Annotated in this window: 63 protein-coding genes and 1 tRNA gene (2 of these 64 cut by a window edge); 38 read left to right on the top strand and 26 right to left on the bottom strand. The window is 67.0% G+C overall.

Features of this window, described 5'->3' with window-relative positions:
- The 6 genes in view from AC5Y47_RS07775 to AC5Y47_RS07800 are tightly spaced (at most 31 nt apart) and all read right to left on the bottom strand, a layout consistent with a single transcriptional unit that may run on beyond the window.
- Positions 1 to 316: the beginning of an iron-containing redox enzyme family protein gene (locus AC5Y47_RS07775; RefSeq protein WP_499943332.1), read on the bottom strand. The gene continues 695 nt to the left of window position 1, outside the view; the window shows 316 of its 1,011 coding nt (coding positions 1-316); the start codon lies at positions 314 to 316; the stop codon falls past the left edge of the window.
- 26 nt (positions 317 to 342) lie between these two features.
- Complete coding sequence (locus tag AC5Y47_RS07780; protein WP_499943333.1) at positions 343 to 2,556, bottom strand: SpoIIE family protein phosphatase; 2,214 nt, start codon at positions 2,554 to 2,556, stop codon at positions 343 to 345.
- Positions 2,553 to 3,179: a SpoIIE family protein phosphatase gene (locus AC5Y47_RS07785; RefSeq protein ID WP_499943334.1), complete on the bottom strand. Its 627-nt coding sequence runs from the start codon at positions 3,177 to 3,179 to the stop codon at positions 2,553 to 2,555. Before AC5Y47_RS07785 ends, AC5Y47_RS07780 begins: the two co-directional genes overlap by 4 nt.
- Complete coding sequence (locus AC5Y47_RS07790; RefSeq protein ID WP_499943335.1) at positions 3,172 to 3,582, bottom strand: anti-sigma regulatory factor; 411 nt, start codon at positions 3,580 to 3,582, stop codon at positions 3,172 to 3,174. Before AC5Y47_RS07790 ends, AC5Y47_RS07785 begins: the two co-directional genes overlap by 8 nt.
- Positions 3,572 to 3,961, bottom strand: coding sequence for an STAS domain-containing protein (locus AC5Y47_RS07795; RefSeq protein ID WP_499943336.1), 390 nt, complete (start codon positions 3,959 to 3,961; stop codon positions 3,572 to 3,574). Before AC5Y47_RS07795 ends, AC5Y47_RS07790 begins: the two co-directional genes overlap by 11 nt.
- 31 nt (positions 3,962 to 3,992) lie before the next feature.
- Entirely contained in the window at positions 3,993 to 4,874 is an 882-nt protein-coding gene (locus AC5Y47_RS07800) for an STAS domain-containing protein (RefSeq protein WP_499943337.1), read from the bottom strand.
- Positions 4,875 to 5,021: 147 nt separating this feature from the next.
- Between AC5Y47_RS07800 and AC5Y47_RS07805 the strand changes: the two genes are divergently transcribed.
- From AC5Y47_RS07805 to AC5Y47_RS07820, 4 genes are all read left to right on the top strand, one after another.
- Complete coding sequence (locus AC5Y47_RS07805) at positions 5,022 to 5,390, top strand: STAS domain-containing protein (RefSeq protein WP_499943338.1); 369 nt, start codon at positions 5,022 to 5,024, stop codon at positions 5,388 to 5,390.
- Between the two features lie 294 nt (positions 5,391 to 5,684).
- Positions 5,685 to 6,083 (top strand): heme-binding protein, encoded by a 399-nt coding sequence (locus tag AC5Y47_RS07810; RefSeq protein ID WP_499943339.1) that lies wholly within the window; start codon positions 5,685 to 5,687, stop codon positions 6,081 to 6,083.
- Positions 6,084 to 6,224: 141 nt separating this feature from the next.
- Positions 6,225 to 7,280: a DNA topoisomerase IB gene (locus AC5Y47_RS07815; protein ID WP_499943340.1), complete on the top strand. Its 1,056-nt coding sequence runs from the start codon at positions 6,225 to 6,227 to the stop codon at positions 7,278 to 7,280.
- A 117-nt stretch (positions 7,281 to 7,397) separates the two neighbouring features.
- Positions 7,398 to 7,994 (top strand): PAS and ANTAR domain-containing protein, encoded by a 597-nt coding sequence (locus AC5Y47_RS07820; protein ID WP_499943341.1) that lies wholly within the window; start codon positions 7,398 to 7,400, stop codon positions 7,992 to 7,994.
- A gap of 6 nt (positions 7,995 to 8,000) precedes the next feature.
- Here AC5Y47_RS07820 and AC5Y47_RS07825 read toward each other — a convergent pair whose 3' ends face one another.
- The 6 genes from AC5Y47_RS07825 to mbp1 form a co-directional block, all read right to left on the bottom strand.
- Positions 8,001 to 8,975, bottom strand: a complete 975-nt coding sequence (locus AC5Y47_RS07825; protein WP_499943342.1) for a helix-turn-helix transcriptional regulator — start codon at positions 8,973 to 8,975, stop codon at positions 8,001 to 8,003.
- 11 nt (positions 8,976 to 8,986) lie between these two features.
- Positions 8,987 to 10,150: a glycosyltransferase gene (locus AC5Y47_RS07830; RefSeq protein ID WP_499943343.1), complete on the bottom strand. Its 1,164-nt coding sequence runs from the start codon at positions 10,148 to 10,150 to the stop codon at positions 8,987 to 8,989.
- A 123-nt stretch (positions 10,151 to 10,273) separates the two neighbouring features.
- A complete protein-coding gene (locus tag AC5Y47_RS07835; RefSeq protein WP_499943422.1) occupies positions 10,274 to 12,115 on the bottom strand; it encodes a CheR family methyltransferase in 1,842 nt (613 codons plus the stop codon).
- A 51-nt stretch (positions 12,116 to 12,166) separates the two neighbouring features.
- The gene (locus AC5Y47_RS07840; protein ID WP_499943344.1) at positions 12,167 to 12,925 is read right to left on the bottom strand and encodes a sulfate transporter; all 759 of its coding nucleotides are present in this window, start codon (positions 12,923 to 12,925) and stop codon (positions 12,167 to 12,169) included.
- The gene (locus tag AC5Y47_RS07845) at positions 12,918 to 13,931 is read right to left on the bottom strand and encodes a chemotaxis protein CheB (RefSeq protein WP_499943345.1); all 1,014 of its coding nucleotides are present in this window, start codon (positions 13,929 to 13,931) and stop codon (positions 12,918 to 12,920) included. Before AC5Y47_RS07845 ends, AC5Y47_RS07840 begins: the two co-directional genes overlap by 8 nt.
- Positions 13,932 to 14,031: 100 nt before the next feature.
- On the bottom strand, positions 14,032 to 14,268 hold the full coding sequence (gene mbp1, locus AC5Y47_RS07850; protein WP_499943346.1) for a microaggregate-binding protein 1: 237 nt from the start codon (positions 14,266 to 14,268) through the stop codon (positions 14,032 to 14,034).
- Between the two features lie 170 nt (positions 14,269 to 14,438).
- On the opposite strand from mbp1, the gene AC5Y47_RS07855 reads away from it, so the two are divergent.
- A complete protein-coding gene (locus AC5Y47_RS07855; RefSeq protein ID WP_499943423.1) occupies positions 14,439 to 14,696 on the top strand; it encodes a DUF7218 family protein in 258 nt (85 codons plus the stop codon).
- Between the two features lie 4 nt (positions 14,697 to 14,700).
- Here AC5Y47_RS07855 and AC5Y47_RS07860 read toward each other — a convergent pair whose 3' ends face one another.
- Positions 14,701 to 14,841, bottom strand: a complete 141-nt coding sequence (locus tag AC5Y47_RS07860) for a hypothetical protein (RefSeq protein ID WP_499943347.1) — start codon at positions 14,839 to 14,841, stop codon at positions 14,701 to 14,703.
- Between the two features lie 44 nt (positions 14,842 to 14,885).
- On the bottom strand, positions 14,886 to 15,425 hold the full coding sequence (locus AC5Y47_RS07865; RefSeq protein ID WP_499943348.1) for a nucleotidyltransferase family protein: 540 nt from the start codon (positions 15,423 to 15,425) through the stop codon (positions 14,886 to 14,888).
- Positions 15,426 to 15,532: 107 nt separating this feature from the next.
- Between AC5Y47_RS07865 and AC5Y47_RS07870 the strand changes: the two genes are divergently transcribed.
- Together AC5Y47_RS07870 and AC5Y47_RS07875 are read left to right on the top strand one after the other, a co-directional pair.
- Positions 15,533 to 16,480: an acyl-CoA dehydrogenase family protein gene (locus AC5Y47_RS07870; RefSeq protein ID WP_499943349.1), complete on the top strand. Its 948-nt coding sequence runs from the start codon at positions 15,533 to 15,535 to the stop codon at positions 16,478 to 16,480.
- Positions 16,481 to 16,511: 31 nt separating this feature from the next.
- Positions 16,512 to 17,273, top strand: coding sequence for an endonuclease/exonuclease/phosphatase family protein (locus AC5Y47_RS07875; RefSeq protein ID WP_499943350.1), 762 nt, complete (start codon positions 16,512 to 16,514; stop codon positions 17,271 to 17,273).
- 22 nt (positions 17,274 to 17,295) lie between these two features.
- Here AC5Y47_RS07875 and AC5Y47_RS07880 read toward each other — a convergent pair whose 3' ends face one another.
- The gene (locus AC5Y47_RS07880; RefSeq protein ID WP_499943351.1) at positions 17,296 to 17,466 is read right to left on the bottom strand and encodes a hypothetical protein; all 171 of its coding nucleotides are present in this window, start codon (positions 17,464 to 17,466) and stop codon (positions 17,296 to 17,298) included.
- Between the two features lie 23 nt (positions 17,467 to 17,489).
- Positions 17,490 to 18,029, bottom strand: coding sequence for a cysteine hydrolase family protein (locus AC5Y47_RS07885; RefSeq protein WP_499943352.1), 540 nt, complete (start codon positions 18,027 to 18,029; stop codon positions 17,490 to 17,492).
- Positions 18,030 to 18,187: 158 nt separating this feature from the next.
- Between AC5Y47_RS07885 and AC5Y47_RS07890 the strand changes: the two genes are divergently transcribed.
- The 6 genes from AC5Y47_RS07890 to AC5Y47_RS07915 all read left to right on the top strand — a co-directional run bounded on the left by AC5Y47_RS07890 (position 18,188) and on the right by AC5Y47_RS07915 (position 22,208).
- A complete protein-coding gene (locus tag AC5Y47_RS07890) occupies positions 18,188 to 18,487 on the top strand; it encodes a hypothetical protein (protein WP_499943353.1) in 300 nt (99 codons plus the stop codon).
- Between the two features lie 140 nt (positions 18,488 to 18,627).
- Positions 18,628 to 18,924, top strand: a complete 297-nt coding sequence (locus tag AC5Y47_RS07895) for a DUF4193 domain-containing protein (RefSeq protein ID WP_499943354.1) — start codon at positions 18,628 to 18,630, stop codon at positions 18,922 to 18,924.
- A gap of 61 nt (positions 18,925 to 18,985) precedes the next feature.
- Positions 18,986 to 20,314: a cytochrome P450 gene (locus tag AC5Y47_RS07900; protein WP_499943355.1), complete on the top strand. Its 1,329-nt coding sequence runs from the start codon at positions 18,986 to 18,988 to the stop codon at positions 20,312 to 20,314.
- 93 nt (positions 20,315 to 20,407) lie between these two features.
- Positions 20,408 to 20,566, top strand: coding sequence for a DUF6131 family protein (locus tag AC5Y47_RS07905; protein ID WP_499943356.1), 159 nt, complete (start codon positions 20,408 to 20,410; stop codon positions 20,564 to 20,566).
- A 157-nt stretch (positions 20,567 to 20,723) separates the two neighbouring features.
- A complete protein-coding gene (locus AC5Y47_RS07910) occupies positions 20,724 to 21,089 on the top strand; it encodes a DUF2510 domain-containing protein (protein WP_499943357.1) in 366 nt (121 codons plus the stop codon).
- A gap of 528 nt (positions 21,090 to 21,617) precedes the next feature.
- A complete protein-coding gene (locus AC5Y47_RS07915) occupies positions 21,618 to 22,208 on the top strand; it encodes an NYN domain-containing protein (RefSeq protein WP_499943358.1) in 591 nt (196 codons plus the stop codon).
- Positions 22,209 to 22,433: 225 nt separating this feature from the next.
- Here the strand turns inward: AC5Y47_RS07915 and AC5Y47_RS07920 are convergent.
- The 4 genes from AC5Y47_RS07920 to ponA2 all read right to left on the bottom strand — a co-directional run bounded on the left by AC5Y47_RS07920 (position 22,434) and on the right by ponA2 (position 27,110).
- A tRNA-Pro gene (locus tag AC5Y47_RS07920) sits at positions 22,434 to 22,507 on the bottom strand.
- A gap of 61 nt (positions 22,508 to 22,568) precedes the next feature.
- A complete protein-coding gene (cds1, locus tag AC5Y47_RS07925) occupies positions 22,569 to 23,669 on the bottom strand; it encodes an L-cysteine desulfhydrase Cds1 (protein WP_499943359.1) in 1,101 nt (366 codons plus the stop codon).
- Positions 23,666 to 24,625, bottom strand: coding sequence for a metallophosphoesterase (locus AC5Y47_RS07930; RefSeq protein WP_499943360.1), 960 nt, complete (start codon positions 24,623 to 24,625; stop codon positions 23,666 to 23,668). The genes cds1 and AC5Y47_RS07930 overlap by 4 nt, the downstream gene beginning before the upstream one ends.
- Before the next feature lie 55 nt (positions 24,626 to 24,680).
- Positions 24,681 to 27,110 carry a transglycosylase/D,D-transpeptidase PonA2 gene (gene ponA2, locus AC5Y47_RS07935; RefSeq protein ID WP_499943361.1) on the bottom strand — a complete coding sequence of 810 codons (2,430 nt, stop codon included), beginning with the start codon at positions 27,108 to 27,110 and terminating at the stop codon, positions 24,681 to 24,683.
- 361 nt (positions 27,111 to 27,471) lie between these two features.
- Between ponA2 and AC5Y47_RS07940 the strand changes: the two genes are divergently transcribed.
- Complete coding sequence (locus AC5Y47_RS07940) at positions 27,472 to 27,822, top strand: WhiB family transcriptional regulator (protein ID WP_499943362.1); 351 nt, start codon at positions 27,472 to 27,474, stop codon at positions 27,820 to 27,822.
- A 472-nt stretch (positions 27,823 to 28,294) separates the two neighbouring features.
- On the opposite strand, the gene bagB is transcribed toward AC5Y47_RS07940, so the two are convergent.
- Both bagB and bagA read right to left on the bottom strand, forming a co-directional pair.
- The gene (gene bagB, locus AC5Y47_RS07945; protein ID WP_499943363.1) at positions 28,295 to 29,434 is read right to left on the bottom strand and encodes an ATPase BagB; all 1,140 of its coding nucleotides are present in this window, start codon (positions 29,432 to 29,434) and stop codon (positions 28,295 to 28,297) included.
- Positions 29,431 to 30,456 carry an ATPase BagA gene (gene bagA / locus AC5Y47_RS07950; RefSeq protein ID WP_499943364.1) on the bottom strand — a complete coding sequence of 342 codons (1,026 nt, stop codon included), beginning with the start codon at positions 30,454 to 30,456 and terminating at the stop codon, positions 29,431 to 29,433. Before bagA ends, bagB begins: the two co-directional genes overlap by 4 nt.
- 52 nt (positions 30,457 to 30,508) lie before the next feature.
- On the opposite strand from bagA, the gene sp36 reads away from it, so the two are divergent.
- The 11 genes from sp36 to AC5Y47_RS08005 all read left to right on the top strand — a co-directional run bounded on the left by sp36 (position 30,509) and on the right by AC5Y47_RS08005 (position 39,210).
- Positions 30,509 to 30,670, top strand: coding sequence for a Sp36 family protein (sp36, locus tag AC5Y47_RS07955; RefSeq protein ID WP_120794267.1), 162 nt, complete (start codon positions 30,509 to 30,511; stop codon positions 30,668 to 30,670).
- On the top strand, positions 30,667 to 31,122 hold the full coding sequence (locus tag AC5Y47_RS07960; protein WP_499943365.1) for a RidA family protein: 456 nt from the start codon (positions 30,667 to 30,669) through the stop codon (positions 31,120 to 31,122). Before sp36 ends, AC5Y47_RS07960 begins: the two co-directional genes overlap by 4 nt.
- A 5-nt stretch (positions 31,123 to 31,127) precedes the next feature.
- Positions 31,128 to 31,910: an MBL fold metallo-hydrolase gene (locus tag AC5Y47_RS07965; RefSeq protein ID WP_499943366.1), complete on the top strand. Its 783-nt coding sequence runs from the start codon at positions 31,128 to 31,130 to the stop codon at positions 31,908 to 31,910.
- Between the two features lie 233 nt (positions 31,911 to 32,143).
- Positions 32,144 to 33,484, top strand: coding sequence for a DUF2254 domain-containing protein (locus AC5Y47_RS07970; protein WP_499943367.1), 1,341 nt, complete (start codon positions 32,144 to 32,146; stop codon positions 33,482 to 33,484).
- A gap of 62 nt (positions 33,485 to 33,546) precedes the next feature.
- A complete protein-coding gene (mbhE, locus tag AC5Y47_RS07975; protein WP_499943368.1) occupies positions 33,547 to 35,853 on the top strand; it encodes a hydrogen gas-evolving membrane-bound hydrogenase subunit E in 2,307 nt (768 codons plus the stop codon).
- Positions 35,853 to 36,332 carry an MnhB domain-containing protein gene (locus tag AC5Y47_RS07980; protein ID WP_499943369.1) on the top strand — a complete coding sequence of 160 codons (480 nt, stop codon included), beginning with the start codon at positions 35,853 to 35,855 and terminating at the stop codon, positions 36,330 to 36,332. Before mbhE ends, AC5Y47_RS07980 begins: the two co-directional genes overlap by 1 nt.
- Positions 36,329 to 36,715, top strand: a complete 387-nt coding sequence (locus AC5Y47_RS07985; RefSeq protein WP_499943370.1) for a sodium:proton antiporter — start codon at positions 36,329 to 36,331, stop codon at positions 36,713 to 36,715. The genes AC5Y47_RS07980 and AC5Y47_RS07985 overlap by 4 nt, the downstream gene beginning before the upstream one ends.
- 10 nt (positions 36,716 to 36,725) lie before the next feature.
- A complete protein-coding gene (locus AC5Y47_RS07990) occupies positions 36,726 to 38,111 on the top strand; it encodes a complex I subunit 5 family protein (RefSeq protein ID WP_499943371.1) in 1,386 nt (461 codons plus the stop codon).
- Positions 38,112 to 38,612: a Na+/H+ antiporter subunit E gene (locus AC5Y47_RS07995; RefSeq protein WP_499943372.1), complete on the top strand. Its 501-nt coding sequence runs from the start codon at positions 38,112 to 38,114 to the stop codon at positions 38,610 to 38,612.
- A gap of 5 nt (positions 38,613 to 38,617) precedes the next feature.
- Positions 38,618 to 38,887 (top strand): monovalent cation/H+ antiporter complex subunit F, encoded by a 270-nt coding sequence (locus AC5Y47_RS08000; protein ID WP_499943373.1) that lies wholly within the window; start codon positions 38,618 to 38,620, stop codon positions 38,885 to 38,887.
- Positions 38,884 to 39,210 carry a cation:proton antiporter gene (locus AC5Y47_RS08005; RefSeq protein WP_499943374.1) on the top strand — a complete coding sequence of 109 codons (327 nt, stop codon included), beginning with the start codon at positions 38,884 to 38,886 and terminating at the stop codon, positions 39,208 to 39,210. Before AC5Y47_RS08000 ends, AC5Y47_RS08005 begins: the two co-directional genes overlap by 4 nt.
- 13 nt (positions 39,211 to 39,223) lie before the next feature.
- On the opposite strand, the gene AC5Y47_RS08010 is transcribed toward AC5Y47_RS08005, so the two are convergent.
- The gene (locus AC5Y47_RS08010; RefSeq protein WP_499943375.1) at positions 39,224 to 39,859 is read right to left on the bottom strand and encodes a DedA family protein; all 636 of its coding nucleotides are present in this window, start codon (positions 39,857 to 39,859) and stop codon (positions 39,224 to 39,226) included.
- A 204-nt stretch (positions 39,860 to 40,063) separates the two neighbouring features.
- Here AC5Y47_RS08010 and AC5Y47_RS08015 point away from each other — a divergent pair, with 204 nt between their 5' ends.
- From AC5Y47_RS08015 to ureG, 9 genes are all read left to right on the top strand, one after another.
- Positions 40,064 to 40,576 (top strand): YflT domain-containing protein, encoded by a 513-nt coding sequence (locus AC5Y47_RS08015; protein ID WP_499943376.1) that lies wholly within the window; start codon positions 40,064 to 40,066, stop codon positions 40,574 to 40,576.
- Positions 40,577 to 40,605: 29 nt separating this feature from the next.
- On the top strand, positions 40,606 to 41,949 hold the full coding sequence (locus AC5Y47_RS08020) for an amidohydrolase (RefSeq protein WP_499943377.1): 1,344 nt from the start codon (positions 40,606 to 40,608) through the stop codon (positions 41,947 to 41,949).
- A gap of 10 nt (positions 41,950 to 41,959) precedes the next feature.
- A complete protein-coding gene (locus AC5Y47_RS08025) occupies positions 41,960 to 44,311 on the top strand; it encodes a glycoside hydrolase family 65 protein (RefSeq protein WP_499943379.1) in 2,352 nt (783 codons plus the stop codon).
- A gap of 80 nt (positions 44,312 to 44,391) precedes the next feature.
- A complete protein-coding gene (locus AC5Y47_RS08030) occupies positions 44,392 to 44,694 on the top strand; it encodes an urease subunit gamma (RefSeq protein ID WP_499943380.1) in 303 nt (100 codons plus the stop codon).
- 17 nt (positions 44,695 to 44,711) lie between these two features.
- Entirely contained in the window at positions 44,712 to 45,302 is a 591-nt protein-coding gene (ureB, locus tag AC5Y47_RS08035; RefSeq protein WP_499943381.1) for an urease subunit beta, read from the top strand.
- Positions 45,295 to 47,004 carry an urease subunit alpha gene (locus tag AC5Y47_RS08040; protein ID WP_499943382.1) on the top strand — a complete coding sequence of 570 codons (1,710 nt, stop codon included), beginning with the start codon at positions 45,295 to 45,297 and terminating at the stop codon, positions 47,002 to 47,004. Before ureB ends, AC5Y47_RS08040 begins: the two co-directional genes overlap by 8 nt.
- A gap of 1 nt (position 47,005) precedes the next feature.
- A complete protein-coding gene (locus AC5Y47_RS08045) occupies positions 47,006 to 47,680 on the top strand; it encodes an urease accessory protein UreF (protein WP_499943383.1) in 675 nt (224 codons plus the stop codon).
- Positions 47,681 to 47,696: 16 nt separating this feature from the next.
- Positions 47,697 to 48,545, top strand: coding sequence for an urease accessory protein UreD (locus AC5Y47_RS08050; protein ID WP_499943384.1), 849 nt, complete (start codon positions 47,697 to 47,699; stop codon positions 48,543 to 48,545).
- On the top strand, positions 48,538 to 49,233 hold the full coding sequence (ureG, locus tag AC5Y47_RS08055) for an urease accessory protein UreG (protein WP_499943385.1): 696 nt from the start codon (positions 48,538 to 48,540) through the stop codon (positions 49,231 to 49,233). The genes AC5Y47_RS08050 and ureG overlap by 8 nt, the downstream gene beginning before the upstream one ends.
- A gap of 74 nt (positions 49,234 to 49,307) precedes the next feature.
- Here the strand turns inward: ureG and crp are convergent, their stop codons facing one another.
- Together crp and AC5Y47_RS08065 are read right to left on the bottom strand one after the other, a co-directional pair.
- Positions 49,308 to 49,982: a cAMP-activated global transcriptional regulator CRP gene (gene crp, locus AC5Y47_RS08060; protein ID WP_036362963.1), complete on the bottom strand. Its 675-nt coding sequence runs from the start codon at positions 49,980 to 49,982 to the stop codon at positions 49,308 to 49,310.
- A 108-nt stretch (positions 49,983 to 50,090) separates the two neighbouring features.
- The gene (locus AC5Y47_RS08065) at positions 50,091 to 50,486 is read right to left on the bottom strand and encodes a hypothetical protein (protein ID WP_499943386.1); all 396 of its coding nucleotides are present in this window, start codon (positions 50,484 to 50,486) and stop codon (positions 50,091 to 50,093) included.
- A gap of 161 nt (positions 50,487 to 50,647) precedes the next feature.
- Between AC5Y47_RS08065 and nth the strand changes: the two genes are divergently transcribed.
- The 4 genes from nth to marP are packed head-to-tail and all read left to right on the top strand — an operon-like array spanning position 50,648 to position 53,967.
- Entirely contained in the window at positions 50,648 to 51,328 is a 681-nt protein-coding gene (nth, locus tag AC5Y47_RS08070) for an endonuclease III (protein WP_499943424.1), read from the top strand.
- An 8-nt stretch (positions 51,329 to 51,336) separates the two neighbouring features.
- A complete protein-coding gene (locus AC5Y47_RS08075) occupies positions 51,337 to 51,984 on the top strand; it encodes a TlpA family protein disulfide reductase (RefSeq protein WP_499943387.1) in 648 nt (215 codons plus the stop codon).
- The gene (locus tag AC5Y47_RS08080) at positions 51,971 to 52,774 is read left to right on the top strand and encodes an NUDIX hydrolase (RefSeq protein WP_499943388.1); all 804 of its coding nucleotides are present in this window, start codon (positions 51,971 to 51,973) and stop codon (positions 52,772 to 52,774) included. The genes AC5Y47_RS08075 and AC5Y47_RS08080 overlap by 14 nt, the downstream gene beginning before the upstream one ends.
- Positions 52,771 to 53,967, top strand: a complete 1,197-nt coding sequence (marP, locus tag AC5Y47_RS08085; RefSeq protein ID WP_499943389.1) for an acid resistance serine protease MarP — start codon at positions 52,771 to 52,773, stop codon at positions 53,965 to 53,967. The genes AC5Y47_RS08080 and marP overlap by 4 nt, the downstream gene beginning before the upstream one ends.
- On the opposite strand, the gene AC5Y47_RS08090 is transcribed toward marP, so the two are convergent.
- Positions 53,960 to 54,754: the 3' portion of an alpha/beta fold hydrolase gene (locus AC5Y47_RS08090; RefSeq protein ID WP_499943390.1), read on the bottom strand. It continues 156 nt past the right edge of the window; only the last 795 of its 951 coding nucleotides appear in the window; its start codon lies beyond the right edge, outside the window; it ends in the stop codon at positions 53,960 to 53,962. The genes marP and AC5Y47_RS08090 overlap by 8 nt on opposite strands.

Here is a 54,754-nt window from a genome sequence, read left to right on the forward strand (position 1 = left end):
CCGTGTCACCGGGCTGGATGGGGCCCACGTCGCGGCGGACTCCGGCCAGAAAGGCCCGCTCCAACTCGGCACGAAATCCCAGCAGGCCCGGATTCCACTCCCAGCCCGGGTCCACCGAAGCGAAACCGCGGTAGTGCAGCTCGTAGCACATGTACAGCGCCAGCTGCAGGTCCAGGCCGAACGGGTCGGAATCGCGCACCGACGCGCTGATCCGCCCGGTTTGCTCGCGCGAGGGCGGCGCCGTCAGCGTACGGTGCACCGCCGTCGACAACGGTCCGTGGGCCGCCGGCAGGGCAGGCTCGACGGATATCGACATGTGAGTCACACCGATGTTTTACCCCGCTATCGATCCGGCAAACGGAAGACGATGTCGATGCTGGTCCCGGCGGGACTCTCGTCGACGTCCATCGACTCGCTCATGGCCCTCATCAGCAGCAGGCCACGCCCGCCGTTGCCCGGGTCGGCGGCCGGCGGCTTCCAGCGTCCGGAGTCGGCGATGTGCGCCCGGATCACCCCCTCGTCGGCCTGCATGTGCAGCCGCATCGTCCCCGCCTGTTGTCCGGCGTAGGCGTGCTCAACGCAGTTGGTGCATCCCTCGCTCACCACCAGCACGATGTCGGTGGCCAGGTCCGCCGGGACCTGCGCGGCCCGCAGCCAGGAAGTCAGCTGCCGCCGCAGCGGGGCCAGTTTGTCCGGGGTGGCTTCGGATTCGACGTGCAGCGGGGCCAACTGGTGGCGGTACACCACCATCGCGACGTCGTCGTCGTAACCCGCTTGCGGGGCAAGCCTTTCCAGCACGGTGTCGGCGACCACGCCGATCGGCAGATGCGCCGATTCGGTCAGCACGTCGGCGACCCGCCCCAGTCCCTCGTCGATCGACTCGTGCCGGCGTTCGACCAAGCCGTCGGTGAACAGCATCAATGTCGAGCCCGGCGGCAGCACCTCGGCGGCCTGCGGGCGAGTAGTGTTGCGGCGCACCGCCAATGGCACCGACCGGGCGTCGGTCAGCATCTTCGGCACCGAATCGGGCTGGGTGTTGACCAGGACGGCGGGCATGTGGCCGGCGTTGCTGTACTCCAGCACACCGGATTCGGTGTCCAGAATCGCCAGGAAAACCGTCGTGCAGTAGGCATCCGGGATCATCGACGCGGCCGCGTCGAGTTGTTCGAGCAGCACGGCCGGTCTGGCGCCGGTGATCAGCAGGGCCCGCGAAGAACTGCGCAGTTGGCCCATGATCGCGGCGGCCGGCAAACCGCGGCCCACGCAGTCGCCCACGACGATCCCGATGCGGCGGTCGTCGATCGGGATGACGTCGTACCAGTCGCCGCTGATCTCCAGCGGTTCGACGGCGGGTTCGTACCGCACCGCGAACCCCGGTGGCGGCTGCATCGGCGGCAACATGGCGCGCTGCAGGGTCAGCGACGTTTCGCGGGCGTTCTCGAACTGGCGGACATGCTGGATGGCCAGGCTGAGATGACCGATCAACACGGTCACCAGCAGCCGATCCTCGGCGCTGACCCAGCGTGGGGTCCGCAGCTCCAGCCACAGCGCGACGTCGCCGGTGCCGGAGAGCATCACCACCAGTCCGCGGGCCTTGCCCGGCGCGTCCGGCCACTCGACCGTCTTCGCGGTCAGCGGCAGCTGGTGACGGGCGTCGGTGAACGTGCGGCGAAGCGTCGGATCCATTGTGCGCCAGCTGTTTTCGGTGGGCTCGCCGGCCACCTGCACGGTTGGCTCGCCATCTCCGGACGGCCACATCACCGCCACCACACGCTGCACGTCGACCGCCGTACGGCACTCGTGAAGGGTGATCGCCAATACCTCGGCCACGCTCTTGGCCACCGCCACCGATGTGGCCAGCCGCAGCACCGCACCTTCCCGCGCCGCGAAGGCCCGCTCGGCGGTGACGTCGCGGACGGTGCCCACATAGACGTCACCTTCGCCGACGGGACCGCGAACGGCATTGATGCTGACCGCGATCCAAGCCAGATGACCGTCGGAATGGCGGACGGGAATCTCGTAGTCGGCGCTGCCTTCCCGGCGGACCCGCTGTTGCTCCTCGTAGGTGCCCTGCTTGTCGACCAGCCAGGGCTGCGGCCACCGATACGGCAGACCCTCGGCGCCGTAGCCGAGGATCTCGGCGAAGGCGTTGTTGACCTCGATCACCGCACCGTCCTGGTCGGCGACGAAGAAGCCCTCCTGCAGCGAGTTGACCAGCGCGGTACGAAACTTGTCGCGGTCGGCCAGGTCCTGCGCGCGGGCCCGCTCCTGCGCGTATTTCCTGGTGCCGTCCAGGAACCCGCGAGTTGCGACATCCAGCGGAGCCAGCGTCTGCAGCAGGAATTCCAGGGCAGGCGCCCGGTCGGCGGTCGCGTCCCCGGGCAGTTCGTCGAGCAGCCAGAACGTGTTCTCGATGATGTCGAGCATGCTGATCTGTTCCTGCAGTGCCCGGCGGCCGAGTTCGTGCCCCACGGCCAGGACGTCCTCGTCTCGCGCGTCGACGTAGCGGCGCAGCGCGGCCAGGTATTGGGATTGGAAGTCGTTCGGCGAGCTCATGACAGCATGCCCCGGTGGCGGGCGGCGAGCACCATCGCGTCGTCGGATTCCTTGGCGTGCTTGGTCAGGATCTGCTCGGCGATGTCCTTGGCCGAGGCGGCGAAGTCGATGTAGTCCAGGTGATCTTTGGCGATACCGTCACTGCTGATCACCAGCAGATCCCCGGTGCGGATCGAAACCACTTGCGCGGGCCGGGTTTCCGGTATCCGGTAGCCGACGATGCCGCCGGTCAGGCGTGCGCTGCAACGGATCTGGATGCCGCTGGCGCTTTTGGCGACCAGGTTGGCGACGACGTTGCCGATCCCCGTCCAGCTCAGTTTGCCGGTCTGGAAGTCGATCCGGGCCAGGGTCATCGCGACGCCGCGGCTTCCGCTCAGCACCCGGTGGCAGAGCTGGACCAGAACCTCGAGGCGTTCGCCCCGCGCGCCCTGCAGCGCGTCGACGGCGGCCAGTGCGGCACTTGCGGCGTCGGGGCCGTGACCCAGGCCGTCCAACACCCCGAACAAGGCATGGTCACCGTCGATGTCGACGGCCAGGGCCTGGTCGCCGCACAGTTGTTCGCCCGGACGTGAGCGACTCGCCGTCGCCCACTCGATCGGCCCGAGCCGGCCGTTCTCACGCACGAGCGGGAACCCATTTCCACATCTCGATGACCGTGCCGCGGCCCAGCGCGGACTCCACAATCAACCGATCCATCAACCGCCGGGCACCCGGCAGGCCCATCCCCAGGCCGCGTCCGGTGGTGTAGCCGTCCTCCATGGCTCGGTCGATGTCGGCGATACCGGGCCCGTCGTCCTCGGCGCGAACCACCAGCGCCCGGCGGCCCTCGCGGTCGTCGACACCGACCCGGACCTCGCCGCGACCGGCGTAGCTGGTGATGTTGCGGGCGATCTCGGAGATCGCGGTGGCGATCATGGTGACGTCGGTCAGCGAGAATCCGAGGTCGATGGCGAGCTGGTGACCGGCTTTGCGGGCGGCGACGATGTCGTCGGATGTGTTAATGGCGACCACGGTCTCACCCGCCACCGTCGCGCCCGATCGTTGATCTGTGCAGACCCAACTGCCTATGCAGCAGCGCAATGCCCTCTTCGAGGTCGAGCGCGGTGCTCATATCGTCGAAGGCCAGCCCAAGCTGCACCATGGCGAAGGCGACCTCGGGCTGCAGGCCCACGATCACGGTGGTGGCTCCACGCAACCGGGTCATGTGGGCGATCGTCCGCAGCGAGCGTGCCGCGAACGAGTCCATCACGTCGATGGCGGTGACGTCGACGACGATCCCCTGGGCGCGGAAGCGGCTGACCCGCTCCATCAGGTCTTCGCGCAGGCGCTCGGTATCGGAGTCGGTCAGGGCGGCCTGAACGGTCGCGATCAGGATCGCGCCCTGTTTCAGAATCGGTACTGGCATGGGTTGGTCTTGGTCCTAGTAGCGCTCGGCCTCAGTCGCCGGTGCGGGTCACTTCGTAGCCGAGCAGCCGCTCGGCTTCCTCGATACCGCCCTGCAGGTCGCCGACCGCGTTCATCTTGGACAGGTCCAAGCCGATCGTCACCAGCGTCAGGGCGATCTCCGACGACAGCCCGGTGATGATGACGCTGGCGCCCATCAGGCCGGACGCGTCGACCGTCTGCACCAGGTGGTTGGCCACGGTCGAGTCGATGGTGGGGACACCGGTGATGTCGATCACGACGACCTTGGCGCGGTTGGCGCGGATGGCCCGCAACAGCTGCTCGGTGACCTGCCGGGCGCGTTGACTGTCCAGCACACCGATGATCGGCAGAATCAGCAGCTGCTCACGCACCTGCAGCACCGGCGTGGACAGCTCCCGGATCGCTTCCTGCTGCTGGCGGATGATGCGCTCGCGCTCTTGGACGAAGCTGACGCCCACCGTGTTGGCAATGCGGTTGGCCGCCGGTTCGTAGGCGTCCAGCACCCGGTTCAGCATGTCGAACTCGGCCTGGTACTTCTCGAACAGCGAGCGCGCCAGCACGTCGCGCAGCAGCAGCACGATGCCGAGCACCTCGTCGGTCTCCACCCCTCGCGGAATGATGCGCTCGGAGAGGTCGCGCGCGTAATCCTGCAGCGCTTCGACGCTACCGGTCTCGAGCACCTCGACGTAGTTGTCGTAAACGGCGGTCGCCTCGGAGAAGATCTCCTCCGGCGTCATCGCGGTCAGCAGCTCGGCCTCGGTGATCCGGCGCGCCCATTCCTCGCGCAGCGCGGTCCGGTTTCGCCGCAGATGCTGTACCAGCTGCGGCAGCAAACCTTCACTCGAGACGCTCCCGGTGGCGTTGCCGGTGGAATCTGTCGACAAATCGGACATCTGTCCCTCCAAGGCCAGCCGAGCGCGGGTGCTATGGGGAGACTAGCTTGGGGGGTCAGGTAGAGCGTGTTGAGGTCTTCATCTTCTCGCGGTAAGCGCAGGGGGTTAGGCTGGCACCACACCGAAGGCCCGGACAAAGGATCGCCATTGTCAGCTCCTGATTCGATCACTGCCACGGTCTCCGACCACGACGGGGTAGTCGTGCTCAGCATCGGCGGCGAAATCGACTTGGTTACTGCGCCGGCCCTGGAGGAAGCAATCGGCGGCGTGGTCGCCGACGGTCCGGCAGCGCTGGTCATCGACCTTTCCTCAGTCGACTTCCTGGGTTCGGTGGGCTTGAAGATCCTGGCCTCGACCTACGAGAAACTCGGCGACGCCGCAGAGTTCGGCGTGGTGGCCCACGGCCCGGCGACCAGACGGCCGATCCACCTGACCGGCCTGGACAAGACGTTCCCGCTGTACCCCACCCTCGACGACGCCTTGACCGGCGCGCGGGACGGCAAGCTCAACCGGTAGCTATCGGATTCGGGCCACCTGAGATAACGGTTGTGTCACGAATTCAGGTCACGATCTCTTAAGAAGACGCGGCCGTTTCTGAGAGTTCTCATCGTTTCTCAGCCGAGTTGTATGTTTGCTTAGCTAAATAGTTGACTCGAGTTGCACGGATCACACCTTTACCGGCGCATCCCCCGATTGCCGCGTTCGTCGTCGGCGAACATGCCCGGGTCACCGATTTCGGTTTCGCTACTTTGGATTTCGGGGCCTCGGGCGCCCCAGCGAAGGTTCGCGAATTCGGAGGAACACAGCAACATGAAATTCAGCAGTATCGTCGCGCCTCGGCGGGTTGCCGGTATCAGCGCCGGTTGTCTGCTCGGGGGAGTTGTCGTCGGCCTCGTCGGCGCGCCGTCGGCGGCGGCCGCACCTGACTGCAGTCCGGAAGGTGTCAATGCCACCGTCTCGTCGGTCACCGGCGCGGCGCAGCAGTACCTTTCCAGCCACCCGGGTGCCAATCAGGTGGTCATGGCCGCCTATGGCCAGGACCGTGGTGTCGCAGCGTCGAACATCCGGGGCTACTTCACCGCGCACCCCAACGAGTACTACGACCTGCGCGGGATCCTGGCGCCGATCGGCGAAACCGAGCGGCAGTGCAACGTGAGCGCGTTGCCGGGGCATCTGGAGTCGGCCTACCACGAGTTCATGGCCGGCTGATCCCTGAGTCGACAAACGAACGACCCGCCACGACGCCGTGGCGGGTCGTTCGGCATTGCACGCAGGTGTAAGGGCTGGCCGCACGGGCAATTCAGGCTGCAGCCGACCGGAGATCGAAGTCGGGGACAGCGGAGGACTGACATGCGGCTGCGCCGCAGTGTGCTGAGCAAGCCCGGTATCACGCGTAAGCGTCGCGGCAAGGGTTTCGCCTATTACGGCGCGGACGGGGACTTGCTGGCCGACGAGACCACGGTGCAGCGGATCAAGGACCTGGTCATCCCGCCGGCCTGGAAGAAGGTGTGGATCGCTCCGTATCCCAACGGGCACATCCAGGCGGTGGGCACCGACGCCGCCGGACGGCGTCAGTATCTCTACCACCAGAACTGGCAGCAGGAACGCGCCGAAGAGAAGTTCGACCGGGTGCTGGAAATGTCGACGAAGCTGCCGGCCTGGCGCGAGCAGATCGCGCGCGACCTCGACACCCGCGGCCTGAACCGGGAGCGGGTACTCGCGCTGGGACTGCACCTGCTCGACCTGGGGTACTTCCGTGCCGGCGGCGAACAATACGCCGAGGAAAACGAGTCCTACGGGCTGGCCACCCTGCTCTGTGAGCACGTGACCGTGCGCCGAGACGCGGTGGCGTTCGACTACCCCGCCAAGAGCGGGGTGCAACGCCAATACGAAATCGAGGACGCCGAAGTCGTCCGGGCGGTGCGCGCCATGCTGCGCAGAACCGACTGCTCGGGGCGATTCTTGATGTGCCGCAACGCTTCCGGCTGGACAGAGGTCAAGGCCGACGACCTCAACGCACGGTTCAAGGAACTGGTCGGAGCCGACTACTCGGTCAAGGACCTGCGGACCTGGCATGGCACGGTGCTGGCCGCGGCGGCGTTCGCCGGTGCCGACCCCGCCGTGTCGGAGCGGCAGGCCAAGAAGATCGAAGCAGCGGTCATGCGGGAGGTTTCCGAAGAGTTGGGCAACACACCGGCGGTGGCGCGGAGCTCCTATGTCGATCCGCGGGTGGTCAGCGGCTACCGCCAGGGTCTGACCATCGTCTCCGCGACGGAGCGCGCGGCCCGGACGCGGCGCCGAAGCGACGCACAACAGATGGTGGAGAAGGCCACCCGCTCACTGATCCGCAAAGTGAGCAGGAGCGAAAGCCGATCCCCGACGGCGGTGCTGGCCAAGACCGCCTGAGCTCCCAGCAAGATTGCGAAGTCATGATGCCGCTTTGGTACAGGCGGACGGGCCAGCCGAAATATAGTTGGGCTGGTGTGCGCAGATTCGCGGCGAAAGAAGGGCCGCAGGTGGCCCATGGTCGGGAGATTCCGTTACCTGACCCGTGAAGATCGCTGGGAATGGTCTGAAGAGGTCGCCCGAATGCACGGCTACGAACCGGGCACCGTCACTCCGACCAACCAATTGCTGCTCAAGCACAGGCATCCCGACGACAAACCCACCGTGCCCGAACTCATCGAGCAGGTGCGCAGGCACGGTGCCGCGTTCAGCAGCCGCCACCGCATCATCGACACCCGGGGTGAGACGCACGTCGTCGTGGTGGTCGGCGACCGGTTCTCCGGACCCGACGGCCGGCTGCTCGGCATCGGCGGCTTCTACATCGACATCACCGATCAGTTCGACGCTGACCTGCAGAAACATCTGAGCGAGGCGTTGCTGGCCGTGGATTCTCGACGCGCGGTGATCAATCAGGCGATGGGAATCCTGATGCTGCGGTACGGCGTCGACTCCGAGTCCGCATTCGATTTGCTGGTGAAGCTGTCGCAGGAATCCAATGTGAAGCTGCGCAACATCGCCGAGCGGGTGGTCTCCGAAATCACCGCCCAGGACGACGAAGACGACGCGGCCTACCGGGTCGATCAGGTGCTGCGAGCCCCGCGCACCATGCTCTGAGAGCGGTCACTGGTGCAGCGTGGTGTGCGGGCTCTGTCCGTAGGTGCCGCGGTAGAGCGCGGCGAACCGACCCGTGTGACAGAAACCCCAGCGTTGTGCGACCTCGGCGACGGTGGTGCTGGCCCGGTCGCTGCTGCTGAGATCCTGATGAGCGCGCTGCAACCGAACGCGGCGCAAATACTCGGTAGGCGTCGTATCCAGGTGGTGCCGGAACAGATATTGCACCGCGCGCGGTGTCATCCGAAGCGCGTCCGCGACGTCGTTGACGCCGATCCCGTCACCGCAGTGGCGGTGGATGAAGGAAACCGCGCCCTTCAGGCTGGGCGGCAGCGACGGGTTGCTCAGCAACTCACGGTCGGCGTGCAGGTTGGACGGAAAGCACTCGAGCAGCGCCGCTCCCAGCAGGCGGGCGGCCGCGGCGACGAGCAACGGCTGATGCGCCGTTTCCGCGCATCCGAAGCTGGCGATCACATAGTCCAGCGCCTGACTCCACGTCTGGGTGACCGCGTCGGTGTGCGGGCGGCAATCCAGGAACTGAAGCCGGTGCGGTAGCGGACCGCCATTCTCGACGGCGACGTAACTCACCAACTGCAGATCCATGCTCACCACATGGAACCGCGCGGTGTTGGCCTGCAGCACGCATGGCAATCCGTCCGCGGCCAGCACCGCCGTCGCGATGTTCGTCCCAGGGTCGCCGGCGACGGTGAGAGAACCTGCCCGCGGCTGGATCACCACGACCGATTCGGCCGGATTGATCTCGCAGCCCACCCGCCCCTCGATCAGCAACTCGTCGACGGTGATCCAGTCTGTCTCGAAGCGCCGGTGGGTGACGACCGACTCCTTGCCCAGACTGCTGAGCTGCCAGCCCGGCTTGTAGGCGTTGGCAAAGAAGCGGTGCGCCGACCCGGAATCGCCAGTGCGGAACTGTCCGTATCGGATTGCGGCGGTGTCGCTGCCGTTCCCGGTCGCGGCGGGTAACACGCTGCTTTTACCTACGCCGTGGCGTTGACGTGACCGCGGCCGGCAGTAACCCGTTGCTGGGACAGGGTCTGGTGATAGATGCTCACTGCGTCCATCGCGATCCGGTCCCAGCTGAACCGCGACATCACTCGGGACCGGCCTGCCGAACCCATACTCACCCGCTGGAAAGTGTGATGCTGCAGCGTTTTCAGCGCCGAAGCCAACTCATGCGGACTGGTCGGCGACACCAACACCCCGGTGACGCCGTTGATCACGGTGTCGACCAGGGCGCCGACCGGTACGCCCACCACGACCACTCCGCTGGCCATCGCCTGCAACGCCGCCGTGGCCCGTGGTGCGTGCCACGGCGTGCAGGTGAGCACGTCAGCGGATTGCAGCAACGACGAAATCGCCTCTTGGTCGACGGCGTCGACGAAGCGGACCCGGTCGCTGACCCCGAGTTCGGCGGCGAGCTGCTGCAGTGCCGGTTTGCCGTCGTCCGAGGACGTCGTCTGGGCGATCACCAGTTCCGTGCCGGACAGCCTGGGCAGCGCCCGGATAGTCAGCTCGAAACCATTGTGCCGCAACAGATTCGGCGCCAATTGCAGGATACGGAACGAGCCGGAGTTGGTGTCCGGGGGACCGGTGGGCACGTAGCGCGTGACGTCGATTCCGGTCGACAGGACCGACACTTGCGCGCGACGGCGGCGCAACCGGGCCAGCGCGGCGATCTCGTCGGTGCTGCCCCCGGTCACCCAGGTCGCGCCACGGACCAGCAGCGGTAGCAGCCGAGACTTCTCGACGTCGGCGGTCCCGGCTGCTATGCCGTGGAAACTCTGCACGACGGGCAGTCCACCCCGGCGCGCGGCCAATTGGGCCGCCAAGCCGCCCAGCCAGCCGTACGCGTGCACCATGTCGGGCGGGTCCGCCGCCCACTGCCGGCCCAGTTCGGCGGCCCATTCACCCACGAACGGCAATACCTCGGCCGGTGACACCGTAGTGGCAGGGCCGATGCCGGCGGACTCCTGCCGATAACCCGGCTCGACCGGCGAGTCTTCGTCGCGTCGGCGCCGGCAGGCCGTCACGGTCAATCCCTGGCGCGCCAGTGCAGCGCAGAGTTGACCGTCGTCGTCGGCGATCCCGTACCCGCCATGCTCGGAGTACGCGTCGTCGCCGCGGACGATCGCTACTTTCACAGTGACTTCATTTCGGTGCTCCTTTTGACCCCCATGCGAAGTTGGGCTACCCGGGCTTCTACAGGAGTCAAACGGCACTGGCCGAGCAGTTCGCTTTTCGGACAGCGATTCGCCGGCCTCGAGCTAGCCGACCACCCCCATCAGCAGCAGCGCGCCGCCGACGGTTCCTTCACGGGTGCGGAACGAGGTGCACGTCAGGCGCACCTGGGCTGGCCGTCCGCGTCGATTGACCGCATCCACCACGGCCTCACCGGCAGTCTCCGTGTCGGCGAAAGCGTTGCCGATCAGGGGTCGCACGCTGTCCATCGGCAGACCGATGTCCAGCGAAAGCAGTTGCGCGCCGGTGGTCTCGTCGGCGCGCAACCCCCACAGTTCCTCGCAACCGTGGTTCCACACCACCACCCGCATTTCACGGTCCACCACGACCATGCCCAGCTGGACGGAGTTGATCAGTGAATCGAGGAAGTTCTTCGCGTCGTCCAGTTCGACGCCGCGTTCTCGCAGCGTGTCGTTGATGGTGTGCAGTTCGTCGTTGGTCGACTGCAGTTCCTCGTTCATCGTCTCGAGTTCTTCGTTGGTGGACTGCAGTTCTTCGTTGGTGGTTTCCAGTTCCTCGACGGTGGACTGCAGTTCCTCGTTGGTGGTCTCGAGTTCTTCGTTGGTCGACTGCAACTCCTCGTAGGCCGCCTCGAGTTGCCGGTTCGTCTGTACCACCTTGTCGAGCAGCGCTCGCGTGGCGGTGACGTCGAAGAACACGATCGACACGCCCAACAGGCCGTTCTCGGCGTCGATCAACGGATTGACGTGGATCTCGAACCACACCGTGTCCGCGCCGGGCCGTTGCCATTTGACGTCCTGGATGCGCGCCGAGCGCCGCTCCACCTTGGCCTGCTCGAGGTACGCCCGCAACTCGACCGGTCGGTAGGACACTTCGAGGTCACGCAACAACCGGCCGATGTCGCGGGCGGAGAGTCCGAAGATGGTCTCCGCCTGCTGGTTGATCATCGCGACGGTGTCTTCGCCGGTGACGACGATCTGCGCCACCGGACTGACACGAAATGCCAAGTCGCGCACCGTCATCAGGCCCACCGATTCGCCGTGCCGATCGTAGAAAGCTGTCGCCGGGTCGTAACGCTCGACACCGTCGCGGGACCCGCGCAACTTTCGGAAAATCCGGTTCTTCAAGTTCAGCGGGACGAACTTGTCACCGTGGCTCAACAACATCTCGGCATGCCCGAGGAACAGTGTCCCCTGCGGGGCCAACGCGAAATTCAAGCGGCCTAACACGTTTCGCTGGGTTTCGGCGTTCAGATACATCAGGGTGTTACGGCACACCAGCAGGTCCACCCGGGAGATCGGCGCATCCTTGACCAGGTCGTTGCGACCGAAGATGACCGCGCGGCGCAGGTCCTTGTGAAACAGGTAGCGCCCGTTGACTTGTTCGAAGTAGCGCCCCAGCAGCTGTTGCGGCACCGACTCGACCGCCCGGGCGTCGTAGGACGCGGCACGCGCTTCGGCGAGTGCCTCCTCGTCGATGTCGGTGGCGTAGATCTTCACACGTTGCCGGAAGGCGTCTGCTCCCATCGCCTCCGACAACAGCATTGCCAGCGTGTAGGCCTCCTGCCCGGACGCGCTTCCCGCGCTCCACACCCGGATGGGATCGTCGGGACCGCGCTCGGCCAGCAGCCGGGGAATGACGTCGCTGCTGACGAACTCCCATGCTTCGGGGTCACGGAAGAAGGCGGTGACGTTGATCAGGATGGTGTTGAACAACGCCGCGAATTCGTCCGAGCTGGCCTGCAGGACGTCGAGGTATTCCTCATAGGTGGCGTATCCGGCGTGATCCATCCTGTGACGCACCCGGCGCATCAGCGACGTGCGTTTGTAACCGGTGAAATCGAACCCGCGGGAATCCCGCATGTAACGCAACAAGGCTTCGAAAGCCTCGTCGGAGGTGCCGTTCATCGAGTTGCCGTTCGCCGAGATTGCCGGAGTACCTGACATTACTCGCGAACGTCAGAGCTCATTTTCGGAGCCGATCACGGCCCATACCGTCTTGCCCGAGGACGTCGGGGTGCTGCCCCATACCCGTGACAGAGCGGAGACGATCGCCAGCCCGGAAACGATTTCGGTACCCCAGCGGCCGTCTTCGTGTCGGACCGCGGGCTGGTCGCTGCAATCCTGCACGGCGACGGTGACGATGTCCTTGAGTTTCTCCACGATCAACACGGGAGCCGATTCGGTATGCCGGAGGACGTTGTCGACGAACACCGTGGCGACCGTGCTGGCGACGGGAACGAGGGGGCTCTCTGACCAGGTGGTCAACCATTCGCGGACCCTGACCCGGCACAGTCGCAGACTGACCAGGTCAGCGGGAAGTTGCGTGCGCGCACGACGGCGGCCGGTGACGGCCGATTCGTCGGCTGCTGCCAGGGCCGTCTTACGGGTACGGAACAGCGGAACGTACCGCGTTACACCACTGGCAATTATCTCTCGCCTGTTGTGTATATCGCTGCACACCAGGAGAACTGGGACATCCGGCCAGACACTCACGTGCCAACGGGCGCTGGTGAACACCGACCAGGCCGACGGCGACGGGACACTCAGCCGGTTCACGTCCACGATCACCGCGCGAGGCTCCTCGAGCGCGGTCTTGATCACGGTGTCGCGAAGGTCGCGATAAGTGGAGCTGTCCAGCACCCCCGCGGCGACCAATATCGACGCGTCGTGATGGCCTGCGACATCGACGCGGATCGCTGTGCTCGAGTCAGGCACCTTGCTCTCCGGGACGGGGAACCCCTTCGGCCAGTCGCTCGCTGAGCACCGCGAGGGCCCGCTCGGCTTCCTGCGCGACGGCGCTGTACCGACCGAACAGCGGACCTTGCCCGGCCCTGCTGGCCAATTGCCTGGACAGCTTCGCCTTCTCCTGCAGGCTGCGCAACGCGATCCAAAGCGCATTTTCCACTTCGTCGTCGTGGGAGGCGAGCAGCGAGTCGGGCGTCCACGCATGACCGACGTGGCAGCGAAAGTTGCCTTCGCCCACCGCTATCAGCGATCCGTTGCAGTCCGGGCAGGTGAATCCCGAGGGCGGGCCGAGTTCCTGGGTGTCGAAGTCGGTGGCGAAACGGGATGCCATGGCTATGCGGTTTTCCATCTCCATCGCGACGTCGCGCTCCATGTCGCACTCCTCGATCTCGCGCTGAGCCAATTCTTTCAACACGGCTCCGATATTCCCGGCAGCCGCTTGGCGGTCCAGAACGCCGGCGTTGTAAGCATTGAGCGGCATTGCGGGAAACAACGCGTCCTCGGGGTCCTGACCGATCGTGTAGCCGCCCCGGGATCGGATCGCTCCCAGCCCGAGCACGCCGTCCTCCAACACGCCCGAGAGTAGGATCCCGATGGCGCGCGGCCCGAAATCCAGTGCGACGGAACGGAACAGCGCGTTGATAGCCGGCCGGTGCCCGTTCTCGGTCGGCCCCTGCGAAAGCACTACCCGATGGTCTGCGACCAACAGATGGTGATCCGGGACGGCGACGTAGATGAGTCCCGGTTGCAACTCTGCGCCGTGCTGCGCGTTGACGGCGCGCACCGGACCGTGCCGGTCGACGATGCGCGCCAACATGCTGGGTGCGAATGCGGGCAGGTGCAAGGTGACCAGGTAGGCGTAGGGGAGGTCGGGTGAGAGTCCCGCGGCCAGCTGCGAGAGCGCCTCAACACCCCCCGCGGACGCGCCGATCGCCACCACGCCGCGGAGGTCGCCTCGCCCCTTGCCTGCCTGCATCACCACTTCCAATGTCCTGTTCCAGCGTGGGAAACCGTATCGCCGGCGGAAAGCTCAGCAGGTGGCGAGCACACCGGAATTCGGGTGGACTGCTGGTGGACTACTGGTTGGACTTCTGCCGTTCCTCGGCTGCCTCCGCGCCGCCCCGGGCGGATTCGGCTTCGGCCTCTTTCTTGGCGGCATCGCGTTGCGCGTCGGCCTTGTCCTGTTGGGCTTCGCCCTCGTTCTTCAGATCGTCGCTGCCGGTCACCGCACCGACGGCCTCCTTGGCCTTGCCCTTGGCGCCTTCAACGACACCCTTGATGCCTTCTTGGGGACCGCTGTTCTCGTCACTCATCTTTAGTCCTTCGGGTAATGTGCCGAACCCTTGTTGGTCCGTCGCGCCCTGTGTTCCCGGTCAGCACTGCCCCAAACAAGTCGGGGCAGTCTTCGGGCAGGCCGTTTTGAGGTTGCCCAATGCGGGCACTCTGCCAGCGGTTTCGCGGCAACGCACAGGAGGTGGCGACGGTGCCGAACTCGTCGATCAAAAACGAGAAGCTGTACAAGGACCTACGCAAGAAGGGCGATTCCAAGGAGAAGGCGGCCCGGATCTCCAATGCGGCTGCCGGCCAGGGCAAATCCAAGGTCGGACGCAAGGGCGGCAAGTCCGGGTCCTACGACGACTGGACCGTCACGGACCTGAAGAAGCGCGCCAAAGAGCTTGGCCTGTCAGGCTATTCGAGCCTGACCAAAGACAAACTGATCGCCAAGCTGCGTAACCACTGACCTCTCAATCGGGCGGCTCCTGTTCGGTGCCCGCACTGGGAGTCTGTTCCTCCTCGGGTACGCCGTCGGCTTCGTCGGTGACATTCTCCTCGAGGTCGTCGACCACCTTCGCCAGGTCTTCGTCCCGGTCAGGATGAGATTCCATAGTTCGAGAAGATACCCAGCGCGACGAGTTTTACGCGCTTCGCCTCAGTTTCGGAGGCCGAGTCGATCGGCCAGCACCAGGAACGCGACCGCGAAATCGTTGTCGGAAGTCTCGGCCTCGATGCGGTCCCAGTCCAGCTTTTCCCGGATCGCTCGCGCGGCCGGGATCAGCCTGGCGAAATCGCAGTAGTGCTCGGTCAGGGCGCGTAAGCGCTGGATGAACACCACGGTCGGAGGCAGAACCGGCATCGAAACCGCCAACACCACACGGTCTTCCGCAAGCTCCATGTCCTCGGGCTCCACCCGGACACCGTTGACGCGGTGCAGCACGTCGACCAGCGCGTCGCCCAGGCGCACCTTGAACAACCAGTCCTCGGGCGGACGTTCGATGACGAAGCCGGCCTTTTCGAGCGTGGCGACCGCCCCGGGCACGTCGCACTCGGCGACCACGAAATCGACGTCGTGGACGGGTTCGGGTGCACCGTAAGCCCACAACGCGTAGCCGCCCGCCAAGGCAAACGGCGGGCCGTATTCTTTCAGCGCCGAAGCGGCGGCGCGCAGAGCTTCACGCAACTGGTGGGTCATAGCGCGGAAAGACATACCCGATGTGCCGCGGTAACAACCTGACCAGGGCCGTTTAAGGGGAATGCAAACGGGAACTAGCAAGCCATGTCAGTCGCCGGGGACCGCTCATGACGGCGGGTCTGGTTGCGCACTGGTTGGAATCGGGGCGACTCGAATTGCCGTTGCCCGCTTCGGGATACACCAGCGAGCGCTGGCAGCGGCTGGCGCAACTGGCCGAGGACGACATCGCCGCGGCACGCATCGCCGAAGCGCATGTCGACGCCGTCGCGATCCTGCACGAATTGGGCGGCAAACCGCCGGAACCGCGCCAGTTGTGGGGAGTTTGGGCCTCCGAATCCGCCGACGCCGTCCTGACCGCGACCAACATCGCCGGGGACGAGTACGTGCTCAACGGCATCAAGGTGTGGTGCTCGGGCGCGGGCTTCTGCACGAAAGCACTCGTGACCGCGGTGCTGGAAGAGGGCGGACGGGGTCTGTTCGCGGTGACCCTCACCGATGCCGGCGTGAAACCGCTGCCCAGCACCTGGTGGAATCCCGGCATGGCCGGCAGCGACACGCGCTCCGTGCAGTTCAGCAATGTGCACGCGATCCTGGTGGGCGGGCCGGACGAGTACTCGACGCGCCCGGGCTTCTGGCACGGCGCAATCGGGGTCGCCGCCTGTTGGCTCGGCGGCGCCCGCCGGGTCGCCGAGCCGCTGTACCGGTGCGCCCGCAGCGGGTCGGCCGACGCCTACGCGCTGGCGCATCTGGGTGCCGTCGACGCCGCGCTCGCCGCGGGGGATGCGATGCTGGCGACGGCGGCCGCTCAGATCGATGCCGACCCGTTCGACCGGGATGGTGCGGCGCAGCTGCTGGCCCGCCGCGTCCGCGCGGTCGCCGAACACGCGGTGGACGAGGCGATCACCCGCACCGGGCGTGCCCTGGGGCCGGGTCCGCTGTGTGAGGACGGACGGCACGCCCAGCGGGTCGCGGACCTGAGCATCTACATCCGGCAGAGCCACGCCGAGCGCGATCTCGCCGAGTTGGGCCGGGTGGCCGGGCGGCCCGCCCGTTGATCGCAGACGTGCCCGGAACGCAGGCTTAGCCATGCGGGTGGCGACCTTCAACATCCTGCACGGCCGCACTGTGGGCGACGGTGTCGACCCGCAGCGGTTGCGCGACTGCGTGCGGCGGCTGAATCCCGACGTGCTCGCACTGCAGGAAGTCGACGTCGACCAGCCCCGGTCCGGACGAGCCGACCTGACCGCCGCCGCGGCCGAAGCGATGGGCGCCGTGGAGCAGCGGTTCGTCGCGGCCATCTCCGGCACCCCCGGCGCGACCTGGATCGCCGCCACCGGTCAGGAACAACCCGGGACCGCCGCCTACGGCATCGCGCTGCTGTCCCGGTTTCCGGCGTCGAGTTGGCAGGTGGTGCGAATGTCGCGGATCCCGATGCGCTTCCCGATGTATCTGCCAGGCCCCAACCAGGTGGTGGTGGTCGACGAGGAGCCGCGGGCGGCGGTGATCGCACGACTGGAGACTCCGCTGGGACCGCTGACCGTGGCCAATACCCATCTGTCCTTCGTGCCGGGCTGGAACCGGCGGCAGTTGCGCCGGCTGGTTCGTGACCTGCGCGGCCTACCCGGTCCCCGGCTGCTGCTCGGCGATCTCAACCTCGCGCCCGCCGCGGCGCAGCGCTGGACGGGCATGCGGCCACTGGCGGCGGCGGCGACGTTTCCCGCGCCCGAACCCACCCGCCAGATCGATCACATCCTGACCGACGACCCCAGTCTGCGGGGGCGTGCCGCGGCCGCGGAGCAAATGCCCATCTCCGACCACCGGCCGCTGGTCGTCGAGTTGTACCGCTAAGTCATCGAGTTGTACCGCTAAGTCACCCGTCGTTGCTGCGGGCTTCCGCGCCCGTTTCGCCGGCGTCGAAGTCGTCGTCGGTGCCGGTACGTCCCACGTAGTCGCCGTCGTCGTCGCGACCGGCGCGTGATTCGGCGACGTGGTCGTCGGGTTCGGCCTCAGAGTCGGAGTTCTGCGGCTTGTGTTCGGTCACGGAAGAGCCTTCCCTCAAAGGTGTTACGGCAGGCAGCGGGCGGCGGGCAGCAGTTCGGCACTCATGTTGCGTTCCATCATCTTCAGCGCCGCGGAGCCGAGTTCGGAGTCTATGTGGGCGACCGCATCGGAGGGCACCACCACGTCGTAGTGGCGCAAATAACCGTCCAGCGCGCTGTACAGGATGCACTGCTCGGTCACTTGGCCGGTCAGCACGATGCGTTTGACTTCGAGGCGGTGCAGCAGATAGTCGAGCGCGGTGGAGTAGAAGACGCTGTGGCGGACCTTCGTCACGACCGGCGTCTCGCGGGCCGGAATCAGCGGCTTGACCAGGTCGGGCCGCTTGCCGTCGAGTGCGCTGGCGACGATCGAGCGGCGGTCGGCGGTGAAGTCGCCGTGATTGTCGTTCACATAGATCAGGTCGACGTCGTCGCGCCCGTCGGCGACCGAGATCAGGCCCACCAACGGATCGATGATGTCGGAGACATTGTCGGCCAGTTGCTCGGCGTCGGGATGGCTGTAGTCGTTGAACATGTCGATGACCAGGACGGCGGTATTACTCACGCCCCCTTAGTACCCGCGGATCAGGCGCCGTACCAGGTTTAGCTGCGCCGTTTCGCGGGGTAGCCCTGACCCAACCGCGCAGCAAATTTAAGTAATTCGGAAACAGTATCCGTGGGTTATAGTAGCCAAGATATTGTTTCGCGTTCTTGGGAGTACGGATGGTCTACATCGGCACCGACACATACGGGCCTGGCTCCGCCACGTCCGGCACCGCCGAGCAGACCGTCAGCGTGCCCGGCTTGGTGGCGGCAGGCAGTTGGGCGCTCGGCCTGGTGGTCGGGTTGGTGGCGCTCGCGACCGGGCACCAACTGCTGGCCGTCGTGGTGCTGGCGCTCGCCGTCGCGTCGCCGTGGGTCGGACTGGCCTGGGTATCCCACAGTCAGCGTCGAGAAGCCCACGCGCGCCTGATGAATCGGCACGAGATCGCGCCGTGCGCCGGCGGCTGGCCCGCGCTCTGAGACCGGATCCGAACGGTTATTAGCACACGCGCAATTTGTTGGTCACCTTGGGTGTGAGCCGTATCTGAACGGGGTACTGCCTGAGCCAACGGGCGACCACGTAAGGTGCCGAGCCCGGTCACTCAGCAGGAAGGACCGCCATGCCTACCGTCAGCGATTACGACGCACGCCGCGTGACTGATGCCGACACCGCCGACAAAAATGCGTTGCGCGAACTCGGAACCATGCCCAAGCTCGCCACGGCAGTCGTCGACGACGACCCCAACGACTCCTTCTTCGAACTACCGGGCGCGGATCTGTCCGGCGAGGAATTGTCGGTGGTGGTGATTCCGCAGCAATCCGACGAATTCACTTGCTCCTGCTGCTTTTTGGTGCAGCACCGCAACCGGCTCCGGGTCTCCGGCGGTGGGCGCCAGATCTGCGCCGACTGCGCTTGATCTGCTCGCCGGTGCGTTGCGTGCAGTCCGTTAGACGGTAACTGCAGTAGCGTCATCCGACGTGGGGCCTCCTCCGCCCGGCCTGCCCGCTCCGCGCCGATTCCGCAGTGCGTTCGCTGCCGCGTATGCAGTGGCCTACCTGGTGGGTGGCGAGCGGCGCATGCTGCGGCTGATCCGCCGCTACGGACCAATCATGACCATGCCCATTCTCAGCTTGGGCGACGTCGCCATCGTGTCCGGTCCCGCGCTGGTCAAGGAGGTTTTCACGGCACCCACCGACGAGCTGCTCGGAGGTGAGGGGGTTGGGCCCGCGGCCGCCATCTACGGGTCCGGGTCGATGTTCGTGCAAGAGGAACCCGAGCACCTGCGACGACGCAAGCTGCTGACGCCGCCCCTGCACGGTGCCGCGCTCGCCGGTTACGTGCCGGTCATCGAAGCATCCACGCGCGCGGCGATGCGGGACTGGCCGGTCGACCGGCCCTTCGAGATGCTGCACGCCGCGCGGGCGCTGATGCTGGACGTGATCGTCCGGGTGATCTTCGGCGTCGACGACCCCGATGAAGTGCGCCGGCTGGGTCGGCCCTTCGAACGGTTGCTGAACCTCGGTGTCTCCGAACAATTGACGGTCCGCTACGCGCTGCGCCGGCTCGGGACGTTGCGGGTGTGGCCGTCGCGTGCCCGGGCCAACCGCGAGATCGACGACGTCGTCATGCCGCTGATCGCCGCCCGCCGCGCCGACCCGGGACTGGCGCAGCAGCACGACATCCTGGCCTTGCTGATCCGGGCGCGCGGAGACGACGGGGAAGCGCTGTCGGACAGCGAGATTCGCGACGACCTGATCACGCTGATGTTGGCTGGTCACGAGACGACCGCGACCACCCTGGCATGGGTTTTCGATCTGCTGCTGCATCATCCCGAGGCGCTGCGGCGGGTGCGCAAGGAGGCGGTCAACGGCGGCGAGGCCTTCACGACGGCGGTGATCGACGAAACACTGCGGGTCCGTCCGCCCGCCCCGCTGACCGCGCGGGTCGCCGCCAAACCCGTTGTCATCGGCGGCTATACGGTTCCGGCGGGGACCCGGATCGTGGTGCACATCATCGCGATCAACCGCAACCCGGCCGTCTACGACCAGCCGCACGAGTTCCGGCCCGAGCGCTTCCTCGGAACCCGGCCGCAAACGTATGCCTGGGTCCCGTTCGGCGGCGGCGTCAAACGGTGTCTGGGCGCGGCGTTCTCGATGCGAGAGCTGATCACCGTGCTGCAACTGCTGCTGCGCGAAGGCGAATTCACCGCGGTGGACAGCCGTCCCGAACGGATTGTGCGGCGCTCCATCATGCTGGCGCCGCGCTACGGCACCAGGGTGCGGTTCCGTCCCCGGGATTCAGGCTAAAACTCTTGCCCGGCATCGCGATTGAACTTCGTCCAGAAGGGTATTCCACAACTTGTCAGTTAATTAGACAGCGTTCAACAGAAGGGGCGCGACGTGATTGTTCTAGGAATCATCCTGCTGGTAGTGGGCTTCGTAGTCCCATCACTTGCCATTTTGAAAACAATCGGCGGCATCTTGTTGCTCATCGGCGTGGTGCTGTGGATTCTGGGAGCCGTCGGGCGCCCCGTTGCCGGACGTAAAGTCTGGTATTAAGCGCCACGCGCTATAGGGGCGAAGGCCACCGACAGTGACTGCTGTCGGTGGCCTTGCTTGTTTGGGGGCAAGCGTCTCGGCCGATTCCCCTAGTCGCGCACGGCGGTGTATAGGTTGGGTACGTCGTTTGACGTGCGGTTAGAGGGGGGCTCCTGGAATGACGTATGGTTCGCCGAATCGTCCGAAGCCGAAGCGGTCGGCTGCTCTGACGACATTGATCGTCTTTGTGTGCATCTTCCTCATCGGCGTGTTGGCGATATTAGGCGGATTTTTCTTCGGCATAGCAATCGTATACACGGTCGGTGGGGTGTTGATTTTGCTGGGGATTATTGGCTCCGTCATTAGCGCAATCGTGCTGGCATTCGTCCTCATGGTGAGAGCGTCGACGTCCAGTTCCTCGATTTCGCAGCCAGCCGGTGGGACGGTCGGCGCAGCGCCGGGTTGGTATCCAGATCCGCAGAACCCGAGTCTGCTGCGGCACTTCGACGGGCGGACGTGGACGGAATCCACTCGCCCACGCTGATCGTCGTTTCGGGCCACGATTGCGTGGATGGGTCGAGCCCTGCTCGATACGCGACATTGCAGATCGGTCGATCCAACCTGACAGGGATTAGCTGCGCCGGTCTCGCCGTTCATGACGATCTGCTGACGATTGGCAGGCTCATCCCCTTGGAAGGGTCCCCGACCGGGGTTAGGGTTCTACGAATCCACCCCGGTCGGGGATGTCGTGGCCCGATTTCAGTGCGTATGCGGGCAAACGTGACGCAAATCACATGTCCAAGATGACATGGATGTTGTTTGCCAGGCGTTGTCAACGCATGGCGAAGGCGGCTAAAGGTCCCCACATGAGTCACAGGTAAGTCAAAATGCATCCCCGCAGGGGTTTTGGTACCCCTGCTCCTTCGGGCTCGCCAGAGGGGCTCTTGGCGGCAAAAACGCAGGTGGGAGGGTGCTTGACCCATTATCCTTCCGTGCGTACTTTCGCCTATGTAGCTCCCCGCCGTCCTCCGGGCCTGGCGGGGCTTTTTACATCTGAATAGGGTGTGAGCCGATGGCAAATCCCGTGGTAGACGTCTTTATCGACTACCAGAATCTGCACCTGTCGGGCGGCGAGGCCTCCGAAGCCCCGGGCACGCCTGCTCATACTTACCTGATCCACCCCGCCATGTTCGTCAACGTACTGATGCAGCGTCGTCTTCTGTACGGTCGCGACGGCGTGGTGCAACACATTTACGTCTACCGCGGGCAGCCCAGCTCCGCGAAGGAGCCTAAACAGGCAGCCCGTAACAAGGCGCAGAAGGCGGAATGGGAACGTGACCGGCGGGTCCAAGTTAATTCGCGCACGCTTCGGTATCCCCAGAATTGGCCGATTGATAAGGCGAAAGAGAAAGGAGTTGACGTCAAACTGGCGATCGACTTCGCGCGGTGTGCTCTCACAACTAGCACCGACACGCTGATACTGGTTTCGCGAGACACCGACCTCGTGCCGGCACTAGAGATGGCCTTGGACCTCGGCAGAGCTCAGATCGAAGTGGCGGGGTGGAGCAACAGCAGCCGTCTGCGGATTCCAGGCAAGCAACTTTGGTGCACTGCCCTCAGCAGCACCGAATATCAGACCTGCAAAGATCCGAAGCAGTACTAGCTCGGCAATCACCCCACTCGCGCTGCCGATGCGCGTCCGCAGCTATATCAGCGCCCCTCCTCGTTCGGCAACGCGATCAGCGCGTTGATCGAAGCCGTCGCCGATGCCTCGGACGCGGCGGTGCAGGCACTGCGCAAATCTACTGCGGACGGACGCGCCGATAGGCTCTTGACGCAAGAAAAGCCCCGACCGCTTATGTGCTGGTCAGGGCCCATGAAAATCGGGTCGGGGTGGCGGGATTCGAACCCACGGCCTCTTCGTCCCGAACGAAGCGCGCTACCAAGCTGCGCCACACCCCGCTTCAAGCCTCGACAGCCTATCGCACCCAACCAGCCACTTCCCAAACGGCAGGTAGCTGCCTCAGTTCCACGTGCACGACCGTTCGAACTCGCCCAGCGCCCGACCGGCGGCGGCGAGATCCAGCCCTTGGGCGACCATCCATTCGTCGTTGAAGTAGGTGTCCGCGTACCGGTCACCGCTGTCGGCGAGCAGGGTGACCACCGAACCGGCACGGCCGGCGGACACCATCTCGGCGAGCAGCCCGAACGCCCCCCACACATTGGTGCCCGTCGAGGGCCCTACCCGGCGTCCCAGGACGGCGCTGACGTGACGCGAGGCCGCGATCGAGGCGGCGTCGGGCACCGAGACCATCCGGTCGACCACCGACGGCAGAAACGACGGCTCGACCCGCGGTCGGCCGATCCCCTCGATGCGCGACGAGGCGCCCGTCGTGATGTCGTAGCGCTGCTCGGCGAAGGCCGGAAAGAACGCGGAGTTCTCCGGATCGACGACGCACAACCGCGTCGCGTGCCGTCGGTACCGGATGTAGCGCCCAATCGTCGCGCTGGTGCCGCCGGTGCCGGCTCCGACCACGATCCACGCCGGAATGGGATGGGTCTCCTCGCGCATCTGCAGGTAGATCGACTCGGCGATGTTGTTGTTGCCCCGCCAGTCGGTGGCCCGCTCGGCGTTGGTGAACTGGTCGAGGTAGTGGCCGCCGGTCTCAGCGGCGACGCGCGCCGCCTCGGCATAGACCTCGCTCGATTTCTGCACGAAATGGCAACGGCCGCCTTGGGATTCGATCAGGGCAATCTTGGCCGCACTGGTCGCCGCCGGCATCACCGCGACGAAGGGCAGACCCAGCAGGGCGGCGAAGTAGGCCTCGGAGACCGCCGTGGAACCCGAGGAGGCCTCGATCACGGTGGTGCCCTCGTCGATCCAGCCGTTGCACAACGCGTAGAGGAACAACGACCGGGCCAGCCGGTGCTTGAGGCTGCCGGTGATGTGGGTCGTCTCGTCTTTGAGGTACAGCGCCACCCCGGTGTCGGCACCCCACGCCGACGGCAGCGGATAACGCAGTAAATGGGTATCGGCGCTGCGCCGGGCGTCGGCTTCGATCAACCGGATCGCGTTGTCGGTCCAGGCGCGGGAGTGGTCGCGGAGCGCGACGCGATCCGTCAACGCACGGACGACACAGTTGGCTGTCGGCCCAGATTGCTGGTCGCGTCGCGGCCGCCCATCGGGGTGGCGATCAACGTGAGCAGCGTCGCCTCGGGCCGGCAGCAGAACCGCACCGGCGCGAACGGTGAGGTGCCGATTCCCGCCGAGACGTGCAGGCGCATGTTCGCGCCCCACTGCGACGGTCCCTTGGCCCGGGACCGATCCAACCCGCAGTTGGTCACGATGGCCCCGTAGAACGGCAGGCAGAGCTGTCCGCCGTGGGTGTGGCCGGCCATCACGAGTTGGTAGCCGTCGGCGGCGAAGCGGTCCAGCACCCGCGGTTCGGGCGAGTGCACCAGCCCGAGCTTGAGGTTGGCTGCCGGGCTGGCGGGTCCGGCGATGGTGTCGTAGCGATCGCGGTCGATGTGCGGGTCGTCGACGCCCGCGGCCGCGACGTGCAGGCCGGTCACCTCGAACTCGCGCCGGGTGTGGGTGAGGTCGAGCCAGCCGCGCTCGGTGAACGCCGCCCGCAGGTCCTGCCAGGGCAGCGGCTCGCCTTTGACGCGGTGGTCGGGGTTGGTCAGGTAGTTCGCCGGGTTCTTCGGCCGTGGCCCGAAGTAGTCGTTGCTGCCGAAGACGAACACGCCGGGCCGCGACAGGAGGTCACCCAGCGCCTGCACGACCGCCGGCACCGCCTTGGGGTGCGCGAGGTTGTCGCCGGTGTTGACCACCAGGTCGGGTTCCCAGCTGGCCAGCTCGCGCAGCCAGGCCTGCTTACGGCGCTGGTTGGGCGTCATATGCAGATCGCTGATGTGCAGCACCCGCAGCGGTGTCGAGCCCGGGCTCAGCACCGGGATCGTCACCTCACGCAGCACGAACGCGTTGCGCTCGACGAGCGAGGCGTAACCGACTCCGGCGATCGCCGACGCGAGCGCCGCAGCTGCGGTCCGTAACACGACGGGGAGTACGTCAGCCATGCCAGGCAGTTTACTGCCGGCCGACCGGCGCACGGGTGTCTCTTAGCGCACAGCTTTACGGCGGCGGCGGCGCCGCGGGCGGCGGCGGTGCCATCAGCGGAATGGTGATGGGCGGCAGGCCGGGGATCTCCACGACCTGGGATCCGACCACCTCCGGCGGCAGTCCCTCGGGCGGCGGCGGCGGTGGCGGCGGGATGCCGTTGCTGATTTGGATCGTGATGATCGAACCTGGGATCGTCTGCCCGCTCGGCGACGTCCCGACCACCTCGCCGTACTTGGCGCCGCTGTTGACCGAGTTGGGTTGGTCGGCGACCTGGAAACCGGCGTCCTTCAGGCGCTGGCGCGCCTGGTCGACGTCGAGGCCGGCCACGCTGGGCACCCGCCCGGCGGGGGATCCGTCCATGTACCGCGGGTCGGTGGGCGGCAGGTGCACCTCACCGAAGTTGTTGGCGATCGGCTGCATCGCGGTGAACCAGGTGCGGGCGGGTTCGTTGCCCCCGTACAGATCGCCACTGCCGCAATGCCGCAGCGGACCCGAACACAGGTCGGTGGGGGAGGGGGAGTCGTCGTAGATGTAGTTCGCCGCTGCGTAACGGTTGGTGAATCCGACGAATCCCGAGGACCGGTGCGCCTCGGTGGTGCCCGTCTTGCCCGACATCGGCAGGTTCCACCCGGCCGCACCGGCCGAGCCCGCCGCCGTGCCGCTACCGGTGGAGTCCTTGCTCATCGCGTTGGCCAGGGTGTTGGCCAGCCCTTCGGGCACCACCTGTTCGCAGGTCTCGGTGGTGACGGAGACCTCGTTGCCGTTGCGGTCGATCAGCTTGTCGATCGGGTTGGGCGGGCACCACATGCCACCGGAAGCCAGCGTCGCCGCCACGTTGGACAACTCCAGCGCATTGACCTCGATGGGGCCCAACGTGAACGAGCCGATGTTCTGGCGCTTGACGAAGTCGGCCAGGCTCTCGTTGCTGTCCGGGTTGTAGTCGCGGGCCGTCCCCGGATTGGCGTAGGAACGCAGGCCGAGCTTGATCGCCATGTCGACGGCGCGGGACACCCCGATCTGCGAGATCAACTTGGCGAACGCGGTGTTGGGTGAGGTGGCCAGCGCGTCGGTCACGTTCATCGAGCCGCGGTAATTGCCGGCGTTGACCACACACCAGGTGTCCTTGGGACAGCCCTTGGCCCCGCCGCTACCGAGGCCCTTGGCCTGGAACCGGGGCGGGACGTCGAGGTTGGCGTTGATGCCCATGCCCATGTCCAGCGCGGCCGCGGTGGTGAAGAGCTTGAAGATCGACCCGGCGCCGTCACCGACCAGCGAAAACGGCTGCGGACGCATGGTCTCACCCGCCTCGGTGTCCAGCCCGTACTTGTGGTTGCTGGCCATCGCCACCACTTTGTGCGACGTCTTTCCCGGCAGGATCACGCTCATCACGCTGGAGATGCCGCTCAGCGTCGGGGGAGCGAATTTGTCGATGGACGCCTTGACCGGGATCTGCACGTCGGGATCCAGCGTGGTGCGGATCAGGTAACCACCCCGGGCCACCTGTTCCTTACTGATGCCGGCGCGCGACAGGTACTCCTGCACGTAGTCGCAGAAGAACCCCCGGTCGCCCGCGGCGATGCAGCCGCGCGGCAACTCGTTGGGTTGCGGCAGGATCCCCAGCGGCTGCGCCTTGGCCGCGCGCAGTGCGTCGGCCTCATTGGGGATGTTCTCGATCATGGTGTCCAGCACCAGGTTTCGCCGGGCCAGCGCGCCCTCGGGGTTGGTGTAGGGGTTGAGTGCGCTGGTCGACTGCACCATGCCTGCCAGCAGTGCGGCCTGCTGCCAGTTCAGGTCGATGGCGTTGATGCCGAAGTAGGTCTGCGCGGCGTCCTGGATGCCGAAGGAGTTGTTGCCGAACGACACCAGGTTCAGGTAGCGGGTCAGGATCTCGGGTTTGGTGAAGGTCTTGTCGAGCGTCAGCGCCATCCGGATCTCGCGCAGCTTGCGCGCCGGGGTGGTTTCCACGGCGGCGCGCTTCTCCGCATCGGTCTGCGCCGTGACCAGCAGTTGGTAGTTCTTGATGTATTGCTGCTCGATGGTCGAACCGCCGCGGGTCTCCACATCACCGGAGGCGTAGCCGGCCAGGCCGGTGAGCGTGCCTTTCCAGTCCACGCCGTTGTGGTCGGCGAACCGCTTGTCCTCGATGGACACGATCGCCAGCTTCATCGGGTTGGAGATCTTGTCCGAGGGCACTTCGAAGCGGCGCTGCGAATACAGCCAGGCGATGACGTTGCCTTTGGCGTCGACCATCGTCGAGACAGCCGGGACCTGACCCTCGAGCAGCTGCGCGGAGCCGTTGGCGACGACCTCGGAAGCCCGGTTGGACATCAACCCGACACCGCCGGCGAACGGGAACATCAGTGCGGTGGCCACCACGCTGGCGAGCACACAGAACCCAGCGAGCTTCAACAGCGTCAGTGGGACCGGGGGACGCTCGGACATGCGTACTACAGTAGCGACCTTCTGTCACGGCTCCGCGCCGCGCGGGCGGAAAAAGATTCTTTAGCAGGTGTTGAACAAGATTGCCACCCTTGGCGGCATCGAATTTGCGGCGACGTCACTGGTCAGAGGGCCATTACGGGACGGAGCCCAATCGTTCGGCCCGGCCCCTGGAAGGAAGACGGCACGGCCGTCCCAGAAAAAGCGTTATCGGACTGTTGCGTAATTGGCACCCGACCACCTAACTTATATACGCATTGAGATTCAGGTAACAGCTGTAGGCGCAGTGTGGTTCAGACCGCATCATCGGCTGGTACCCGAGGAGGGCGGTCGGAAGCGACGGCCGGGAGGAAGGGATCAGCTCGTGTCAGGAACACGTCCGGGCGCTCGGAAGACGGGCCTCACGTCGACAGGGAACCTGCTGCGCAGCGTGGAAGCCGAGGACCGGATCGCCTGGGTCTCGCAGGCGTTGTGCCGGGCGACCGACCCCGACGAACTGTTCGTGCGCGGAGCCGCCCAACGCAAGGCCGCGGTGATCTGCCGGCACTGCCCGGTGATGCAGGAATGCGGCGCGGATGCGCTGGACAACAAGGTCGAGTTCGGCGTGTGGGGCGGAATGACCGAGCGCCAGCGTCGGGCTCTGCTCAAGCAGCACCCCGAGGTGGTGTCCTGGTCGGACTACTTCGACAAGCGCAAGCGCCGCGGGGCCATCTGATCCGCCCGCTGGCTGGCGCCGTGCGCCTTCCTCATTGCATTATTGTTACAGCTTAGCTGCCCAAACTACCGGGTCGTCATTGTTTGTACTGGTCAGGGGCGTTTTGGCGGTTCAGGCCCGGTGTGTAGGGCTCGTCATTCGTTGAACCGGCGTCGAATAAGTTCTACAGCCCCCGTATCGCCGCAGGTGGCACCGATATCCGAGCGCCCTGGCGCCAGGATCTGCCGGGCGGCGGAGTCGGGCGGTTGAGTGCGCTCCTGGTCAGTGCGAACGCCCGTCGAAGCTGACGTGAAGCACGGGTCGGGCCTCTGATACATCATTACTTTTTTGTTACAGATTAGCTGAGCGTACTATAGAGCCGGTTTCGTTTGCGCAGGTCAAGCGCGTATTGAGGGTTACGCGTGGGACAGATGATCACTGCCGCCATTGAATCAGCGTCAAATAACGGGCAACGCGGGGGTGAACCAGGTGGTTACGCGACCGACGTGATCTGGTCGGCGAGGGCGCGCAGCGCCTCGAGGTCGGAGACGTCGAAGGGCAGCGACGGCACCCCGATGACCGGCACGTGCGGGTTGGCGCCGGTGAACCGGGACAGCAGCCGGACCTCCCGTTTGGCCGTCTGCGCCCGATCGGCGTGAATCTGCAGCACGGCCGCCGCCAACGACGCTTCCTCGGATCCGTCGCCGTCCAGTTTCTCCACGGCGTCGATCGCCCGTTCCGCCGGCAACGAGCACAGCGTGGGGTGGGTGCGGTTCAACACCAGACCCGCCAACGGCATCCCCTCCTGGGACAGCCGGTCGACGAAGAAGGACGCTTCGCGCAGCGCGTCGGGTTCGGCGGCCGAGACCACCACGAACTGGGTGCCGCGCCGCTTCAACAATGCGTAGGTACGGTCGGCCTTCTCGCGGAAGCCGCCGAACGTCGCGTCCAGGGACTGCACGAACGCGGCCGCGTCCCCCAACATCTGCGAGCCCAGAATGGTGGACATCGCCTTCATCGCCAGGCCCATAGCCCCGGTCACCAGCCGGCCCAGACCCCGGCCGGGCGCGAGCAGCAACCGCCACAGGCGACTGTCCATGAAACTGCCCAGACGTTTGGGCGCGTCCAGGAAGTCCAGTGCGTTGCGCGACGGTGGGGTGTCCACCACCACCAGATCCCAACGGTCCTGGGCCAACAGCTGCCCCAGTTTCTCCATGGCCATGTACTCTTGCGTGCCGGCCAGCGAGGTGGCGACCGTCTGGTAGAACTGGTTGTCCAAAATCGACTGTGCCCGAGCCGATCCCGAGTACTGGATCACCATTTCGTCGAACGTGCGACGCATGTCGAGCATCATCGCGTGCAACTCGCCGGGCACCTCCGGTGCCAGCGGCACGCGCTGCGGCGTATTGCCAAGATCGTTGACTCCCAACGCCTGCGCGAGCCGCTTCGCCGGGTCGATCGTCAAAACGACTACGGTGCGGCCATATTCGGCCGCGCGCAGTGCGATTGCCGCCGCCGTGGTGGTCTTGCCGACGCCGCCGGCGCCGCAACACACCACCACCCGATTGGACGTATCGGCCAGAATCGCCGACATGTCAAGGGTTTCCGGCTTATGCGGGTGTGGCGTGGTCATCGAACCCCTTGCTGTGCAAGCGCTTCCGAGAGCTCGTACAGACTGCCCAGGTCGACGCCGTCGGAAATGGTCGGCAATTCCAGTCTCGGCACCTGCAACGCGTCGAGTAGCTGCGCGGTCTCGCTGCGCGCGGCGATGCGGGTGGCGTGTTCGATCGTCTCGGTCAGTAGCCCAGCGAAGTCGGCGTCCTCGAGCTCGATGCCGGCGGACGACAGACCGGAGCGCACCGAGTCCGCGTCCACCACCCCCTCGGCGGCTTTGGCCAGGTCACCCGGATCGAGGTAAGCCGGGATGTTGCGGTTCACGATCACGCTGCCGATCGGCAGTTGCATCTCGGCGAGTTCCTCGATGGCTTCCAGGGTTTCCTGCACCGGCAACGCCTCTAGCAGCGTGACCAGGTGGATCGCGGTCTGGTCGGAGTGCAGGATCTTCACCACGCCTTCGGCCTGCGAGTGCACCGGCCCACCCTTGGCCAGATCCGACACCGCCTTGGTGACGTCGAGAAAGCGCGCGATGCGCCCGGTGGGGGGCGCGTCGACGACGATGGCGTCATAGACGAAGTTCTTGGCCCCTTTGTCCGTGCGGATCACCGTCTCCTTGATCTTGCCGGTGAGCAGCACGTCGCGCAGGCCCGGCGCGATCGTCGTCGCGAACTCGATGGCTCCGATCCGGCGCATCGCCCGCCCGGCGATGCCGAGGTTGTAGAACATGTCCAGGTATTCCAGGAATGCGGCCTCGAGCTCGATCGCCAAAGCATTGACCTGCCCGCCGCGCTCGGCGGTAGCGATCTTGACTTCTTGGTAGGGCAGCGGGGGAACGTCGAACAGTTGCGCAATCCCTTGGCGCCCTTCGACTTCCACCAGCAAAACCTTGCGACCGCCCGCGGCCAGCGTCAGCGCCAGCGCCGCCGCGATCGTCGATTTCCCGGTGCCGCCCTTGCCGGTGACGAAATGCAGGCGGGCCTTCGACAGCCGCGACGGCCACCCGACGGAGCTACCGCCGCTCGATGTGTTTGCCACCATCGCATGCTAGCCCGACCGGTTCCACCCCAGTCCGACGGATAAGCTCGCGATCATGACCCAACCCACCACATGGGAATACGCGACGATTCCGCTGCTCACCCACGCCACCAAGCAGATCCTCGACCAGTGGGGCGCCGACGGTTGGGAGTTGGTAGCGGTGCTGCCCGGACCCACCGGCGAGCAGCACGTCGCCTACCTCAAACGCCCGAAGTGAGCGTCCGGGCCCGGTTGGAGGAACTGGGCATAACGCTGCCGCAGGTGGTCACGCCGCTGGCGGCCTACGTGCCCGCGGTGCGCACCGGCAACCTCGTCTACACCGCGGGCCAGCTGCCGTTGGTGGACGGCAAATTGGCCGTCACCGGCCAGGTCGGCGCCGGCGTCGCCCCGGACGTGGCCAAGTCGCTGGCACGGATCTGCGCGCTCAACGCGCTGGCCGCGGTGGATTCGCTGGTGGGGCTGGATTCGGTGTCCCAGGTGGTCAAGGTGGTGGGGTTCGTCGCCTCCGCCCCGGAATTCCGCGGACAGCCGGGAGTGGTCAACGGGGCCTCCGAACTACTCGGAGAAGTGTTCGGCGACAACGGAAAACACGCACGCTCGGCCGTCGGCGTGGCCGAGTTGCCGCTGGGCGCCCCGGTGGAGGTGGAGCTGATCGTGGAGGTCGGTTAGCGGCCGTGCCCGAGGGTCTGACGCATCCCGCCTACGGTGAACTGCGACCGGTCACCGAGACCGTGTCGGTCCTGCTGGCCGACAACCCCGGCCTGATGACACTGGAAGGCACCAACACCTGGGTGTTGCGCGGCCCGCGCAGTGACGAACTGGTGATCGTCGACCCCGGACCCGACGACGACGAACACATCGCGAGGGTGGCCGCGCTGGGGCGCATCTGTCTGGTGTTGATCAGTCACCGGCACCCGGACCACACCGACGGCATCGACAAGCTGGTCGAGCTGACCGGGGCAACGGTGCGCTCGGCGGGCAGCGGATTCTTGCGCGGCCTCGGTGGCCACCTGATCGACCGCGAGGTGATCGACGCCGCCGGCCTGAAGATCAAGGTGATGGCCACGCCCGGGCACACCGCCGACTCGCTGTCGTTCGTCCTGGACGATGCGGTGTTGACCGCCGACACGGTGCTGGGTCGGGGCACCACGGTGATGGACCACGAAGACGGCAACCTGACCGACTATCTGGAGTCGCTGCACCGGCTGCGCGGACTCGGGCACCGGGCGGTGCTGCCCGGGCACGGACCGGAGCTGCCGGATCTGGACGCGGTCACCGACGAATACCTGGCGCACCGCCACGAGCGGTTGGAACAGGTGCGTTCGGCGCTGCGTGAGCTCGGCGACGACGCCGGCGCCCGTCAGATCGTCGAACACGTCTATACCGACGTCGACGAGAAGCTGTGGGACGCCGCCGAATGGTCGGTGCAGGTGCAGCTCGACTATCTGCGCGGCTAGAGCGAGGCCGCTCAGGTTTCGCTGCACCACGACTTCGGTGTGAATGGTGGGCGTTGGTTGTGAAGCGACGGCTTTCGGAGTGTGCCCACGGTGGGAAAATCGGCGAAATCCCGCCCAGGCGTCACGCGCAAAGCCCAGGATTCACGCGCAAAGCCCAGGATTCACGCCCAAAGCCCAGGATTCACGCAAGCGTCCAGCGGCCGGACTCGCCGACGAGGCCATAGGGTTCTGCCATGAGGCGACGTGTCGAACCCACACCGGCGCTGCGAATCGCCACCGGGCTGTATCACTTCCGGGAGAGTTTGTTCGCGTTGCCCACGCTGGTGGTGCTGGCCGGCGGCGTCGCAGCCGAGACGGTCGCATACATCGACGGGGCGCTGGGCGTCGGCACGCGACTGCCGTTGACGGTCGAGATGAACACCAACGCGGCGACCTGGCTGCTCAGTACGGTCGCCGGCGCGATGATCACCACCGCCGGGGTGGTGTTCTCGTTGACGGTGGTGAGCCTGCAACTGGCCAGCAGCCAGTTCTCCCCGCGGGTGATGCGGTCGTTCATTCGAAATCGCCTCAGCCAGACGGTGATCGGCATGCTGGTCGCGACGTTTGTGTTCTGCGTGCTGGTGCTGCGTCACGTCAACGGGGACGCCAACGCCAGCGCCCCGCGGATCTCCATGACGATCGCGATCGTGTTGACCGTGACGACGGTGCTGCTGATCATCGCCTACCTGAACCGGCTGGCCCACGGGTTGCAGGTCGGCGAGGTGGTCCGGTCGATCGCCGCCGAAGCCGACGACATCATCGAAGCGATCAAACGCCAGACCCGCGGCGAGACGATCCTGCAGACCCCGCATCCGCCCGCGCCCGAAGAACGGCTGTACGTGCGGGCGCTGTCGGACGGCTGGGTCACGCAGGCGCCGAGCAAACACATCCTGAGCGCAATCCCGCCGTCGACCGTGGTGCGGCTGGAGACCCGCACCGGCGCCTACATCCACCGCGGCGAGATCCTGATGACGGTGTGGCCGATGCCGGACGTTCCGGAGCGGGTGACGAGCAAGCTGTTGGCGACCGTGGAGATCGCAGACGTGCGGACGATGCAGCAGGACATCGACTTCGGGATCCGGCAGCTGGTCGACATAGCACTGCGGGCGCTCAGTTCGGCGATCAACGACCCGACGACGGCAACCGAGGTGGTCCTGCGGCTGGGCAGCATGATGCGCACGTTGTTGGGTTCGGATCTGCCGTCGGCGGCGGTGTGCGGGTCCGACGAGCGCGTCCTGCTACGCCCCTGGGACCTGTCCCCGGACGAGTACATCGCGCACGCTTTCACCCAGATCCGCCAGACCGGGACGACTCAACCCCATGTCGTGGCCACCCTGTTGCGGGTCTTGCGCATGCTGATCGACCACGCCCAGACGATCGGGCGCGAGCAGCACCTTCCCGCGCTGCGCCGACAGATCGAACTGCTGATGGAGTCGATGGCGGGCGCGCCGGGCCTGCTCCCGGCCGACCTGGACCGCCTGCGCGCCATCGCCGACGAGTCGCGCGCCGACCCTGCCGAACACGGCACCAACTGAAGGTGCGCCGGTGCCGGGGCATACGTTGGTGTGCGGACACAGCACGCCGATGAGGAGTCTTAGTGGCCGAATCCCCCAACGTCGAAGCGCTCGGCGTCGAGTCGTGCCGACCGTTGCGGACGGATTGGCAGGGCTGGGCGTCGGCCGCGTTTGCGCTGGTCGGCTTCGGCGTGTGTCTGGCGGCATGGCTCGCCGGCGGCGGGTCGGTCACCCTGCCCTGGGTGCCCAGCCTGCACATGCAGCTGAGCTTCTCCTACGACGGCCTGGCCGCGCTGTACTCGCTGCTGGCCTGCGGGGTCGGCGCCCTGGTGTTCTGCTACGGCACCGGCTACCTGTCCCTGCACCTGGAACATCATCACCGTCCGGCGCGGGAGCGGTGGCGGTTCTGGCCCTGGATGGTGCTCTTCGCGGTGTCGATGGTGGGGGTCGCGACGGCGCAGGACCTGGTGCTGCTGTTCGTGTTCTTCGACATCACCGCCGTCTGCTCCTATTTCCTGATCGGCTTCGACAAAGACGAGCCGACCGCCCGCCGGGCGGCGCTGATGGCGCTGCTGGTGACCGTGGCCAGCGCGGTGGCCCTGCTGATCGCCGCCGTGCTGCTGTACGCGCGCTACCAGACGTTCTCGCTGCCTGAGTTGCTCGAACGGATCGACTCGGGACCGACGACGACGGCTGCCGCGGCGCTGCTCGCGGTGGCGGCGCTGGCCAAGAGCGCGCAGGTGCCGCTGCATTTCTGGCTGCCCAAGGCGATGGCCGCGCCGACGCCGGTCTCGGCGTACCTGCATTCGGCGGCCATGGTCGCTGCCGGTGTGCTGGTGCTGGGCCGGGTGCACCCGCTGCTGGCCCACAGCCGGGCCGTGCTCGATGCCGTGCTCGTCGTCGGAATCGCGTCCATCGTCATCGGCGGGATCGGCGCACTGGGCCAGGACGTGCTCAAACAGGTGCTGGCCTACTCGACGATCTCCCAGTACGGCTACGTGGTGATGCTGTACGGCATCGGTGGCGGGGCAGCGGCGGGCGCCGCGGCGTTCTACGTGCTGGCGCACGGTGTGGCCAAGAGCGCCTTGTTCATGACCGCGGGCGCGGCGACGATGGCGACCGGGGAGGACAGGTTGTCCCGCCTCGGTGGGCTGGGCCGACGCAGGCCGGTGCTGGCGGTGGCTGCCGCGCTGGCCGCGGCCAACCTGGCCGGACTGCCGCTGACCGCCGGATTCTTCAAAGACGAGCTGTACTTCGAGGCGGCCGCGGGTGCCGGACGGGTGCTGACCGGGTGCGCGGTGCTGGCCGCCGCCCTGACGCTGGCCTATATCGGACGTTTCTGGGTGCTGCTGTTCCTGGGGACGACGCGTGCGCAGACCCGTCCGACTCCACACACCCTGACCTGGCCGATCGTGGTGCTGGCCGGAGTCGGCATCGCCGCGGGCTTGATCCCGGGGCTGTTCAGTGGTCTCGCGGCCGACGCGGCAAGCGTGACCAGCGCGACGAAAGTGAGTCTGGCGCCGGGCTACCACTTCGACGCCCGTCCGGGAAACCTGATGGCGCTGAGCGCCTGGACGCTGGCTGCGGGCCTGCTGGCGCTGCCGCGCCTCCGGGAGGCGCTGGCCCGCACGTGGACGCGGGTGGGCGGGCGCCTCGGGCCGCTGCGGATCTACACCCGCAGCCTGCGCGCCTTGTCCCGGCTTTCCTCGGCGATACACAGCCTGGAAGTTCGTGACCTGCGTACCAGCGTCGCGGCGGTGCTCGTTCCCGCGGGGGTCTTGACCGGGATCGCCTTCGCCGTCACCCCGATCAAGGGTGCCTACGACATCGGCCGGGTCGGCGATGTGGACTGGCTGATCCTGCCGCTGCTGGCTCTGGTCATCATCGCGACGCTGGCTGTCGCACGGGCCTCGGCCCGGGTCGGCATGGTGTTGGCGCTGTCGGTGGTCGGTTTCGGGCTGGCCGCGGTGTACGCGCTGTTCGGTGCGCCCGATATCGCCTTGGTGGCCGTGGTGGTCGAGACGATGATCACCCTCGTCTTCATCGGCGCCCTGGCGCGGTTGCCGCGCTCGGGGACTGCCGAGGAACTCGAAGTGCGCGCAGGTGGACAGCACGCGGGCGAGACCCGGCGACGCCAGCGCAACGTGGCCGCCGGTGGCCTGGCCGGCCTGGCGGCGTTCGTCACCATCTGGGGTTTCCTGTCCGCCCCCAGCGCGGCACCGAGCGTGTCCGAGGAATATCTGCGTCGAACGCCCAGTGCCCACGGCCAGGACGCTGTGACGGTGATCATCACCGACTTCCGCGGCCTGGACACCCTGGCCGAAATCACTGTGCTGCTGGTCGCCGTCGTCGGCGTGGCCGCGCTGCTGCGCAGGGGCAAGCTGTGGTGATGCGACGGGACCTGGTGTTGCGGGTCGTGTCGGGCGTGCTGCTGGGGCCGAGCCTGATGGTGGCCGGCGCGTTGATCGTCAAGGGATATCGGGACACCGGCGACGGATTCGGTGCCGGCGTCGTCGTCGCGCTCGCGCTCGCGCTGCGCTACATCAGTCTGGGCGCGCGGGCCGCCGAGCGGACCTTGCCGATTCTGCGGTACTCGCCGTGGCTGGCCGTCGGTGGTCTGTTGTTGTCGCTGGCCGTCGGTTTCTTTCCGTTGCTGTATGGCAAACCGCTGTTCAGCCACCTACCTCCGCCGGGTGAGCCCGTGGTGCACTTCGGCTCGCTCGAATTGTTCACCCCGCTGCTGTTCGACGTGGGGATATTTCTGCTGGTCATCGGCGTGCTGACGATGTTGCTGCATCAACTCGCCGACCCGGAGAACCAGATCGACGATGCCCCCGAGGGCCGCACCGAGAGCGGGGAAACGGCGTGAACCTGGCGTTTGCGGTCACCGCCGCAGTGTTGTTCGGCGCGGGCGCCTATCTGCTGCTGCAGCACGACCTGATCCGCATCGCGGTGGGCGTCGCCCTGATCTCGCAGTGCGCCGTCGTCGCGCTGATCGGATCCAGCATGTCGCGGGGACGGGCACCGATCGGGCCGGGATCCGGCGGGCCGGTCAGTGACCCGGTGCCCCAGGCGCTGGTGCTGACCGCACTGGTCATCGGCCTGGCCACGCTGGCGCTGCTGCTTGCGTTGGTGCACCGCGTCGTGGAGGTCTTCGGCACCGCGCAGCGCAGCGAGCTCGCGGCCCAGGAGACCGAACACGAGCAAAGCCTGCGGCGTGACGAGCAGCTGGATCGAAACGAGATGACGTGATGGCCTCGTGATGGCCTTGTCTCTGGCGTTGCTGATCCCGTGGGCGGCCGGCGCGGTGCTGATCGCGCTCGACGGTCGGCGTCCCCTCGTTGCCTGGTCGAGCGTGGCGGTGCTGGGCGCGTCGTTGGTGGCCGTCGCCGTCCTCACCGCGCAAGTGGTGTCCCGGGGTCCCCAGCAAGTGGTCACCGGAGGATGGCCGGCCGGCATCGGCATCGTGCTGCGCGCCGACGCGCTGGGCGTCGTCTTCGCGCTGGTGTCGATCGTGGTGCTGCTCGCGGCGATGACCAACGACGCCGTCAAGGGGGTGCGGACGCGAATGTTCCCCGGCCTGGTGGTGCTGCTTACCGCCGGGTTGAACGGGCTGTTTCTCACCGCGGACGTGTTCAACTTCTACGTTTTCTTCGAGATTGCGATGACGGCGTCGTACGCGCTGACCACCTACGGTCAACGCCCGCGACAGCTGCGGGCGGCGCTGATCTTCGCCTCCGTCAACCTGCTGGGCTCATTCGTGTTCTTGGTGTCGGTGGCCGGCACCTACCGGATCACCGGCGCGCTGGCCATGGCCGATGTCGCCGCGCGGATCCACGCGGTCGGGGCCAACGCCGCGATGCTGGTCGCAGTCGGGTTCTTCGTCGCGTTCAGTGTCAAACTCGGCCTGTTCCCGTTCCATTTCTGGCTGCCGACGGTCTATGCCGGCACCCGTCCCGTCGTCGCCGCCATCCTCAGTGGCGCGGTGGCCAACATCGGCAGCTATGGCCTGCTGCGATTCGGCGCCGGGTTGTTCGCCGACGAGCTACGGTTCGCCGCGACCGCGCTGGTGCTGCTCGGCGTCGCCTCGATCCTGTACGGCGGTGTGCTCGCGGTATCCCGCGGCGACGACGCCGAGACGCTGGCGTACTCGGCCATCGGGCAGGTGGGGTACGTGCTCGTCGCGCTGAGTGTCGGAGGTCCGATCGGACTGTCCGCTGCCGTGGTGTACAGCGTCGTGAACGCGCTGAACAAAGGTCTGCTGTTCCTGGCTGCGGAGCTACGCGGACCCCTGGTGGCAGCCGCCTTCGCGATCGGTGCGTTCAGCGTCGCCGGCGTGCCCCCGGCCGCCGGCTTCATTGGCAAGCTGGAGCTGTTCCGGGCCGCGATCGCGGTGCACAACCCCGCGTTGGTGGTGGTGTTGGTGGTCGGCAGCGTGTTGTCGCTGATCTACATGTTCCAGATCTATCAGCGCAAGTTCTGGTGCGCTCCGGAAACCGTCGACGTCGACACCCCCGAAGTCAGCCCGCTGGCGCCGCGGGTAATCGTGACCGTGTTCGCGGGGCTGGTCCTGTCCATCGGGTTGTGGGCTGAGCCTTTACTGGTGCTCAGCCAGGACGCCGCCAACGTGCTCACCGGGAGGTTGTAGATGATTGCGGTCTTGGGCCGGGTGGCGACGTTGACCACCGTCTACCTGCTGGCACTGACCAGCCTCAATCCGGCCGACATCATCGTCGCGCTGGTGTTCTCGGCACTGATCGTCGGACTCAGTGCCGCCTTCCGGCGCGGCGAAACTCACCCCGAACCGCCACCGGGCACGTCGGCCGTGGGCCGCCTCGCCGGGCTGCCCGCACTCATCTTCTTCACACTGATCGACATGTGTCGCGGCAGTTGGCAGGTGGCCGGATGTTGCCTGGGACTGCGGTCGATGGCGCCCGGCGTGGTGTCCATACCGATCGAACCGACCACCGCGAGCTCGGCTGCGGTCTGGGCGATCCGGGTCGGGTTGGCGCCGGACAGCGTCGTCGTCGACGTCGACGCGCGGAAAGGTGAATTGCTGCTGCATGTCCTGGACGCAAGCGACCCGGACGCCGTCCGAGGCACCCAACTCGACTCCTACCGGCGCGCTCAGCGCCGCGTGTTCCCGTAACCGCCATGATGAAATTGCTGTTGATCGTCGCGCTGGCATGGAACACCCTGCTGCTCGTGGCCGGTGGACTGGTGCTGCTGCGGGCCCGCGACGTGGTCCAGCGGGTCCTGGCGCTGGATCTGCTGGCCGCGCTGGTTGTGTCGCTGCTCGCGTTGCTGTGCTACTACCACCACCAGCCCTTTTACCTGGACGCGGCGGTGGCGCTGGCGCTGCTGTCCTTCGTCGCGACCGTCGCGGCGGCCCGCTACCTGGGTTCGGGAGGGCCGTTCGAGTGATCTCTGTGGTGTTGGACGTCCTGGGCGTGGTGTTGCTGATCACCGGGCTGGTGCTGCTCACCATCAGCGTCATCGGCGTGCTGCGCCTGCCCGACACGAACAGTCAGCTGCACGCACAGGGACTGGCCACCGGTCCCGGGGTGATCGCCGTACTGGCGTCTTCCATCGGCACCGAGAACGCCACCATCATCACCTTCGCGGTGCTGGGCATCGCCTTCATGGTGTTGAGCTCGCCGTCATCCGGCCACGCCATCGCCAAGACGGTGCGCCGCAGAAATGACGACGCCCGCGGCGCGCACGACGACCCGGCAGCAGACGAGTGATCGGGACGCGAGGCTAGGAGCCGACACGGCCGCCGGCGCCGGGCACCTGCTGCTCGCGGCGCGAATGGCGTTGGTGCAACCATCTGAGCAGCTCGGCCAGCCCCGCCACGGCCAGCGCCACGGCGAACGACATCGCGAACGCCAACAGCGGTCGGTCGTCGAATGCGTGCCCGCCGGCGAAACCGATCATCGTGTTCACCGTCGCCCACAGCACCGAGCCGATCGCGTCGAACACCAGGAACTGTCGATAAGGGAAACCCAGCACCCCGCAGGCGACGGTGGTCGCGGTGCGGCCGCCGGGGATGAACCGCGCGGCGATCACCAGCGGTCCGCCGTGCCGCTCCAGTTCGCGGTGCGCCCAGTCCAGGCGGCGCCGTCCCCGCTCGCCGCCGGCGAGCCAGCGGCGGGCCCGATCCTCGGCGGAGTGACCGATCCAGTAGGCGATGTTGTCGCCGGCAAAGCCGCCCAAGGCCGCCATCACGATCACCCAGCCCAGCATCATCGACCCGTCCGCGGCCAGGATCCCGCCGGTGAGCAGCACGGTCTCGCTCGGCAGGATCGGCAGTACCGCGTCGAACATGCAGAAGCCGAAAATCAGTGGATAGGCCCACCAGGAGTGACCGAGCGCGTCGAGCAACGAATCAAGCAAGGTCGGCCGCCCTCATCAGGTCGAGTCCGGGACGTTCATTGATATCCATCGCCCTTTTCCGATCGAACTTCCTCGCCTCCTGTACCCGCTCTCGGCCACCGGTGACCCCTGCCGGGCATGCGGGGCAGGAGTTTGGCAGACCCGATTCGGTCAATACGTCCCTGCGACCACATGAAGAATCCAGATTCGACGCGGGAGACAAAGATGGCCAATCCCACCCATGTGAGCGATGAGCAAACGTCGGGCGACCCGTCCGGCGGGCGTCAGGTGATCGCGACATTCGAGAATTACATCGACGCCCAGCTACTGGTGGACCGGATGTCCGACGGCGGCTTCCCGGTGCAGTACGTGCGCATCATCGGCGACGGCGTCCGCACCGTCGAACACGTGACCGGGCGGATGACCAAGGGCAAAGCCGCACTCTATGGCGCGGGCAGCGGGGCCTGGTTCGGGGTCCTGATCGGTCTGCTGTTCGCGATCTTCACGGTCGGACCGCTGTGGCTCTGGGTGTTGCTGACCGCGATGATCATCGGCGCATTCTGGGGTGCGGTGTTCGGATTCGTGGCGCACTGGTCGACGCGGGGCCGACGCGACTTCTCCAGCATTCAGACGTTGGAAGCGCAGCGCTACGACGTGTGTGTGACCGGGAACCACGCCGCCGAGGCGGCGCGCTACGTCCAGAGCGTGCCTGCGGTGCCGGGCAACGCCGGCCGCTGAGACTCAGGGCACGCGACGGGGGAGCCGGCATGTCCGGGTGGTCGCGGCGTCGGGTGCTCGGCGGCGCGGGCCTGCTCGCCGCGGCCACGGTGCTGCCCGGCTGCGGAACGCGGCCCGGCGACCCGAGCAGCGGTCCGGGCCGGGGCGGTGCGCCGACCGGGCAGCCGTCGCTGTCCCCGGCCAAGCTCGGCGCCGCGACGAACGGGATCACCGAGGTCCAGGGCTGGCAGGAGGAGTTCTACAAGGACCTGCACCGCCATCCCGATCTCTGGGGTCAAGAGGCCAGGACCGCGGCAAAGGTCACCGGCAAACTGCACGAGATCGGCGTCGACGACGTCCTGCAGATCGGCGGGGGTGTCGTCGGCGTCATCCGCAACGGCACAGGCCGACGCGTGTTGTTCCGCGCCGACATGGATGCGCTGCCCGTGACGGAGGCGACGGGGCTGGACTACGCATCGCTGGAGCCGGGAAAGATGCACGCCTGCGGCCACGACGCACATGTGGCGTCGGCGCTCGGCGCGGCGGCCCTGCTGGTCAGGAACAAGCGCGAATGGTCCGGGACCTACCTGGCGCTGTTTCAGCCCGGAGAAGAGGCCGGCAAGGGCGCCCAGGCGATGGTCGACGACGGCCTGGTGGACAAGCTCGACGCGGTCCGACCCGACGTCTGCCTGGCCCAGCACGTGTTGACCGCACCCGAAGCGGGACACGTCGCCACCCGCTCCGGTATCGCCCTGTCGGCCGGGGAGAGTCTCAAGGTGACCGTCTTCGGTGAGGGATCGCACGGCTCGATGCCGGAACTGGGGGTCGATCCGGCGGTGCTGGCCTCGGCGATCGTGTTGAGGTTGCAAGGCATCGTGTCGCGGGAGATCGCGCCGAGCGAGTTCGGTGTCGTCACCGTCGGCTCGGTCAAGGTCGGCGACTCGCCCAACGTCATCAGCGACCGTGCCGAGCTGTTGCTCAATGTCCGCGCCTACGACAACGCGGTGCGAAACAAGATCATGGCGGCCATCGAGCGCATCGTCGGCGGTGAGTGCCAGGCCTCCGGCTCGCCGACCGAACCGGTATTCGAAACGCTGGCCACCTTCCCGCCGACGGTGAACGACCCGAAGGCCACCGAGACGGTGACCAACGCCTTCACCCAGGCGTTCGGGTCCGACCGGGTGCACGAGCTCCAACCCGTCCCGGCGTCAGAGGATTTCAGTCGCATCCCGGATGCGTTCGGCGTGCCCTATACGTTCTGGGGCAACGGTGGATTCCTGGCCGGAATGACGATCGTGGGCAATCACAATCCGCGCTTCGCGCCGGCGCTGCAACCGACGCTGCGCACCGGCACCGAAGCGGCCATCGCGGCCACGCTGGCCTACGTCGCATAAGATCGTTGTGGTGAGCCAGAATTCGGAAGAACACGGATTTCACGTCGCTCCGTGGGAATTGCGTTGGTGCGGACTGGATTTGGAGCGTCTGGCGGACACCGAGTCCATCTTTGCGTTGTCCAACGGCAACATAGGCCTGCGTGCCACCCTGGATGAGGGAGAGCCGGTCGGTACACCGGGAACCTATCTGAACGGGTTCTACGAGAAGCGTGAATTGCCTTATCCCGAAGGCGGATACGGGTATCCCGAGGACGGGCAGACCGTGGTCAACGTGACCGACGGGAAGATCATCAGGTTGTTCGTCCAAGACTCACCGATGGACATGCGGTACAGCCGGGCAGTCGAGCACGAGCATGTCCTGGACTTCCGCACCGGAACGCTGCGGCGCAATACGGTCTGGACGTCTCCGACGGGACGCTCGGTGCGGATCCGCTCCGAGCGTCTGGTGTCGTTCACCCAGCGCGCCGTCGCCGCCATCCGGTACGAGGTGGAGCCGCTGGACGCCGACCTGGACCTGGTCGTGCAGTCCGACCTGCTGGCCAACGAGACGGTGCCCACCGGCGGCCGGGACCCGCGCCTGGCCGCGGCGCTGGACAATCCGCTGGTCGCCGATTTCGCGACGGCACAAGACTTTTCGGCGGTCCTGGTGCACCACACCCGGCGCTCTGGGCTCGGGGTGGCCGCGGGGATGGACCACGAACTCGCCACGAGGTCCGGCGCCGACTGCAGCATTCGCGCGGAGCAAGATCTGGCCCGGCTGACCATCGCCGTCGACGTGGCCAAAGGCGACGTGCTGCGGTTGACGAAATTCGTCGCCTACGGATGGTCGAGCCGGCGTTCCGTGCCCGCGCTCCGGGCGCAGGTGGACGCCGCGCTGGCCCAAGCCCGAGAGACGGGCTGGGACAACCTGGTCGCCCGCCAGTGCGACTACCTCAATGCGTTCTGGTCGCACGCCGACATCGAAATCGACGGGAATCCCGAACTGCAGCAAGCGATCCGGTTCGCACTCTTCCAGGTACTGCAAGCCGGCGCGCGTGGTGAGAGCCGGCCGATTCCGGCGAAGGGGCTGACCGGGCCGGGGTACGACGGGCACTCTTTCTGGGACACGGAAATGTTCGTGCTGCCCATGCTGACCCACACGATGCCCGACGCGGCGGCCGACGCGCTGCGCTGGCGGCACTCCACCCTGGCCAAGGCCAAGCGGCGCGCCCGGGAACTGAGTCAGGACGGGGCGATGTTCCCGTGGCGGACCATCGACGGAGAGGAGTGCTCGGCGTATTGGCCCGCCGGTACGGCGGGTGTACACGTCAACGCCGACATCGCCTATGCCACAGCGCAATACCTCGCGGCTACGGCCGACACCGGATTCGAGGAAGACTGCGGTGTGGAGCTTCTGGTGGAAACCGCCCGGCTGTGGGCGAGCCTGGGCCACCGCAACGCAGACGGCCAGTTCCGCATCGACGGTGTCACCGGACCGTGCGAATACTCCGCGCTGGCCGACAACAATCTGTTCACCAATCTGATGGCGCAGCAGAATTTTCGCGATGCCGCCGCGGCTTGTCGGCGTCGTCCCGATGTGGCCGCACGGTTCGACGTTGCCGACGCCGAGACCGCCGACTGGCGGGACTACGCCGACCACATGACACTGCCGTACAACCCTGAGCTGGGCGTGCACGAGCAAGCCGAAAACTTCACCCACCAAGGGGTTTGGGACTTTGCGGGGACACCGCCCGCCGACTATCCGCTGCTGTTGCGCTATCCGTACTTCGAGTTGTACCGCAAGCAGGTCGTCAAGCAGGCCGACGTCACGCTGGCCATGTACGTGCGTGGCGACGCGTTCACCGCAGCGGAGAAGTCACGCAACTTCCACTACTACGAGGCGTTGACCGTCCGGGATTCGTCGCTGTCGGCCTGCGCCCAGGCGATACTGGCCGCCGAAGTCGGTCACTTGCAGCTTGCCTTCGACTATCTGGCCGAGACGGCGTTCATCGACCTGCACAATCTGCATGACAACGTGTCGAGCGGTTTGCACATCGCCGCGCTCGGCGGGGCGTGGCTGGCCTGTGTGGCCGGTTTCGGCGGGATGCGCCGGCACGGGGAAGAATTGGCGTTCGCGCCGCGGCTGCCCCCGGCCCTGAGCCGGTTGACGTTCCGCATCTTGTGGCGTGGCCGCTGCATCGCGGTGGAGGCGACCGCTGGGCACGCCACCTACCGGCTGCGCTCGGGTGAGCCGGCCTCACTCACCCATCACGGAGAGCCGTTCACCCTCGGCGACCACGATGTGACCCTGCCGGTCCCGCCGCCACCGGATGTACCGCAGGTGCAGTTCCCCGAGGGTCGCGCACCGCACCGACACGGCTGACTCGAGCCGCATTTCCGGGGGTTTGGGCGACGGATCGGCGGGTAAGCCTCGGACACCGCTGCCGACCAAGGGTGGATCCGATGTTCTTGACGGTCAAAGAGAAGGAACGCCTCCTCATTCACACCGCTGCCGAAGTGGCGCACAAGCGTCGTGAGCGGGGTCTGAAATTGAATCTCCCGGAAGCCACCGCGGTGCTCACCCAGTTCGTGCTCGAGGGCGCGCGCGACGGCCGCACCAAAGCGGACCTGCAGGATGCCGCGCGCAGCGTCTTGAAACGCGAAGACGTGATGGACGGAGTCGCCGAGATGCTGCAGGAACTCGACATCGAGGCGACCTTTCCCGACGGCACCAAGTTGATCACGGTCCCCCAACCGATTCACTGACCTCGGAAGGTCGCATCATGAGCCGGCTCACCGACAAGATCAAAGACACCGTCACCAACCGGATGCAGCGGGCCGGTGACTCCACCGGGCTGTTGGGTGCGGCCAGCAAAGCCTTCGCCGTCGGGCAGCGGGTGTTGGCGCGGAACCCCAAGCTGGAGACGGCGGTCGGTTCGGTGCAGCGGCACGCGCCACCGTTGAGTCGCAAGCGCGCCGGATCGGGCGAGACGTTCCCGATGGGGACGGGCAAGGGGCCGCTCGGCAGGGTGCAGCTGGGGCCGGATGCGAGCATGACGCCGTCGGCTCCCGGCGCCATCCTGTTCGCCGACGACCCGGTGGCGATCAACGTCGGCTGCGAGGTGACGACGGTGAAGGTGGTCAACACCGGCGACCGGCCGATATCGGTGGGATCGCACTTCCACTTCGCCGAGGCCAACCCCGCGCTGGAGTTCGACCGTCAGGCGGCCTGGGGCAAGCGGCAGAACATCATCTCCGGCGGGTTGACCCGGTTCGACCCGGGCATCACCCAGAAGATCGAGTTGATTCCGTTCGGGGGCCAGCGCATCGCGGCCGGCTTCCGCGGCGAGTGCAAGGGGCCCCTCGATGGCTGACATCCAGCGCCAGCTGTATGTGTCGATGCTCGGTCCCACCACGGGTGACCGGTTACGGCTGGCGGATACTGACCTGTTCATCGAGATCGAAGAGGACCGCTGCGTCGGGGGCGACGAGGTGGTGTTCGGAGGCGGTAAATCCGGGCGCGAGTCCCAGGGCCAATCGCACACCCCGCGGGCACAGGGCACGCCTGACCTGGTGATCACCAACGTGGTCGTGCTGGACCACTGGGGCATCGTCAAGGCCGACGTCGGGATCCGCGACGGGCGGTTCGCCGCCATCGGCAAGTCCGGAAACCCCGACATCATGGACGGCGTCCACCCCGACCTGGTGATCGGCCCGTCCACCGAGATCATGAACGGCACCGGGCTGATCATGACGGCCGGTGCGATCGACACCCACGTGCACTTCGTGTCCCCGGACATGTGCGAGGTGGCGCTGCAGGCCGGCATCACCACGCTGGTGGGCGGCGGGACCGGACCGACCGACGGCGGCAAGGCGACCCTGGCCACCCCCGCCGCCTGGTGGCTGGCGCGAATGCTGGAGGGGTTCGACCCGTGGCCGGTCAACGTGTTGTTCCTGGGCCGCGGCACCACGATCTCCGAGGAAGCGCTGTGGGAGCAGCTGCGCGGCGGCGCGGCGGGGTTCAAGGTGCACGAGGACTGGGGCGCCACCCCGGCGGTGATCGACACCGCGCTGCGCGTCGCCGATGCGGCGGGGGTGCAGGTCGCGATTCACAGTGACACGCTCAACGAGGCGGGGTTCGTCGAGGACCTGATGCGCACCGTGGCGGGACGAAGCTTCCACAGCTACCACACCGAGGGCGCCGGCGGGGGTCACGCCCCCGACATCATCCGGATCGCCGGCGAGCCCAATGTGTTGCCGGCATCGACCACCCCGACCCGCCCGTTCACCGTCAACACCGTCGACGAGCAACTCGACATGGTGCTGGTGGCCCACCAACTGAATCCGAAGGTCCCCGCGGAGTTGCAGTTCGCCGAGAGCCGGGTGCGTGCCGGCACCATCGCTGCCGAGGACATCCTGCAAGACCTGGGCGCCATCTCGGCGATGTCCTCGGACGCACAGGCCATGGGCCGCCTCGGCGAGACCGTGATACGCACCTGGCAGACCGCCCACGCCATGAAGAATCTTCGTGGCCCGCTCAGTTCCGGCGAACGCGCGGACAATGACCGGGTCCGGCGCTACGTCGCCAAGTACACCATCTGTCCGGCGCTGATTCACGGCCTCGACGACGAGATCGGGTCCATAGCGCCGGGAAAACTGGCCGATTTCGTGTTGTGGGTACCGGCCATGTTCGGGGTCAAACCCACCGCGGTCTTCAAGGGCGGTATGGCGGCGCTGGCGATGCTGGGCGATCCCAGCGCGTCGGTGCCTACGCCGCAGCCGGAGTTGCCGCGGCTCGGCTACAACGCGTTCACCAAGGCGGCGGCAGCCACTAGCGTCGCGTTCGTCTCAGCCGCGGCCGTGGAGGACGGACTGGCCGACCGGCTCAACGTGGACCGCCCGCTGGTGGCGGTGAAGAACATGCGCGATTTGAGTAAAGCGGACCTACCGCTCAACGACGCGTTGCCGCGCATCGAGGTCAACCCCGACACGTTCGAAGTGCGGATCGACGGTGAACCAGCGGATCATCCGCCGCTGACCGAATTGCCCATGACCCAGCGCTACTTCCTGTACTGACATGCCCGGGATGCCGGTTGCGCTGTTGCTGCTCTCCGACGGGCGGTTGCCGGCCGGCGGTTACGCGCACTCCGGTGGGATCGAAGCCACCGTGCGGGCCGGACGCGTCTTCGACCCGAGTAGCCTGCGGGACTTCCTGCGGGGACGCGCTGCGACGTCCGGAGCCGTCGCCGCCGCGTTCGCGGCCGCGGCATGCCGGGCCGCTGCGTCGGACGACGAAGGGCTTTTGGCTGCCCTGGATGTCGAACTCGACGCCCGGACACCGTCCCCGGCCTTGCGGACGGTCTCTCGCACCCTCGGGCGTCAGTTGCAGCGTGCGATGGGCACGATCCGCCCGCACCCTCGCCTGGACGGTCTGGGTCGACGGCCGCATCAACCGATCGTGTTGGGCGTTGCCGCAACGGTATTCGAGCTCGACGCACGGCAGGCCGCCATGGCCGCGCTCTACGAGAGTGTCGCCGGGCCTGCCACGGCCGCCGTCCGGCTGGTCAGCCTCGACCCACTCGAAGTCCATGCCGTGCTGGCCAGCCTGATGCCCGAACTCGACGTCCTGGCCGTCGCCGCGGCCGAGTACGCCGAAACCCCCGTCGAGGAGTTACCGGCATATGCGGCGCCGTTGCTCGACGTGGCCGCCGAACAGCACACTCGGCAGGAGGCACGGTTGTTTGCCTCCTGAAACCACACCCGGTGAGATGCGTGCGCACGCACGGCTGGCCACCGCGGCCACGGCCGGAAGCGACGGCCGGCCCGTCAGCCACGTGACGGCGTTGCGCTCGCAGGCTCCGCTGCTGCTGCGGCTCACCAACCCAAAAGAGCCGGATCCGTGGGCCGATGCCCTGCGGGCGCCGGCTCGGGTCAGCATGGCGGCCGGTGCCGCGGGACCCGTTGGCGGCGACCAACTCACGCTCGACGTCGACGTCGGCGCCGACAGTGCCCTGGTGCTGTGCGACATATCTCCCACCCTGCTGCTGCCCGGACCGCGTGGCCACCCGTCGCGCACCACCGCTCGGGTCCGGGTGGGCGAGGGCGCGACGCTGGTCTGGCTGCCCGAACCGTTGATCGCCGCCGCGAACTGCAGGCACCACAACGACATTCGGGTCGAACTCGCGTCCACCGCTCGACTGCTGATGCGCGAGGAACTCATCCTCGGCCGCCACGGTGAACAACCCGGCACCATCGGTCAACGGCTGAGCATCCGGCGCGATGGCCGGCCGCTGTATCGGCAGGACCTGCACATCGGCCCGGACGCGCCGGGCTGGAACAGCGCGGCCGTCGCCGCCACGCATCGAGCGGTCGGGTCTGTCGTTCTGGTTGAGCCGCAACGGATCTGGCCAGAAAGAGGCTCTGTGCTGACCGACGCTGCCGCCGCGCTGCCGCTGGCCGGTCCGGGGATGCTCATCACCGCGCTCGCCGACGACAACCTCGAGCTGAGGGAGGCGATGACCGCAGGGCTGTCCGAACTCGGAACTTGGTGGTGCGGCACCGCACCCGAAGCCGAAAGCCGTATCCCCACCACCGAACAGGAGCCCAGAAGTGCATGAACACCAACATCTTTCGCAGCACGGACGACGAGCGCTGCGGTTGGGGGTGGCCGGACCCGTCGGGACCGGCAAGAGTTCGCTGATCGCCACCCTGTGCCGAAACCTGTCCAGTGAATACCGTTTCGGGGTCGTCACCAACGACATCTACACCGACGAGGACGCGCGTTTCCTACGCGCGCAAGGCATCCTGCCGGCCGAACGCATCCGCGCGGTGGAGACCGGGGCCTGCCCGCACACCGCCATCCGGGACGACATCACCATGAACCTGCTCGCCGTCGAAGATCTCGAGCACGACTTCGGCCCGCTCGACATGGTGCTGATTGAGAGCGGCGGCGACAATCTCACCGCCACCTTCTCACCCGGCCTCGTCGACGCTCAGATCTTCGTTCTCGACGTGGCCGGCGGAGGTGACGTGGCGCGCAAAGGTGGACCCGGCATCGCGCGGGCGGACTTGCTGGTGATCAACAAGATCGATCTGGCTTCGCATGTCGATGTCGACGTCGTGGAGATGCTGAGCGATGCGCGCAACGCCCGCAGCGGTGCGCCGGTGCTGCCGGTGTCCCGCAAACAGCAGGCCACCGTGGACGCCCTGTGCGACTGGGTTCGTCGGCTACACGCCAGATACAACGCCGGCGCGCACCAGCCCGTCGACCCCGGACCGATGGCACCGCACAGCCACCAGCACTAGCGCGAACAGACGCAAAAGCACCCATTTTCGGCCGAAAAAGGGTGCTTTTGCGTCTTCTCGCGCTTACCTCGCGCCTACCGCGCGCGGCGGGCCAGGCGCTCGGAGTCGGAGATCAGCACGCTCTTGCCCTCCAGGCGGATCCAGCCGCGGTGGGCGAAGTCGGCCAGCGCCTTGTTCACGGTCTCCCGGGAAGCGCCCACCAGCTGGGCGATCTCCTCCTGCGTGAGGTCGTGGGTGACCCGCATCGCGCCGCCCTCCTGGGTGCCGAACCGCTGCGCCAACTGCAGCAGCTGCTTGGCCACCCGGCCGGGCACGTCGGTGAAGATCAGGTCGGCCAGGTTGTTGTTGGTGCGCCGCAGCCGGCGGGCCAACACGCGCAACAGTTGCTCGGCGATCTCCGGACGGTCGGCGATCCACGCCCGCAGCGCGTCGCGGTCCATCGACACCGCCCGCACCTCGGTGATCGTCGTCGCGCTCGACGTCCGGGGGCCGGGGTCGAAGATCGACAGCTCGCCGAACATGTCCGACGGGCCCATGATGGTCAGCAGGTTTTCCCGGCCGTCCGGGGAGCGGCGACCGATCTTCACTTTGCCGGCGACGATGATGTACAGCCGGTCGCCCGGCTCGCCTTCAGCGAAAACCGTGTGTCCACGGGGGAAATCAACGGGCTGCAGTTGCTTGGTCAACGCAGCGACGGCGCTGGGCTCAACCCCCTGGAAGATTCCTGCCCTTGCCAGGATCTCGTCCACGTTTCCTCTTCTTGCTTCTTCAGGTGCTCACGAATTACTTACGGGCAGGCCAATTTGTGACGGCCGACACGAGTCTAAAGGTAGGCCACTCAGCGCGGCGTGCCAACGCTAAACACGATTGACGTGTCGAGTCAGCGTAAATTGCGTGTTGGTCCGGTAGCGCCCGCGAATGCGGGTGGGCAGCCCCACTTCGACGCGCCCGACGACGTCGGTGGCAAAGATCGTCTCGGCGTGATGCCGTCCGGTCAGCTGCTTGGGCTGCGGGGCGGCCGCCAGTCCCAGGGCCTGGCGTCGATGCAGGTATTCCAGGGCTTCGGGCATGCCTTCGCGGGCCAGTGTGTGCACGTCCACGGCCTCGGCCTGATTCAGGAAATCGGCGACGTCGGTGGCGGTCACAGCATCGCGGGCCAGGGCCTTCTCCAGCCGCCCGAGCCCGATCGTCGCCAGCATCAGCAACCCCGGGATGCAGGCCACCAGCAACCACAGCACAAGGAGAGTAAACACGCGCAAGGTCTCAGACAGATTACGAAATCAGTACTCTGTCGTAGGTGACAGCGGCGAAGTCGTCCGGGCGATCCAAGTCCAAGCCCGTGCCGCCCGCTCCGGTCCTCGCCAAGCGCTGGGCAGACGAAACCCGAACCGGGTTGGTGCGACGGGCGCGACGGATGAACCGCACCCTGGCCCAGGCGTTTCCGCACGTCTACTGCGAACTGGACTTCACCACGCCGCTGGAACTGGCGGTGGCCACCATCCTGTCGGCACAGAGCACCGACAAACGGGTGAATCTGACGACGCCGGCGGTGTTCGCCAAGTACCGGACCGCTCTGGATTACGCGCAAGCCGATCGCGCCGAGCTCGAGACGCTGATCCATCCCACCGGCTTCTTCCGCAACAAGGCGTCGTCGCTGATCGGCCTGGGTCAGGCCCTCGTCGAGCGGTTCGACGGCGAAGTGCCCAAGACCATGGACGAGTTGGTGACGCTGCCCGGCGTCGGTCGCAAGACCGCCAACGTGATTCTGGGCAACGCGTTCGACGTCCCCGGCATCACCGTCGACACCCACTTCGGACGGTTGGTGCGACGGTGGCGATGGACCGCCGAAGAGGACCCGGTCAAGGTCGAACACGCCGTCGGCGAGCTGATCGAACGCAAGGAATGGACCCTGCTCAGCCACCGGGTGATCTTCCACGGCCGCCGGGTGTGCCACGCCCGCAAACCGGCTTGCGGTGTCTGCGTGCTGGCCAAGGACTGCCCGTCGTTCGGACTGGGTCCCACCGAGCCGCTGCTGGCCGCACCGCTGGTGCAGGGCCCCGAAACCGATCACCTGCTAACCCTGGCCGGGCTCTGACGCCCCGCATGAAGGCGCTCTCCGGCACGACCCGCTGGACCCTCGCGGTCTTGACAGTGGTCGCCGCGCTGGTGGTGGCCCTGGTGGCCGAGTTGCGCGACGACGCGGCGCCGTCGGTGAGTGGCCAGGCCCCCGCGCCGCGGGAACACCGCGACGCCGACACCCCGGCCGCGCTGGCCGGACCCCGCCAGCGTGCCGATCTGCCGCCCTGTCCCGGCCCGGGAGCCGGTGCAGGCGCGGCGGCACTGCGCGGCGTGGTGGTGGAATGCGCGGCCGACGGCGCCGCCGTCGACGTGGCGAAGGCGCTGGCCGGCCGGCGGGTGGTGCTCAACCTGTGGGCGTATTGGTGTGGCCCGTGCACTGCGGAACTCCCCGCGATGGCCGAGTATCAACGGCGGATGGGTGCCGACGTCACGGTGCTGACGGTGCATCAGGACGAGAACGAGACGGCCGCGTTGCTGCGCCTGGCCGAACTCGGAGTTCGGCTGCCCACCCTGCAGGACGGCCGCCGCAGAGTCGCGGCGGCGTTGCGGGTGGTTAACGTGATGCCCGCGACGGTGGTGCTGCGGCCGGACGGTAGCGTTGCCCAAACCCTGCCGCGGGCTTTCGGCAGCGCCGATGAGATCGCGGACGTGATTGGAAATGGGGCGGGCTAGGAGGGAGGCGGCGTTGAGTGCGGCGATTCCCCTGACTCCCGACGTAAGCCCGCCGTGGTTGCGACCGCTGGTCGACAACGTCGAGAAGATTCCTGACGCGTACCGGCGCCGGCTGCCGGCCGACGTGCTGGCCATGGTGACCGCTGCCCGCTCGGTGTCGTCGCTGCGCCGCACCGGCCGCGACGCCGCCGTATTGGTGCTGTTCTCCGGACCGCAGGACGAGCCGGCCGGCGCCGGCGTGCCCGACGACGCCGATCTGCTGCTCACCGTGCGGGCGTCCACGCTGCGACATCACGCCGGGCAGGCCGCCTTCCCGGGCGGCGCCTCCGATCCCGGCGACGACGGTCCCGTCGCCACCGCGCTGCGCGAGGCGTGGGAGGAGACCGGGATCGACGTCGGCAGGTTGCACGCGCTGGCCACCATGGAGCGGACGTTCATCGCGCCGTCCAACTTCCGCGTCGTCCCGGTGCTGGCGTATTCGCCGGATCCCGGTCCGGTCACCGTCGTCAACGATGCCGAGACGGCCATCGTGGCCCGGGTGCCGGTGCGGGCCTTCGTCAACCCGGAGAATCGGCTGATGGTCTATCGCGGCACGCTGGGCAAGCGCTGGGCGGGACCGGCGTTCCTGCTGAACCAGATGTTGGTGTGGGGTTTCACCGGCCAGGTGATCTCGGCGGTGCTCGACGTGGCGGGCTGGGCCAAGCCCTGGGACACCGACGACCTCCGCGAATTGGACGACGCGATGGTGCTGGTCGGCGATTCCCCGACGAACAGGGGCGGGCTGCGATGACGCCGTCCCAGTGGCTGGACATCGCGGTGCTGGCGGTCGCCTTCATCGCGGCCATCTCCGGATGGCGCTCGGGCGCGCTCGGTTCGGTGCTCTCATTCGCCGGAGTGCTGTTGGGCGCGGTGGCCGGTGTGTTGCTGGCACCGCACATCGTCAGCCACATCGCCGCGCCGCGGGCCAAGCTGTTCGCCGCGTTGTTCCTGATCCTGGCGCTGGTGGTGGTCGGCGAGGTCGCCGGGGTGGTGTTGGGGCGCGCGGTGCGCGGCGCCATCCGCAACCGTCCGGTGCGCACCGTCGACTCGGTGATCGGCGTGGCGGTGCAGCTGGTGGTGGTGCTGACGGCGGCCTGGCTGCTGGCGACCCCGCTGACCCAGTCCAAGGACCAGCCCGAACTGGCCGCCGCCGTGCGGGGTTCCCGGGTGCTCGCCGAAGTCAACGAGGTGGCGCCCACCTGGCTGAAAACGGTGCCCAAACGGCTCTCTGCGCTGCTGAACACCTCTGGCCTGCCCGCGGTGCTGGAACCGTTCAGCCGTACCCCGGTCATTCCGGTCGCTTCGCCGGATCCGGCGCTCAAGACCAACCCGGTCGTGGCGGCCACTCGGCCCAGCGTGGTCAAGGTCCGCGCCGAGGCGCAGAGTTGCCGAAAATTGTTGGAAGGCACCGGATTCGTGGTGTCGGCACCCGGGTGGGTGATGACCAACGCGCACGTGGTCGCCGGATCCAACAGCGTGTCCGTCGAGGCTGACGACAAGACCTACAAGGCCACCGTGGTGTCCTACGACCCGGTCGTCGACATCGCGATCCTGGCCGTTCCGGAGCTGACGGCCGCGCCGCTGAAATTCGCCGAGCGCCCCGCGAAGACCGGGACCGACGTCGTCGTGCTCGGCTACCCCGGCGGCGGCATGTTCACTGCCACCCCGGCCCGGATCCGCGAGCTGATCAAGCTGAGCGGGCCCGACATCTATCGCAGCCCGCAGCCGGTCACCCGCGAGGTCTACACCATCAGAGCGATTGTGGAGCAGGGCGATTCGGGCGGACCCCTGATCGATCTGGACGGCCGGGTGGTCGGGGTGGTGTTCGGCGCGGCCGTGGACGACGCGGACACCGGCTTCGTGCTGACCGCTGAGGAGGTGGCCGGCCAGCTGGCCCGGATCGGTGCCACTCAGCCGGTCCAAACCGGGGCCTGCGTCAGCTGACCCGGTGCACCTGATCGAGGAACCGGTTGAGGTGCCGGCTGACTTCCTGCGGCGCCTCCTCGTGGCCGTAATGTCCCGCGCCCGCCACCGAGATGTAGCGGCCGTGCGGCGCGTAGCGCTGCGTGCGTTCGACCGGGGCGGCCAGCACGTAGGGATCGGCGTCGCCGCGGATGTGCAGCAGCGGCACGCCGAGTTGCCCGGTCGTGGACTTGATGAACCGGTGACCTTCGGTGCGTAGCTGGCTGCGCACCGCCCAGCGCTGGTACTCCAGTGCGCAGTGCGCGGCGCCCGGGATCTGGATGGCGCTGCGCAGATGACCGATGGTCTGCGAAAAGTCCTCCGAGGCAAGCCATTTGGCGCTGCTTCGGCTGCGGACCAGCCGTTCGATCTCGGCGCCGTTCTGTCGGGTGAGTAACCGTTCCGGCCACAGCGGCGCCTGATAGCGCAACAACGTCGGAAGCAGCGCGCGACTCTGATCGCGCCGGGTCAGTGTGGACCGGCGCAACGCGATCGGGTGCGGCGAGCTGATGACCGCGATGGCACGTACCAGCCGTGAATGCAGCAGGGCGGTGGCCCAGCAGGCCAGGCCGCCGTCGGCGTGCCCGATCAGCGTCGCCGAGGAGTGGCCGAGCGCGCGGATCAGCCCGGCGGTGTCACCGGCCAGCGTCCAGCCGTCGTAGCCGCGGGGTGGTTTGTCGCTGCCGCCGTAGCCGCGCAGGTCGACCGCCACCACCCGGGCGCCGCGCAGTTCGCGCAACTGGTGGCGCCAGGACCACCAGAACGAGCC

It is taken from the genome of Mycobacterium sp. NGS22, from assembly GCF_059813095.1.

Excerpts from the sequence above, each read along its gene's own strand:
- AC5Y47_RS07780 (WP_499943333.1), bottom strand. The coding sequence starts at position 2,556 with ATGAGCTCGCCGAACGACTTCCAATCCCAATACCTGGCCGCGCTGCGC.
- AC5Y47_RS07795 (WP_499943336.1), bottom strand. The coding sequence starts at position 3,961 with ATGCCAGTACCGATTCTGAAACAGGGCGCGATCCTGATCGCGACCGTT.
- AC5Y47_RS07800 (WP_499943337.1), bottom strand. The coding sequence starts at position 4,874 with ATGTCCGATTTGTCGACAGATTCCACCGGCAACGCCACCGGGAGCGTC.
- AC5Y47_RS07810 (WP_499943339.1), top strand. The coding sequence starts at position 5,685 with ATGAAATTCAGCAGTATCGTCGCGCCTCGGCGGGTTGCCGGTATCAGC.
- AC5Y47_RS07815 (WP_499943340.1), top strand. The coding sequence starts at position 6,225 with ATGCGGCTGCGCCGCAGTGTGCTGAGCAAGCCCGGTATCACGCGTAAG.
- AC5Y47_RS07820 (WP_499943341.1), top strand. The coding sequence starts at position 7,398 with ATGGTCGGGAGATTCCGTTACCTGACCCGTGAAGATCGCTGGGAATGG.
- AC5Y47_RS07835 (WP_499943422.1), bottom strand. The coding sequence starts at position 12,115 with ATGAACGGCACCTCCGACGAGGCTTTCGAAGCCTTGTTGCGTTACATG.
- AC5Y47_RS07845 (WP_499943345.1), bottom strand. The coding sequence starts at position 13,931 with ATGCAGGCAGGCAAGGGGCGAGGCGACCTCCGCGGCGTGGTGGCGATC.
- mbp1 (WP_499943346.1), bottom strand. The coding sequence starts at position 14,268 with ATGAGTGACGAGAACAGCGGTCCCCAAGAAGGCATCAAGGGTGTCGTT.
- AC5Y47_RS07860 (WP_499943347.1), bottom strand. The coding sequence starts at position 14,841 with ATGGAATCTCATCCTGACCGGGACGAAGACCTGGCGAAGGTGGTCGAC.
- AC5Y47_RS07865 (WP_499943348.1), bottom strand. The coding sequence starts at position 15,425 with ATGACCCACCAGTTGCGTGAAGCTCTGCGCGCCGCCGCTTCGGCGCTG.
- AC5Y47_RS07870 (WP_499943349.1), top strand. The coding sequence starts at position 15,533 with ATGACGGCGGGTCTGGTTGCGCACTGGTTGGAATCGGGGCGACTCGAA.
- AC5Y47_RS07875 (WP_499943350.1), top strand. The coding sequence starts at position 16,512 with ATGCGGGTGGCGACCTTCAACATCCTGCACGGCCGCACTGTGGGCGAC.
- AC5Y47_RS07890 (WP_499943353.1), top strand. The coding sequence starts at position 18,188 with ATGGTCTACATCGGCACCGACACATACGGGCCTGGCTCCGCCACGTCC.
- AC5Y47_RS07895 (WP_499943354.1), top strand. The coding sequence starts at position 18,628 with ATGCCTACCGTCAGCGATTACGACGCACGCCGCGTGACTGATGCCGAC.
- AC5Y47_RS07910 (WP_499943357.1), top strand. The coding sequence starts at position 20,724 with ATGACGTATGGTTCGCCGAATCGTCCGAAGCCGAAGCGGTCGGCTGCT.
- AC5Y47_RS07915 (WP_499943358.1), top strand. The coding sequence starts at position 21,618 with ATGGCAAATCCCGTGGTAGACGTCTTTATCGACTACCAGAATCTGCAC.
- AC5Y47_RS07930 (WP_499943360.1), bottom strand. The coding sequence starts at position 24,625 with ATGGCTGACGTACTCCCCGTCGTGTTACGGACCGCAGCTGCGGCGCTC.
- ponA2 (WP_499943361.1), bottom strand. The coding sequence starts at position 27,110 with ATGTCCGAGCGTCCCCCGGTCCCACTGACGCTGTTGAAGCTCGCTGGG.
- bagB (WP_499943363.1), bottom strand. The coding sequence starts at position 29,434 with ATGACCACGCCACACCCGCATAAGCCGGAAACCCTTGACATGTCGGCG.
- bagA (WP_499943364.1), bottom strand. The coding sequence starts at position 30,456 with ATGGTGGCAAACACATCGAGCGGCGGTAGCTCCGTCGGGTGGCCGTCG.
- sp36 (WP_120794267.1), top strand. The coding sequence starts at position 30,509 with ATGACCCAACCCACCACATGGGAATACGCGACGATTCCGCTGCTCACC.
- AC5Y47_RS07970 (WP_499943367.1), top strand. The coding sequence starts at position 32,144 with ATGAGGCGACGTGTCGAACCCACACCGGCGCTGCGAATCGCCACCGGG.
- AC5Y47_RS07980 (WP_499943369.1), top strand. The coding sequence starts at position 35,853 with ATGCGACGGGACCTGGTGTTGCGGGTCGTGTCGGGCGTGCTGCTGGGG.
- AC5Y47_RS07990 (WP_499943371.1), top strand. The coding sequence starts at position 36,726 with ATGGCCTTGTCTCTGGCGTTGCTGATCCCGTGGGCGGCCGGCGCGGTG.
- AC5Y47_RS07995 (WP_499943372.1), top strand. The coding sequence starts at position 38,112 with ATGATTGCGGTCTTGGGCCGGGTGGCGACGTTGACCACCGTCTACCTG.
- AC5Y47_RS08000 (WP_499943373.1), top strand. The coding sequence starts at position 38,618 with ATGATGAAATTGCTGTTGATCGTCGCGCTGGCATGGAACACCCTGCTG.
- AC5Y47_RS08015 (WP_499943376.1), top strand. The coding sequence starts at position 40,064 with ATGGCCAATCCCACCCATGTGAGCGATGAGCAAACGTCGGGCGACCCG.
- AC5Y47_RS08020 (WP_499943377.1), top strand. The coding sequence starts at position 40,606 with ATGTCCGGGTGGTCGCGGCGTCGGGTGCTCGGCGGCGCGGGCCTGCTC.
- AC5Y47_RS08030 (WP_499943380.1), top strand. The coding sequence starts at position 44,392 with ATGTTCTTGACGGTCAAAGAGAAGGAACGCCTCCTCATTCACACCGCT.
- ureB (WP_499943381.1), top strand. The coding sequence starts at position 44,712 with ATGAGCCGGCTCACCGACAAGATCAAAGACACCGTCACCAACCGGATG.
- AC5Y47_RS08040 (WP_499943382.1), top strand. The coding sequence starts at position 45,295 with ATGGCTGACATCCAGCGCCAGCTGTATGTGTCGATGCTCGGTCCCACC.
- AC5Y47_RS08045 (WP_499943383.1), top strand. The coding sequence starts at position 47,006 with ATGCCCGGGATGCCGGTTGCGCTGTTGCTGCTCTCCGACGGGCGGTTG.
- AC5Y47_RS08050 (WP_499943384.1), top strand. The coding sequence starts at position 47,697 with ATGCGTGCGCACGCACGGCTGGCCACCGCGGCCACGGCCGGAAGCGAC.
- nth (WP_499943424.1), top strand. The coding sequence starts at position 50,648 with ATGAACCGCACCCTGGCCCAGGCGTTTCCGCACGTCTACTGCGAACTG.
- AC5Y47_RS08075 (WP_499943387.1), top strand. The coding sequence starts at position 51,337 with ATGAAGGCGCTCTCCGGCACGACCCGCTGGACCCTCGCGGTCTTGACA.
- AC5Y47_RS08080 (WP_499943388.1), top strand. The coding sequence starts at position 51,971 with ATGGGGCGGGCTAGGAGGGAGGCGGCGTTGAGTGCGGCGATTCCCCTG.
- marP (WP_499943389.1), top strand. The coding sequence starts at position 52,771 with ATGACGCCGTCCCAGTGGCTGGACATCGCGGTGCTGGCGGTCGCCTTC.